The sequence below is a fragment of the Streptomyces sp. NPDC101490 genome (genome assembly GCF_044767145.1).
In the GTDB taxonomy this organism is placed as follows: Bacteria; Actinomycetota; Actinomycetes; order Streptomycetales; family Streptomycetaceae; genus Streptomyces.
On sequence record NZ_JBIWNI010000017.1, the window covers coordinates 87181 to 142167 of the forward strand.

The 54987-nt window shown below is 73.2% G+C and carries 51 protein-coding genes and 1 pseudogene (2 of these 52 cut by a window edge); 19 read left to right on the forward strand and 33 right to left on the reverse strand.

What is annotated here, in order from left to right; translation table 11 throughout:
* Positions 1-237, reverse strand: the 5' portion of a protein-coding gene (locus tag ACIRQY_RS26000) for a hypothetical protein (RefSeq protein WP_403929843.1). 36 nt of this gene lie to the left of the window's left edge; only the first 237 of its 273 coding nucleotides appear in the window; the start codon lies at positions 235-237; its stop codon lies off the left edge, out of view.
* A 336-nt stretch (positions 238-573) separates the two neighbouring features.
* On the opposite strand from ACIRQY_RS26000, the gene ACIRQY_RS26005 reads away from it, so the two are divergent.
* Positions 574-1506 (forward strand): protein kinase, encoded by a 933-nt coding sequence (locus tag ACIRQY_RS26005; protein WP_403929845.1) that lies wholly within the window; start codon positions 574-576, stop codon positions 1504-1506.
* A gap of 187 nt (positions 1507-1693) precedes the next feature.
* Here ACIRQY_RS26005 and ACIRQY_RS26010 read toward each other — a convergent pair whose 3' ends face one another.
* Complete coding sequence (locus ACIRQY_RS26010; RefSeq protein WP_351788871.1) at positions 1694-2500, reverse strand: SGNH/GDSL hydrolase family protein; 807 nt, start codon at positions 2498-2500, stop codon at positions 1694-1696.
* A 634-nt stretch (positions 2501-3134) separates the two neighbouring features.
* Between ACIRQY_RS26010 and ACIRQY_RS26015 the strand changes: the two genes are divergently transcribed.
* The 4 genes from ACIRQY_RS26015 (at position 3135) to ACIRQY_RS26030 (ending at position 7057) form a co-directional block, all read left to right on the forward strand.
* Positions 3135-3965, forward strand: a complete 831-nt coding sequence (locus ACIRQY_RS26015) for a glycosyltransferase family 2 protein (RefSeq protein ID WP_351788874.1) — start codon at positions 3135-3137, stop codon at positions 3963-3965.
* Positions 3962-5014 (forward strand): glycosyltransferase family 2 protein, encoded by a 1053-nt coding sequence (locus tag ACIRQY_RS26020; protein ID WP_403929849.1) that lies wholly within the window; start codon positions 3962-3964, stop codon positions 5012-5014. The genes ACIRQY_RS26015 and ACIRQY_RS26020 overlap by 4 nt, the downstream gene beginning before the upstream one ends.
* A gap of 62 nt (positions 5015-5076) precedes the next feature.
* Positions 5077-5877 carry a polysaccharide deacetylase family protein gene (locus ACIRQY_RS26025; RefSeq protein ID WP_403929975.1) on the forward strand — a complete coding sequence of 267 codons (801 nt, stop codon included), beginning with the start codon at positions 5077-5079 and terminating at the stop codon, positions 5875-5877.
* A 61-nt stretch (positions 5878-5938) separates the two neighbouring features.
* On the forward strand, positions 5939-7057 hold the full coding sequence (locus tag ACIRQY_RS26030; RefSeq protein ID WP_403929852.1) for a DUF5925 domain-containing protein: 1119 nt from the start codon (positions 5939-5941) through the stop codon (positions 7055-7057).
* Positions 7058-7186: 129 nt separating this feature from the next.
* On the opposite strand, the gene ACIRQY_RS26035 is transcribed toward ACIRQY_RS26030, so the two are convergent.
* Positions 7187-7561, reverse strand: a complete 375-nt coding sequence (locus ACIRQY_RS26035; protein ID WP_351788881.1) for a GntR family transcriptional regulator — start codon at positions 7559-7561, stop codon at positions 7187-7189.
* Positions 7562-7635: 74 nt separating this feature from the next.
* Here ACIRQY_RS26035 and ACIRQY_RS26040 point away from each other — a divergent pair, with 74 nt between their 5' ends.
* Positions 7636-8559: a GNAT family N-acetyltransferase gene (locus ACIRQY_RS26040; RefSeq protein WP_403929856.1), complete on the forward strand. Its 924-nt coding sequence runs from the start codon at positions 7636-7638 to the stop codon at positions 8557-8559.
* On the forward strand, positions 8540-9019 hold the full coding sequence (locus ACIRQY_RS26045) for a DUF402 domain-containing protein (protein ID WP_403929859.1): 480 nt from the start codon (positions 8540-8542) through the stop codon (positions 9017-9019). The genes ACIRQY_RS26040 and ACIRQY_RS26045 overlap by 20 nt, the downstream gene beginning before the upstream one ends.
* A gap of 154 nt (positions 9020-9173) precedes the next feature.
* Here ACIRQY_RS26045 and ACIRQY_RS26050 read toward each other — a convergent pair whose 3' ends face one another.
* The 4 genes from ACIRQY_RS26050 to ACIRQY_RS26065 all read right to left on the reverse strand — a co-directional run bounded on the left by ACIRQY_RS26050 (position 9174) and on the right by ACIRQY_RS26065 (position 13134).
* Complete coding sequence (locus ACIRQY_RS26050; protein ID WP_403929862.1) at positions 9174-9815, reverse strand: DUF6299 family protein; 642 nt, start codon at positions 9813-9815, stop codon at positions 9174-9176.
* Positions 9816-9943: 128 nt separating this feature from the next.
* Complete coding sequence (locus ACIRQY_RS26055; protein ID WP_351788893.1) at positions 9944-11434, reverse strand: tripartite tricarboxylate transporter permease; 1491 nt, start codon at positions 11432-11434, stop codon at positions 9944-9946.
* A gap of 3 nt (positions 11435-11437) precedes the next feature.
* Positions 11438-11920: a tripartite tricarboxylate transporter TctB family protein gene (locus tag ACIRQY_RS26060; RefSeq protein ID WP_351789035.1), complete on the reverse strand. Its 483-nt coding sequence runs from the start codon at positions 11918-11920 to the stop codon at positions 11438-11440.
* Positions 11921-12150: 230 nt separating this feature from the next.
* Positions 12151-13134: a tripartite tricarboxylate transporter substrate binding protein gene (locus ACIRQY_RS26065; protein WP_351788896.1), complete on the reverse strand. Its 984-nt coding sequence runs from the start codon at positions 13132-13134 to the stop codon at positions 12151-12153.
* A 135-nt stretch (positions 13135-13269) separates the two neighbouring features.
* On the opposite strand from ACIRQY_RS26065, the gene ACIRQY_RS26070 reads away from it, so the two are divergent.
* Positions 13270-13938 carry a response regulator gene (locus tag ACIRQY_RS26070; RefSeq protein WP_351788899.1) on the forward strand — a complete coding sequence of 223 codons (669 nt, stop codon included), beginning with the start codon at positions 13270-13272 and terminating at the stop codon, positions 13936-13938.
* Between the two features lie 157 nt (positions 13939-14095).
* Positions 14096-15091: a lytic polysaccharide monooxygenase gene (locus tag ACIRQY_RS26075; protein WP_403929866.1), complete on the forward strand. Its 996-nt coding sequence runs from the start codon at positions 14096-14098 to the stop codon at positions 15089-15091.
* 29 nt (positions 15092-15120) lie between these two features.
* Here ACIRQY_RS26075 and ACIRQY_RS26080 read toward each other — a convergent pair whose 3' ends face one another.
* On the reverse strand, positions 15121-15999 hold the full coding sequence (locus ACIRQY_RS26080) for an esterase/lipase family protein (protein ID WP_403929869.1): 879 nt from the start codon (positions 15997-15999) through the stop codon (positions 15121-15123).
* A 330-nt stretch (positions 16000-16329) separates the two neighbouring features.
* On the opposite strand from ACIRQY_RS26080, the gene ACIRQY_RS26085 reads away from it, so the two are divergent.
* A complete protein-coding gene (locus tag ACIRQY_RS26085) occupies positions 16330-17376 on the forward strand; it encodes a DUF3533 domain-containing protein (protein ID WP_351788910.1) in 1047 nt (348 codons plus the stop codon).
* Between the two features lie 109 nt (positions 17377-17485).
* Here ACIRQY_RS26085 and adhE read toward each other — a convergent pair whose 3' ends face one another.
* The 10 genes from adhE to ACIRQY_RS26135 form a co-directional block, all read right to left on the reverse strand.
* Positions 17486-20080, reverse strand: a complete 2595-nt coding sequence (gene adhE, locus ACIRQY_RS26090; RefSeq protein WP_351788913.1) for a bifunctional acetaldehyde-CoA/alcohol dehydrogenase — start codon at positions 20078-20080, stop codon at positions 17486-17488.
* Positions 20081-20235: 155 nt separating this feature from the next.
* A complete protein-coding gene (locus tag ACIRQY_RS26095) occupies positions 20236-21138 on the reverse strand; it encodes a S1 family peptidase (protein ID WP_403929873.1) in 903 nt (300 codons plus the stop codon).
* A 258-nt stretch (positions 21139-21396) separates the two neighbouring features.
* Positions 21397-22221, reverse strand: a complete 825-nt coding sequence (locus ACIRQY_RS26100; RefSeq protein WP_403929876.1) for a DUF1684 domain-containing protein — start codon at positions 22219-22221, stop codon at positions 21397-21399.
* Between the two features lie 5 nt (positions 22222-22226).
* Positions 22227-23507, reverse strand: a complete 1281-nt coding sequence (locus tag ACIRQY_RS26105) for an NtaA/DmoA family FMN-dependent monooxygenase (RefSeq protein ID WP_403929979.1) — start codon at positions 23505-23507, stop codon at positions 22227-22229.
* Between the two features lie 23 nt (positions 23508-23530).
* Complete coding sequence (locus tag ACIRQY_RS26110) at positions 23531-24607, reverse strand: LLM class flavin-dependent oxidoreductase (RefSeq protein ID WP_403929878.1); 1077 nt, start codon at positions 24605-24607, stop codon at positions 23531-23533.
* Positions 24608-24820: 213 nt separating this feature from the next.
* Positions 24821-25795, reverse strand: a complete 975-nt coding sequence (locus ACIRQY_RS26115; protein WP_351788923.1) for an ABC transporter substrate-binding protein — start codon at positions 25793-25795, stop codon at positions 24821-24823.
* Between the two features lie 156 nt (positions 25796-25951).
* Complete coding sequence (locus ACIRQY_RS26120; protein WP_403929882.1) at positions 25952-26785, reverse strand: amino acid ABC transporter ATP-binding protein; 834 nt, start codon at positions 26783-26785, stop codon at positions 25952-25954.
* Positions 26782-27684 (reverse strand): amino acid ABC transporter permease, encoded by a 903-nt coding sequence (locus ACIRQY_RS26125; RefSeq protein ID WP_351788929.1) that lies wholly within the window; start codon positions 27682-27684, stop codon positions 26782-26784. Before ACIRQY_RS26125 ends, ACIRQY_RS26120 begins: the two co-directional genes overlap by 4 nt.
* A gap of 39 nt (positions 27685-27723) precedes the next feature.
* Positions 27724-29529 carry an FAD/NAD(P)-binding protein gene (locus ACIRQY_RS26130; protein WP_403929885.1) on the reverse strand — a complete coding sequence of 602 codons (1806 nt, stop codon included), beginning with the start codon at positions 29527-29529 and terminating at the stop codon, positions 27724-27726.
* Positions 29526-30392, reverse strand: coding sequence for an amino acid ABC transporter permease (locus ACIRQY_RS26135; RefSeq protein ID WP_351788935.1), 867 nt, complete (start codon positions 30390-30392; stop codon positions 29526-29528). The genes ACIRQY_RS26130 and ACIRQY_RS26135 overlap by 4 nt, the downstream gene beginning before the upstream one ends.
* A gap of 497 nt (positions 30393-30889) precedes the next feature.
* Here ACIRQY_RS26135 and ACIRQY_RS26140 point away from each other — a divergent pair, with 497 nt between their 5' ends.
* Both ACIRQY_RS26140 and ACIRQY_RS26145 read left to right on the forward strand, forming a co-directional pair.
* Entirely contained in the window at positions 30890-31387 is a 498-nt protein-coding gene (locus ACIRQY_RS26140) for a GNAT family N-acetyltransferase (protein ID WP_351788938.1), read from the forward strand.
* The gene (locus tag ACIRQY_RS26145; protein ID WP_403929888.1) at positions 31384-32361 is read left to right on the forward strand and encodes an ABC transporter substrate-binding protein; all 978 of its coding nucleotides are present in this window, start codon (positions 31384-31386) and stop codon (positions 32359-32361) included. Before ACIRQY_RS26140 ends, ACIRQY_RS26145 begins: the two co-directional genes overlap by 4 nt.
* 120 nt (positions 32362-32481) lie before the next feature.
* Here the strand turns inward: ACIRQY_RS26145 and ACIRQY_RS26150 are convergent, their stop codons facing one another.
* Positions 32482-33774: a DUF5685 family protein gene (locus ACIRQY_RS26150; RefSeq protein ID WP_403929891.1), complete on the reverse strand. Its 1293-nt coding sequence runs from the start codon at positions 33772-33774 to the stop codon at positions 32482-32484.
* 322 nt (positions 33775-34096) lie between these two features.
* Between ACIRQY_RS26150 and ACIRQY_RS26155 the strand changes: the two genes are divergently transcribed.
* The gene (locus ACIRQY_RS26155) at positions 34097-34531 is read left to right on the forward strand and encodes a cell division protein SepF (protein ID WP_351788946.1); all 435 of its coding nucleotides are present in this window, start codon (positions 34097-34099) and stop codon (positions 34529-34531) included.
* 36 nt (positions 34532-34567) lie between these two features.
* On the opposite strand, the gene ACIRQY_RS26160 is transcribed toward ACIRQY_RS26155, so the two are convergent.
* On the reverse strand, positions 34568-36337 hold the full coding sequence (locus ACIRQY_RS26160; RefSeq protein WP_403929895.1) for an MFS transporter: 1770 nt from the start codon (positions 36335-36337) through the stop codon (positions 34568-34570).
* A gap of 405 nt (positions 36338-36742) precedes the next feature.
* Here ACIRQY_RS26160 and ACIRQY_RS26165 point away from each other — a divergent pair.
* A pseudogene (locus ACIRQY_RS26165) lies at positions 36743-37612 on the forward strand (phosphatase PAP2 family protein); the annotation flags it as partial.
* Positions 37613-37695: 83 nt separating this feature from the next.
* Here the strand turns inward: ACIRQY_RS26165 and ACIRQY_RS26170 are convergent.
* The 4 genes from ACIRQY_RS26170 to ACIRQY_RS26185 form a co-directional block, all read right to left on the reverse strand.
* Complete coding sequence (locus tag ACIRQY_RS26170; RefSeq protein ID WP_351788954.1) at positions 37696-37911, reverse strand: I78 family peptidase inhibitor; 216 nt, start codon at positions 37909-37911, stop codon at positions 37696-37698.
* Positions 37912-38204: 293 nt separating this feature from the next.
* A complete protein-coding gene (locus tag ACIRQY_RS26175) occupies positions 38205-39212 on the reverse strand; it encodes a helix-turn-helix transcriptional regulator (protein WP_403929899.1) in 1008 nt (335 codons plus the stop codon).
* Between the two features lie 235 nt (positions 39213-39447).
* Positions 39448-40722, reverse strand: a complete 1275-nt coding sequence (locus ACIRQY_RS26180; RefSeq protein WP_351788960.1) for a glycosyltransferase family 4 protein — start codon at positions 40720-40722, stop codon at positions 39448-39450.
* Positions 40723-40856: 134 nt separating this feature from the next.
* Positions 40857-41450 (reverse strand): transglycosylase family protein, encoded by a 594-nt coding sequence (locus ACIRQY_RS26185; protein WP_403929902.1) that lies wholly within the window; start codon positions 41448-41450, stop codon positions 40857-40859.
* A gap of 215 nt (positions 41451-41665) precedes the next feature.
* Here ACIRQY_RS26185 and ACIRQY_RS26190 point away from each other — a divergent pair, with 215 nt between their 5' ends.
* Positions 41666-42448: a hypothetical protein gene (locus ACIRQY_RS26190; RefSeq protein WP_351788966.1), complete on the forward strand. Its 783-nt coding sequence runs from the start codon at positions 41666-41668 to the stop codon at positions 42446-42448.
* Positions 42449-42753: 305 nt separating this feature from the next.
* Complete coding sequence (locus tag ACIRQY_RS26195) at positions 42754-43029, forward strand: hypothetical protein (protein WP_403929905.1); 276 nt, start codon at positions 42754-42756, stop codon at positions 43027-43029.
* 75 nt (positions 43030-43104) lie between these two features.
* Here the strand turns inward: ACIRQY_RS26195 and der are convergent, their stop codons facing one another.
* The 4 genes from der to ACIRQY_RS26215 all read right to left on the reverse strand — a co-directional run bounded on the left by der (position 43105) and on the right by ACIRQY_RS26215 (position 47227).
* Complete coding sequence (gene der / locus ACIRQY_RS26200) at positions 43105-44553, reverse strand: ribosome biogenesis GTPase Der (protein ID WP_351788969.1); 1449 nt, start codon at positions 44551-44553, stop codon at positions 43105-43107.
* Positions 44554-44623: 70 nt separating this feature from the next.
* Positions 44624-45211: a lysophospholipid acyltransferase family protein gene (locus tag ACIRQY_RS26205; RefSeq protein WP_351789042.1), complete on the reverse strand. Its 588-nt coding sequence runs from the start codon at positions 45209-45211 to the stop codon at positions 44624-44626.
* A 53-nt stretch (positions 45212-45264) separates the two neighbouring features.
* On the reverse strand, positions 45265-45948 hold the full coding sequence (gene cmk / locus ACIRQY_RS26210; RefSeq protein WP_351789045.1) for a (d)CMP kinase: 684 nt from the start codon (positions 45946-45948) through the stop codon (positions 45265-45267).
* Positions 45949-46138: 190 nt separating this feature from the next.
* Entirely contained in the window at positions 46139-47227 is a 1089-nt protein-coding gene (locus ACIRQY_RS26215; protein ID WP_351788972.1) for a prephenate dehydrogenase, read from the reverse strand.
* A gap of 999 nt (positions 47228-48226) precedes the next feature.
* Here ACIRQY_RS26215 and ACIRQY_RS26220 point away from each other — a divergent pair.
* The 3 genes from ACIRQY_RS26220 to ACIRQY_RS26230 all read left to right on the forward strand — a co-directional run bounded on the left by ACIRQY_RS26220 (position 48227) and on the right by ACIRQY_RS26230 (position 49850).
* Positions 48227-48562 (forward strand): DUF952 domain-containing protein, encoded by a 336-nt coding sequence (locus tag ACIRQY_RS26220; RefSeq protein ID WP_403929909.1) that lies wholly within the window; start codon positions 48227-48229, stop codon positions 48560-48562.
* 150 nt (positions 48563-48712) lie between these two features.
* Positions 48713-49162 (forward strand): Rieske (2Fe-2S) protein, encoded by a 450-nt coding sequence (locus tag ACIRQY_RS26225; RefSeq protein WP_403929912.1) that lies wholly within the window; start codon positions 48713-48715, stop codon positions 49160-49162.
* A 10-nt stretch (positions 49163-49172) separates the two neighbouring features.
* On the forward strand, positions 49173-49850 hold the full coding sequence (locus ACIRQY_RS26230) for a DNA polymerase beta superfamily protein (protein ID WP_403929915.1): 678 nt from the start codon (positions 49173-49175) through the stop codon (positions 49848-49850).
* A 27-nt stretch (positions 49851-49877) separates the two neighbouring features.
* Here the strand turns inward: ACIRQY_RS26230 and ACIRQY_RS26235 are convergent, their stop codons facing one another.
* The 5 genes from ACIRQY_RS26235 to ACIRQY_RS26255 form a co-directional block, all read right to left on the reverse strand.
* Positions 49878-50663, reverse strand: coding sequence for a DNA polymerase beta superfamily protein (locus ACIRQY_RS26235; RefSeq protein ID WP_403929918.1), 786 nt, complete (start codon positions 50661-50663; stop codon positions 49878-49880).
* A 3-nt stretch (positions 50664-50666) separates the two neighbouring features.
* Complete coding sequence (locus ACIRQY_RS26240) at positions 50667-51698, reverse strand: ADP-ribosylglycohydrolase family protein (protein WP_403929921.1); 1032 nt, start codon at positions 51696-51698, stop codon at positions 50667-50669.
* The gene (locus tag ACIRQY_RS26245) at positions 51695-52432 is read right to left on the reverse strand and encodes an NUDIX hydrolase (protein ID WP_403929924.1); all 738 of its coding nucleotides are present in this window, start codon (positions 52430-52432) and stop codon (positions 51695-51697) included. Before ACIRQY_RS26245 ends, ACIRQY_RS26240 begins: the two co-directional genes overlap by 4 nt.
* Positions 52429-53460, reverse strand: coding sequence for an AAA family ATPase (locus ACIRQY_RS26250; RefSeq protein WP_403929927.1), 1032 nt, complete (start codon positions 53458-53460; stop codon positions 52429-52431). The genes ACIRQY_RS26245 and ACIRQY_RS26250 overlap by 4 nt, the downstream gene beginning before the upstream one ends.
* 908 nt (positions 53461-54368) lie before the next feature.
* Positions 54369-54987, reverse strand: the final stretch of a protein-coding gene (locus tag ACIRQY_RS26255) for a pseudouridine synthase (protein WP_403929929.1). 848 nt of this gene lie beyond the right edge of the window; only the last 619 of its 1467 coding nucleotides appear in the window; its start codon lies off the right edge, out of view; its stop codon occupies positions 54369-54371.

The window sequence follows — 54987 nt, forward strand, 5'->3', positions numbered from 1 at the left end:
GCGGAGCGGAGCGAAGAGCGAGACCCGCGCACTGCGGCTGCGGTGCCCGTGCACCGGTGCCTCGTGCGTACGCGTCGTCAGTTCCCGCATCAGCAGGGTCGCCTCGGCCGCCTCGCGCTGCGGTATCGCCGGTCCGCCGAGCACCGCGAGATGGCGGTCGAGACGCGAACTGGTCGCACCGCTCCCGCAGGTGATGGCGGGCACTCGCGGCCTGCCACGCATCGCTATCTGTTCCATGTCACTCCCCACCCGTACAAGGGCACCCGACCCAGGGCAGGTTAACCCTATCGCCCCGCCATGACACCCGTGTATCCCGGCGGCAGGATCCGTCGAACGTGTACGGGGGTTGACGCCCACTGTCCGAATCCATCTTATTTCAGGGCGACTTGGACAAGAGCAGACAGGAACAGGCAGGTTTCGCACACCTGCCGCACCGTCACACACCATCCTGCCCCCGGTGTGCGCCCTTGCGGAGACCCCGGCGGGTGTGATCTCCACCACCCGAGCCGTTCGAGCGGCCCCGGGCCACCGGACGGGGTTTCGAAGGGCCCCCTTCGGGCTACGTCTGGATCCATGACGGTGATCGCGGGTCGGTACCGGCTCCTGGACGTCCTCGCCGAGGGAGCGACCGGCACCGTCTGGCGCGCCCTGGACGAGACGGACGGCCGGGAGGTGGCCCTCAAGGAGTTCCGGGTGCCGGACGGGCTCCCCGCTGACGAGTCGCCCCTGTTCCACGCCCGGCGGGAGCGCGCGGCGCGGGCCGCCGCCCGGATCTCGCACCCCTCCGTCGTACGGACCCTCGGCGTGGCCACCGAGGACGGCCGGCCGTGGCTGGTGACGGAGCTGGTGCGCGGGCTCACCCTCGGGGAGACGCTGGAGGCGGCGGGACCGCTGCCGCCGCGCGAGGCGGCGCGGATCGGGGCGGAGGTCCTCGGGGCGCTGCGGGCGGCGCGCGGGGAGGGTGTCGCGCACCGGGGCGTGGAGCCGGGGCACGTCCTGCTCGCCAACGACGGGCGGATCGTCGTGACGGGCTTCGGCACGGCACCGGAGGAGGCTCCCGGAGAGGCGGAGGACCTGGCGTCGGTGGCGGAACTCCTCGCCGCCGCCGGGGCGAAGACGCCCACGGAGGACGCGGAGGCGCTGCGCGCCCTGGTCGAGGAGATGCGTCGGCCGGCCCCCGGGCAGCCACCGGCGGCGGACCGGTTCGAGCGGGAACTGCGACGGCTGGCCACGGGCGGGGCGCGGGGCGCCCGTGAGGAACAGGGGACGGACGGAACCGCGCCGGGCGGAGGCACCCCCGGCGGCCGGACTCCGGGGAGCGACGCCGACGGGGCGCGGGGGCGGCGGGAGACGGACGGCTCCGGGAGCGGCGCCCGTACGGCTCCGCACGGGGGCGGACGACCGGCCCGGGGGACGGGGCCGCGCCGGGCGACCGTGCTTCTGGCCGGTCTGGTCGGCGCCCTGCTGATCGCGGGGGCACTGGCCTACCAGGCGGTACGGGGCTGACGCCCGGCCGGGACGGGGAGCGCGGGAGAAGCGGGGCGGGGCTGGATCAAGGGGCTGCGGGGCCGGGCTCGACGGCCCGGGGCCGGCGCGCCGGGCCCGGTTCTCGGGGTGCGGCACGCCGGGCCCGGTTCTCGGGGTGCGGGCGCACCCGTCGGGCCGGGTCCGGCGCCGGGGACGAGCCGTCCGGTCAGGCCGCGTTCCTGAAGGTGGGCAGGTAGCCGCCGGACTGTCCGGCGGCCGTCGGGTGGTAGGACTCCCCGATGTTGAGCCAGTTGACGCTGTTCAGCCAGGGGGAGCTGGAGCAGATCTCATGGCCGGTGAAGGCCGGGACGACGGCGGCGAAGGTGAAGCCGTGGTCGGCCGCCCGCTTGGCGACGGCGGCGTTGAGGTAGTCGGAGGCTCCGTTGATGGCGCTGCGCTCGGCCTCGCTCAGCCCGGCGACACAGCCGCCGCCGAGCTGGTAGAAGCGCGGGTAGCCGAGGACGACCACGCGGGCGGAGGGCGCCTTGCCGCGGATCGCGGTGTAGACGGCGTCGAGCTTGCCGGGCAGCGTGGTGTCCACGTACCCCTTGGCCTGATTCACACGGTTGATGCAGGTGGCTTCGGACTGAAGCACACAGGTGGTCATGACGTCCGAGAAACCGGCGTCATTTCCCCCGATCGTGAGGGAGACCAGGTCGGTGGCGGCCGAGAGCGGTCCGAGCTGGTTGGCGGTGACATCACCCGTTCGGGCGCCCGAGCAGGCGGTGAACGCGAACGAGGAGGGGGCGTTCGCGTTCTTCCACAGCACGGGGTACGCCTTCGTGGAGCGCTTGCAGTCGCCGCTCGCGCTGTCGTAGCTGCCGGAGCCGACGCCGGAGGAGTACGAGTCCCCCAGCGCCACATAGTCGACCGCGGCGGTTCCGGCGGCCTGGGCGGTGCCCGCCCCGGTGAGGGCGAGGGCGGCGCCGAGCAGGAGCGAGGCGGAGAGGGCGGTGATTCGAGGCAGTCTCATGGCATCTCCCTGTAGCAGGATCTCTGCGTTACCAGGTAGTAGCAGTGGATGCGCCAGACCGGAAGTGTCCATGTCAAAAATGGAAGTGAAGATCTTCCGGCCATCGGACAAAACGCATCACTTTTCAGCCAGTTGGGGAAGCGGAGACTCCGCTCCCGCTCGCCGTCCGGGCGGGAGCGCGACAAACACCCGCAGAGACACCCGGAAGCCCCTCGCCACCGACCCCCGCACACAAACGGATTGACCCGATCCGATCGGGGCGGTTGCCCAACCGACCATAGAAGCTTCGTCAAAGTTCGGAAAAGCGGACCATGCATCCGGCCCTTGCCCTACAGTCCCCCTCATCAATACCGTCGTACATATCACCCGCACCGGACCATCGCGTGAAAGCGGCTCAGGGGAGGGCTCCGGCGTCGCCGGTGGTTCCGTGGCGGGGCGCGGTAGGGGGGTGCCGTGACCGATGTCCGCACATGTGCCGGGGCGCGGCTACCGCGCGGCCGGACATGCCAACTCGCTGATCCCGCAAGGAGATCGATCCTGCGCGGGCGGAGCGGGCGCCCCCCTTTCGCACCGGACACACCGTCGGACCGCCCAAGGGGTGGGCGGTCCACCGGACGAGAGGGAGACCGGACCCATGAGCTCGTTCCCGCGCCCGACCGCCACGGATCAGGAATTGACCGAGCCGAGTCGAATAGCCGCCGAATACCGGGCGATCACCTCTCATCTGGCGATCACTCCGCCGGTGAGTGTCGTCATTCCCGCGATGAACGAGGCAGAAAATCTTCCGTACGTCTTCCGGACGCTTCCGGAATGGATTCACGAAGTCGTTCTCGTCGACGGAAATTCCACCGATGACACCGTGGACGTCGCACGGGCGCTGTGGCCGGACGTCAAGGTCGTCAAGCAGGTCGGCAAGGGCAAGGGCGACGCCTTGATCAGCGGTTTCGCCGCCTGTACCGGCGACATCATCGTCATGGTCGACGCGGACGGCTCGGCCGACGGCCAGGAGATCGTCTCCTATGTCTCCGCCCTCGTCGGGGGCGCCGACTTCGCCAAGGGCTCCCGCTTCGCCAACGGCGGCGGCACGGACGACATGACGACCGTCCGAAGACTCGGCAACTGGGCCCTGTGCACCCTCGTCAACCGCAAGTTCGGCGCCCGGTACACCGACCTCTGCTACGGATACAACGCCTTCTGGCGCCACTGCCTCGACAAGATCACCCTCGACTGCACCGGTTTCGAGATCGAGACCCTCATCAACATCCGGGTCGTCAAGGCGGGACTCAAAGTGCAGGAAGTGCCGAGTCACGAATACCTGCGCATCCACGGCGTCAGCAACCTCAACGCCGTCCGCGACGGGATACGAGTCCTCAAGGTCATCCTCAGGGAGAAGTCCCCCGGCAAGGCCGACCGCCGCCGTCCCGCGCCCTTCTCCGTGAACGTCCCCCGGGGAGAGACCTCTTGAACGACCGCACGACCCCGCCCGGCTTCTCGGTGGTCATCTGCGCCTACACGGAGGACCGCTGGGAGGACACCCTCGCCGCCGTCGCCTCCGTGCGGGACCAGTCGCTGCCGCCGCTGGAGATCCTGCTCGTGGTCGACCACAACGAGCGGCTCCTCTCCCGGCTCACCGAGGAGTACGCCCGGCGGCCCGCCGAGGGGGTGCGGGTGCTCGCCAACACGGGCCCCCGCGGTCTCTCCGCCGGACGCAACACCGGCATCGCCGCCGCCCGGGGCGCGTTCGTCGCCTTCCTCGACGACGACGCCGTCGCCGCACCCGACTGGCTCCACCACTTCGCCGCCGCCTACGACGACCCGCGCGTGCTGGCCGTCGGCGGCCGGACCCTGCCCGCCTGGGCGTCCGGACGGCGCCCCGCCTGGTTCCCCGAGGAGTTCGACTGGGTCGTCGGCTGCACCTACCGGGGCCTGCCCCCCGGCCGCGTCCGGGTACGGAACGTGCTCGGCGGCAACGCCTCCTTCCGCCGTACCGCCTTCGACGCGGCGGGCGGCTTCGCCACCGGCATCGGCCGGGACGGCGACCGGCGGCCCCTCGGCGGCGAGGAGACCGAACTGTGCATCCGGCTCGCCAGGGCACTGCCCGACGCGGTCCTCCTCATCGACGACCGGGCCGTCATCCACCACAAGGTGCCCGCCGCCCGCGAACGCTTCGGCTACTTCCGCACCCGGGTCTACGCCGAGGGCCTGTCCAAGGCCCTGGTCGCCCGCAGCGTCGGCGCGCAGAAGGGCCTGGAGTCCGAACGGCGCTACACCACGAGGGTGTTGCCCGCCGGAGTCCTGCGCGGGTTCCGGGACGCACTGCGCGGCCGTCCCGGCGGCGCGGGCCGGGCCGGGGCCATCGTCACCGGCGTCACCCTGGCCGCGGGCGGCTACGCCCTGGGCACCCTGCGGGCCCGGCGCGACGGAACGGCCTTCGCCTGGGGCCCGATCGAGACCCCCGCGAACGCGGTGGCCGGGCCCGCCGGAGCCTCGACCGCCGAGGGGGCCTCCCGATGAGCGGATCCGCGACCACGCCCGGTACCGACCCCGCGCCCCGGACCACGACCGGCACCGGCGCCATGGCCGGCTCCGGCTCCGTCGCCGTGCCCATCCTCATGTACCACGCCGTCGGCCCCGACCCGGCGCCCGCGGTCCTGGGGCTCTCCGTCACGCCCGAGGCCTTCGCCGCGCAGATGGAGATCGTCGCCGGGCGCGGATTCACCCCGCTGACCACCGCAGCCCTGGCCGCCGCCTGGCGCACCGGCGGTCCGCTGCCCGCCCGTCCCCTGCTCGTCACCTTCGACGACGGCTACGAGGGCGTCCACCGGTACGCCCTCCCGGTCCTGGCCCGGCACTCCTTCAGCAGTACCGTCTTCGTCTCCACCGGCTGGCTGCCCGGCCCGCACGCCACCGGCGGCGCGCCCGACACCATGCTCGGCTGGGCCCAGGTGCGCGAACTCGCCGACGCGGGCGCGGAGATCGGCGGACACAGCCACACCCATCCGCAGCTCGACCAGCTCGACGCACGACGGCTCCGCTTCGAGACCCTGCGCTGCCGCGAGATCGTGGCCGAGGAGACCGGCACCGCCCCGGTCTCCTTCGCGTACCCCTTCGGCTACTCCAGCCGCCGGGTCCGCCGCACCGTCCGGGAGGCGGGCTTCACCCAGGCCCTCGCGGTCGGCAACGCGCGGGCCGGACGCCACCAGGGGCCGTACGCCCTCGAACGCGTCACCGTGCGCCGCTCCACCGGCACCGAGGAGTTCACCCGGCTCGTGGAGGGCCGGGCGCTCGGCCGGAACTTCGCCCTCGACCGGGCCATGACCAAGGGGTACGCGATCGTCCGGCGCGCCCGGGGAGCGGTGCGGGGCCACTGGATCTGACGCCCCGGCAGGGGCGCGGCCCCGGCAAAACCCGGTGCGCGGCCCGACCCCTTGCCGGATCATGGACGCCATGGCTGACACCCCACCGGTTCCCTCGGCGCCGCAGCTCGCGCTGCCGATCCGGCTCAACCTCGACGACAGCGACTCTCCCTCGGACGTCGTCGACGCGCTGTTCCTCGGCCGCTTCGCGACCGGGGAGCAGCCGCACTCGCACAGCACCACCGTCGACCGGGTCCGGCCCGAGGCGACGCTGCTCCCGGCCGGGGCCACCGTGCTGCGGGCCACGAAGGACGACAACCGCAGCGCCCTGCTCGCCGAGGGCGAGGGCTGGACCCTGCTGGTCACCCGCTGGAAGCAGGGTGCGGACGTCACCGTGACGGCCGTCGACGCCGACCTCGCCGAACGGGTCCTGAAGGAGGCCACCGACGGGGCCAAGGACGAGCCGGAGCCCCAGCCGGAGGACGTGACGATGGGCTTCTGGTACATGTCGCCCCGGCGCGGCGCGCACCGGACGACCCGGCAGATCAGCGCCGGGACCTGGGACGAGGTCCGCCCGAACTACTCGGCGCCGGTGGCCGATTCCATGGACCGGCTGATGAAGGTCACCGCCGACTCCGTCACCGGCCGACTCCTGCTGCTGCACGGGCCGCCGGGCACCGGCAAGACCTCCGCGCTGCGGACCCTCGCCCGGTCGTGGCAGGACTGGTGCCAGGTGGACTGCGTGCTCGACCCGGAGCGGCTCTTCAACGACGTCGGCTATCTGATGGACATCGCCATCGGCGAGGAGGAGGGCACCGCGAAGGGGCGCTGGCGGCTGCTGCTCCTGGAGGACTGCGACGAGCTGATCCGGGGAGAGGCCAAGCACACGGCGGGGCAGGCCCTGTCGCGGCTGCTCAACCTGACCGACGGGCTGCTCGGGCAGGGCCGGAACGTCCTGGTCGGGGTCACCACCAACGAGGACCTGGAGCGGATGCACCCGGCCGTGGTCCGGCCGGGCCGCTGCCTGGCCCGGATCGAGGTCGGGCCGCTGACCCGGGACGAGTCGGTGCGCTGGCTCGGCCGGGAGAAGGACGTGCCGCGCGGGGGCGCGACGCTCGCGGAGCTGTTCGCCCTGCGTCGCGGCACGCCCCCGGCGGAACTCCCGGAACCCCGCACGGCGGGGGCGGGCCTGTACCTGTAGGACCCGGTACAGGTCGGACCCGGTACAGGTCGGACCTGTATCCGCGAGGCCCGTCCCCACGGGCCCGTCCCCACGCGCCCGTCCGTGCGGGCCCGTCCCGTGGAGCCGGTCGACGGGCCCCCGGGGAGGTCAGTCGTCGTAGGCGGCGCGCAGTGCCTCGTTGAGCGCCGCCTCCGCCGCCTCGCGGCTGAGACCGAGGCGACGGGCCTCCTCGGCGTACTGGGCGGCGGCGGTGGCGGCCCGGCGGGTCGCCGCGTCTCCGGCGGCTGCGACGAAGGTGCCGTGACGTCCGCGCGTCTCGATCACCCCGTCCGCCTCCAGTGCCTTGTACGCCTTGGCGACCGTGTTCGCGGCGAGCCCCAGTTGCTCCGCGAGCCCCCGTACCGTCGGCAGCTTGTATCCGACCGGCAGTCTGCCCGACCGGGCCCGCTCCGAGATCTGGGCCCGCAGTTGTTCGTAGGGAGCGGTGGTGGATGCGTGGTCCACGGCGATGGTGAGTGTCACCCCGCCGATTCTGCCCCCATGCCACCGGAAAATGGGAGGCGGCGGAGCGTCCCTCGCCCGTAGCGTCCGGCCACATGACTGTGATCGTCCGTGATGTGCGTTCCGAGGACGCCGAGGGGTTCGCCCGGGCCCGGCGCGCCGCCGTGCCCTTCATGCTCGCGACCGCCGAACAATGCGCCTTCGACTGGGCGCGCGCCCACCCGGAGGCCCATGCCCGTCCGCTCGTCGCCGTGACGGAGGACGGCGAGGTCGTCGGTACGGCCCAGCAGGGCATCGCCCATGACTCCCCCAAGCCCGGCGTCGGCTTCGTCAACGTCTACGTCGACCCCGCGCACCTGGGCCGGGGAGCGGGCACGCTGCTGCTCCGGGCCGCCGAGGAGCACCTGGCCGAGCGGGGCGCGACGACCCTGTACAGCTGGGTCCTGGACGCGCCGGAGAACCTGGCCTGGGCCGGGCGGCGGGGCTACTCCCCCAGCAGGTCCGCGTACTTCCTCCGGCTCGATCTGGCCTCGGCCGTACTGCCGCCGCTCCAGGCGCCGCCCGCCGGGGTCGAGCTGCTCACCGCCGAGGACTTCGCGGCCGATCTCCGGCCGCTGTTCGAGCTGGACGCGGTGACGACCGCCGACGAGCCGAGTGACGTGGGGTCGGATCTGGCCGACTTCGACCACTGGCGGGCGACCACCTGGGAGCATCCGCTGTTCGACCGGGCGCTGACGACGGTCGCGGTGGTGGACGGCGTGCCCGCCGCGTTCACTGCGGCGCAGACGGACGGGCTCGGCCGGTTCGGCACCGGGATGACGGGCACGGCGCCGGGGTTCCGGGGGCGCGGACTCGCCAAGCTCGTGAAGAACGCCTCGCTGCACCGGGCGCGCGCGGCGGGCTGCACGGAGGCGTTCACCGGGAACGACACGGAGAACGGGCCGATGCTGGCGATCAACAAGTGGTTCGGCTACCAGGTGGCCGCCCGGGAGGTGCGCCATGTCCGGACGCTCGGTTGAGATCACCCTGACGAAGGCCGGCCGGACGAAGATCCGTTACCCGGCCGAGGTGCTCGGGGAGCACGGTGACCGGCTCTCGGTCCGTGCCCCGTGGGCCGCCGAGGGGATACGGGACTTCGGTTTCGTGCGGTTCGAGCCGGGTGACGTCTTCGTGGAGCACTACTGGCGCGACCGCTGGTTCACGGTCAAGGAGGTGTGGTCCGCCGACGGCATCCGCAAGGGCTGGTACTGCGACATCACCCGGCCCGCCGTGATCGGGGAGGCGGGGGTGGTGGTCGAGGACCTGGACCTGGACCTGTGGGTGTCGGCGGACGGGAGCGAGGTGCTGCGGCTCGACGAGGACGAGTTCGCGGCGAGCGGGCTCGCCGCCTCCGACCCGGAGGCGGCGGAACGCGCCGTCGCCGCCCTGGACGCGCTGGCCGCCCTGGGACGCGAGGGCCTGACGGAACTCCTGGGCTGAGGGGGTTCCGGACGGGGTGCCGAGCGCCCGACGACCCCCGGCACCGGGCGGGCACCGGGAGGGGGTGTACCACCGCCGCCTCCCGGGCCGGGCCGGTCCCAGGGGGAGAGGCCGGCTTGGCCCGGTCCCTCCCCCGTCCGGGGCCCGGGGGCGTTCAGCCCAGCGTGACGGGGACCTCCTGTACGGCCCTGATCGTGGGGACCGGGAGGCCGTCCGGGCCGGTGGTGATCTGGGCGAGCGTGGCGCGCACCCGGGCGGGCCCCGGCCGGTAGGCGGGGTCCTTCACGACCCCCGTGTTGGTCCATGGGTGCGCGCGGCCGTCGCAGACGGCCCGGGTGCCGCCGATCCCGGCCGAGTGGCCCCCCTGCGTGAGGTTGGAACCGACGAGGACGGGGCCCGCGCCGTCGTCGAGGCAGCGGTAGGTCCCGGACAGGGTCACCGTGCCGTCCGCGCCGAGGATCCCACGGCTGTCGACGGTGACCGCGTCGGCGGCGGGAGCCCGCCCGCCACGTCCGGCCGGGTCGGCGGGGACGACCGGGCCGAGGGCCGGCAGGCCCTGGGCCGTTCCCCGGCCGAACGGGCCGTCATGGCCGGAGAGACCGCCGTGAACGAAAATGTCTTCCCTGCCGAAAGCACCTTCCCTGACGGAAGCGCTCTCCCGGCCGGAAAGGCCGTCGTGAGCGGAAAGGCCGTCGTGAGCGGAAAGGCCGTCGGCCCCTCCCGCGTGGGCGAGAGGGGCGACGGCTGCGGAGACGGCGAGCAGGGCGCCGGTGACGAGGACGCGTCGTACGCGCATGTGCGGGGTCCCTTCGGGGGTGGGGGGTGGTGCTGCCCGCCAGGGATATCGGGTCCGGCCGCCAGGTGTCTGAAACTCACCCCATTGCGGGCGAGTTGGCCGTATCCACCGCACATACCGTCGTACGGTCAGCTCGCGGAGCGGCGGCTCACCGCCTTCCGCACCAGCGGCCAGGCGAGCAGCAGCACGACGACCGTGTACACGGTGATCGAGAACGGCGTGTTCACCAGGCCCGTCACGGCGCCGTCGCTGATCTGGAGCGCGCGGCGGAGCTGCTGCTCGGCGGCCGGGCCGAGGATGACACCGATGACGGCCGGGAGCACCGGCAGCCCGTAGCGCCGCATCCCGAGCCCGATCAGACCGACGACCAGCAGGATGACCAGGTCGAGGGCCTCGCCGCCGACCGCGTACGCGCCGACCGCGGCGAAGAACAGGATGCCCGCGTAGAGGTAGGGACGCGGGATCTTCAGCAGCTTCGCCCAGACCGGGGCCAGCGGCAGGTTGAGCGCGAGCAGCAGCACCATGCCGACGAACAGCGAGGCGATGAGACCCCACACCAGCTCCGGCTCCCGCTCGAAGAGCAGCGGGCCCGGCTGGATGCCGTACTGCTGGAACGCGGCCAGCATCACGGCGGCGACGGCCGTGGTCGGCAGTCCGAGGGTCAGCATGGAGACGAGGGTGCCCGCCGCCGAGGCCGAGGCCGCCGCCTCCGGTCCCGCGACGCCCTCGATGGCGCCCTTGCCGAACTCCGCCTTGTGCTTCGACAGACGCTTCTCCGTGACGTACGAGAGGAACGTCGGGATCTCCGCGCCACCGGCCGGGATCGCGCCGAACGGGAAGCCGATGAGGGGACCGCGCAGCCAGGACTTCCAGGTGCGCCGGACGTCGTCCTTGCCGAGCCAGGGACGGCCGACCGGGATGGCCTCCCCGGTGGAGCGGCGCAGGTGCGCGGCGACCCACAGGGCCTCGCCGATGGCGAAGAGACCGACCGCGACGATGACGACGTCGATGCCGTCGGCGAGCTGGAGCGAGCCGAAGGTGAGGCGCTGCTGGCCCGTCATCTGGTCGAGGCCGACCAGTCCGATGGTGAGGCCGATGAGCAGGGAGGCCAGGCCACGGATGCGGGAGGAGCCGAGGACCGAGGTCACCGCGATGAAGGCGAGGACCATCAGGGCCAGGTAGTCGGGGGCGCCGATGTCGACGGCGAGCGCGGCGACCGTCGGCGCGAGCACGACGAGCAGGATCGTGCCGATCATGCCACCGGCGAAGTGCCCGATGGCGGCGGCGGCGAGCGCCTGCGCGCCCCGGCCCGACTTGGCCATCGGATTGCCCTCGATGGCGGCGACGACCGCCGCGCTCTCCCCGGGGGTGTTGAGGAGGATCGAGGTGGTGGAGCCGCCGAACATGGCCCCGTAGTAGATGCCCGCGAACATGATGAACGCGCCGGTCGGGTCGAGCCCGTAGGTGACGGGGAGCAGCAGGGCCACGGCCATGGCGGGGCCGATGCCGGGGAGGACGCCGATGGCGGTGCCGAGGAGCACGCCGAGGGCGGCCCACATCAGGTTCATCGGGCTCAGGGCGGTCCCGAAGCCGTCGATGAGGGAGTTGAGGGAATCCATGGGTCAGATCACTCCCATCAGCGGGCCGCCGGGCAGCGGTACGCCGAGCAGCTTGTCGAAGACGCCGTAGGCGAGGAGCGAGAGGCCGGCCGCGATCAGCGGGTCACGGTGGTAGTGACGGCTGCCGAGTGCGTAGGCCGCGCCCCAGAAGAGCAGTGCTCCGGCGACGGGGAAGCCGACGGGTCCGATGAGGACGGCGAAGGCGAGGAAGGCTCCGGCGAGGAGCAGGACGGTGCGCCAGTCGGCGGGTTCGGCCAGGTCGACGTCCTCGCCCGCCTCGGCCTCGCCCCGGCCGCCGCGCAGGACGTCCACGGAGAGCAGGACGGCGACGATCAGGAGTCCGAAGCCGACGACGAGGGGGACGGTGGCGGGGCCGATGGGACCCCTGCTCGCGAGGTCGGTGTCGAGGGTGAGGGCGTCGACGATGACGAGGGCACCCAGGAGGAACAGCAGGACGCCGACGCCGAGTTCGGAGCGCTCGCGCAGCCAGGAGCCCTTGGTGGCCCCGGTCTTCCCGCTCGCGGCCCCGGGGGTCTCGTCCGCCGAGGTCCCGCTCCCTGAGGTCCCGGTCGTGTTCTCGCCCTCCGTGCGGACGGGCTCGTCGCGGACGGCCTCGGTCTTCGCGTGGTCGCTCGTCGCGTGTTCGGTCTCCACGGTCTCGTTCTCCACGGCACCGCCGTTCGCGGGCTCGTTCTTCGCGGGGTCGTTCTTCGCGCTCACAGGCCCAGCTCCTTGAGGACGGAGCCGACCCGGCGGTCCTGCTCCGTGAGGAAGGCGCCGAACTCCTCGCCCGGCAGGAAGGCGTCGTTCCAGCCGTGGGTCTTCAGCGACTCCTTCCACTGCGGGGAGTCGCGCAGCTCGGTCACGAGGGTCACGAGCTTCTCGCGCTCGGCGTCGGAGAGTCCGGGCGGGGCGACGATGCCGCGCCAGTTGGTGAACTCGGTGTCGAGCCCGGCCTCGCGGAGGGTGGGGGCGTCGAGTCCGGGGACGCGCTGGGGGCCGGTGACGGCGAGGAGCCGCAGCTCCCCGGCCTTGATCTGGTCGAGGTACTCGCCGACGCCGGAGACGCCGAAGCCGACCTTGTTGCCGAGGATGGAGGCGAGGAGTTCGCCGCCGCCGTCGAAGGGGACGTAGTTGACGTCCTTCGGGGCGATCCCGGCGGCCTGCGCCATCAGCATCGGGGCGAGGTGGTCCGGGCCGCCGGGCGAGGAACCGCCGCCGACGGGGAGCTTGCCCGGGTCCTTCTTCCAGGCGGTGAGCAGCTCCTGGATGGTCTTGTACGGGGAGTCCTTGCCGACCACGACGATGTCCTGCTCTTCGGTGAGCCGGGCGATCGGGGTGGTGTCGGCGAGGGTACGGGGGGTGGCGTTGGTGTGAACGGCGCCGACGACGCCGAGCCCCATGGACATGGCGAGGCGGCCGTTGCCCCGTTCGCCGACGAGCCGGGTGAGGCCGACGGTGCCTCCCGCGCCCGGCAGGTTGAAGACCTCGATGTCGTCGGTGAGGCCCGCCTCCTCGGCGTTCTTGGCGGCGGTACGGGCGGTGATGTCGTAGCCGCCGCCGGGCGTGTTGGGAACCATGAAGCGCAGGCCGGGTATCCGGGTGCCGGAGTCGGAGCCACTGCCGATGCTGAGCAGTGGGGGACCCACCAGCACCAGGAGCGCGGCCCCGAGGAGGGCGAGGGGGGTGCGCAACCGCACGTGTGCCGCCTCTCAGGTAGAAGGGGAAGGGGGGTGTGAGGTGGCCCACATGTTGCCTGCGCGTTAAGAAGCTGTCTCTCTTCCGCAACCAACGGACGTTGTGGTCGTTGTGGTCGCGACCTAGCGTGGGTCGGTGTGACGAACGTGCTGGTGGTGGACGACGACTTCATGGTCGCCAAGCTGCACTGCCGCTATGTGTCGGTGGTGCCCGGATTCAGAGTGGCGGGGGTGGCGCACAGCGGGGCGGAGGCCCTGCGGGCGGCGGAGCGGCTACGGCCCGATCTGGTGCTGCTCGACGTCTTCCTGCCCGATATGGACGGAATCCGGGTGCTGCGGGAGATGCGGGCCGCGGGCCTGGCCACGGACGCGCTGTTCATCACGGCGGCCCGGGACGTGGGCACGATCCGCGAGGCGCTGCGGGCGGGGGCGCTGCACTATCTGATCAAGCCGTTCAACCAGGCGGCGCTGCACGAACAGCTGCGTCACGTGGCCTCGCTCCGCAACCGCCTCGACGAGCTCGACGAGGCGCGCCAGGAGGACGTCGACCAGATCTTCGGCACCCGGCCGCGCGGCTCCCGGGAGCTGCCGAAGGGACTGGCCGCCCACACGGCCGACCTGGTCGACTCGATCCTCCGCGCCCATCCGGCGGGCCTCTCCGCCACGGAGTGCGCGGAGGCGGGCTCCCTCTCCCGCGTCAGCGCCCGCCGCTACCTGGAGTACTTCGCCCAGACGGGCCGGGCGGAGATCACCCTGCGCTACGGCGGCACGGGCCGCCCGGAACGCCGGTACCGCCGCCTGGGGTGAGGGGGCGGGGCGGTGTTCCTCAGGCGTCGCTTACCGGCGCCTTAAAGCGACCCTAAGGATCTCCTTCCGCCCCGTTCCCGGGGCTCTTCCGCGTGGCCGGAGGGCTAGCTTGCTGGTCAACCCCCCATGTCGTCCCCCGTGAAGGAGCTGTCCCCCCATGACCTCTCGCCGTACCTCCGCCGCCGCCACCACGGTCGCGGTGTTCGCCCTGGCCGGGCTCTCGTCCGGTCCCGCGTCCGCGCACGGGTCGATGACCGATCCGGTGAGCCGGGTGTCGGCCTGCTACGCGGAGGGACCCGAGTCCCCGAAGTCGGCGGCGTGCAAGGCGGCGGTGGCGGCCGGCGGGCCCCAGGCGCTTTACGACTGGAACGGGGTGAACATCGCGAACGCCGCCGGGAAGCACCGGGAGCTGATCCCGGACGGCAAGCTGTGCAGCGCCGGGAACGACAAGTACCGGGGGCTCGACCTGGCGCGGGCCGACTGGCCCGCCAGCCCGCTGGCCGCCGGGGCGCACACCTTCCGCTACAAGGGCACGGCGCCGCACCGGGGTTCGTTCGCGCTGTACGTGACGAAGGACGGGTACGACCCGTCGAAGCCGCTGAAGTGGTCGGACCTGGAGGCGAATCCGTTCGCGAAGGTGACGGACCCCCGGATGGAGAGCGGTGACTACGTCTTCCGGGGGACGGTGCCGAAGAAGTCCGGACGGCACCTGATCTACTCGGTCTGGCAGCGCTCGGACTCCCCCGAGGCGTTCTACACCTGCTCGGACGTCGTGTTCGGGAAGGACAACGGCACCACGGCCCCGGCGCCGACCGCCTCCGCGCCCACCGACGAGCAGATCGAGGACGGCCAGGGCCAGTCCACGGTCGAGCACGGCGGGCACGGGGACGACGACGCGGCGACGGGCGCGGGCGCGACCGCCGCCGCGCCCACCCCGCAGCCGACCGTTCCGGCGGGCGGGGAGGACGGCAACCCGGCCACCACCGCGCCCAACGCCCCCGCACCGGCGGCCGGTTCGGGCACGGGCTCCGGCGAGGTGCTCGCCGAGACGGGCGGCGACGCCACCACCGCGTACCTGGCGGTGGGTGGCGCCGCCGTCCTGGCGAGCGGGGCGGCCCTGCTCTTCGCCGCCGCCCGCCGCCGCCGTTCGTAACGGGTCGCGGCCGGTCGTGGCCGGTCGGCCTAGCCGACCACGGACAGGCAGGTCGTCGGTGTGGCACGGGCCGGGTCGAGGGCGTTGGCCACCTCGTGGAAGGTGACCCGGTCCACCGTGCCGATGGCCACGTGCTCGGAGAGGTCGAGCGCACACTTGTCCTGGATGAGGACGTTGGTGACGTTCGGGCCGCTCAGGAACTGTGAGCGGTAGGGCGTGACGACCTCGTCGTACCGGGTCGCGATGACGTGGTAGCGGACGCCGGGCACGGTGTCCCCGCCCTCGTTGAGCCGGGTGAGGAACGGCGAGCCCGCGATCTGGTCGGCGAGGCCCGGCGTGGCGGAGCTGATCAGGTCCTTCGCGCCGGGGAAGTACGGGAGCAGTCCGGTGAGGCCGAGCAGGGTGGTGCCGTGGTTGTCGGGCGCGATGCCGACGAGCGCGTTCACCTTCTCGGCCCCGCCGAGGAACTTGAGGTACCAGCGGGGCATCATCCCGCCCTGGGAGTGTCCGACGAGGTCGGCCTCGGGGGCGCCGGTGGCGGCGAGGACCCGGTCGACGTACGTCTTGAGCTGTCCGGCGGACACGGAGATGGGCCCGAGTCCGTTGAAGAGGGGCACGCCCGGCAGCTGGCCGTAGTCGAGCGAGAAGACGCAGTAGCCCCGGGCGACCAGGTAGGGCGCGAGGCCCAGCCAGTTGTCGACGGAGTTGCCGAAGGTGCCGTGGACGAGGACGACCGGGCGCGGGTGGGCGGCCGACGGCTTGCAGGAGAAGTCGTTCCAGCCCCGGTCGACGGTCGCGGCGGCGGGCTGGGCGGAGGCGGCGGCGGTCGGCGCGAGCGTGGCGGCGGCGGTCAGGAGCAGGACGGACAGCGCTCTGACGGCCTGCTTCCAGGGGGTACGGGACAGCATCGGGCGTTCTCCTTGCGGCTCAAGGGGATGGTGGGGGTACGCCCTGCGGTCCGGACCACAAGTGGGGATGCGCGACAAGGCCGCGCTCCCGCCAAGCTACGCACCGGTAGTCTCGACCGGAAGTTACGCGTCGGTAAAAATTGACGTGTCGTCATGAACAATCACAGCAAGGCCCGTTGAGCACATCTCCGGGGCGGGCGTACGGGAGTCCCGCCGGGCGCGGACCCGACCCCGGCTCTCCCCCGCTCCCCTCTCGGCCGCCCCGCGCGGCTCACCCGTTCGGGCCCTTCCCGACTGCGGGCGGGGGCGGCGGGGCGGAGCCTGGGGGGCATGAGTCTCGTCGATGAACTGAGAAGCGCCGTCACTCCCCGAGCCGCCCTCCTGGTGATCGGCGTCTTCGCCCTCCAGCTGCTGTTCATCACCTCCTACGTCGGGGCGCTGCACCACCCGAAACCGAGGGACGTGCCCTTCGGCGTGGTCGCGCCGCAGGCGGTCGCCGGGCGGCTCGTGACGCAGCTGGACGGGCTGCCCGGCGGGCCGCTCGACGCCCGCGCGGTCGCCGACGAGGCCACCGCGCGGGACCAGATCCTGAACCGGGAGATCGACGGCGCGCTGCTCTTCGACCCGGTCGGCCGCACCGACACCCTGCTCGTCGCCTCCGGCGGCGGTACGGCGCTGTCCACGGCCCTGGACCGGATCGTCACCGGGGCGGAGGAGCTCCGGAACCGCTCGGTGCGGACGGTGGACGTGGCGCCCGCCTCCCGGGAGGACTTCAACGGGCTCTCGTCCTTCTACCTGGTCGTCGGCTGGTGCGTCGGCGGCTACATCTGTGCCGCGATCCTGGCGATCAGCGCCGGTTCCCGGCCCGCCAACCGGGAGCGGGCGGTCATCCGGCTCGGGGTGCTCGCCCTCTACTCGGTCCTCGGCGGGCTCGGCGGCGCGCTCATCGTCGGCCCGATCCTGGGCGCCCTGCCCGGCAGCGTCGCCGCCCTGTGGGGCCTGGGGGCCCTGGTGGTCTTCTCCGTCGGCGCGGCCACGCTCGCCCTGCAGTCGGTCTTCGGGATCGTCGGCATCGGCCTGGCGATCCTGATCGTGGTGGTCGCGGGCAATCCCAGCGCGGGCGGCGCCTTCCCGCTGCCGATGCTGCCGCCGTTCTGGAGCGCGATCGGACCCGCCCTGCCACCGGGCGCGGGCACCTGGGCGGCGCGCTCGATCGCGTACTTCAAGGGCAACGACATGACCGCGTCGATGCTGGTGCTCTCGGCCTGGGCGGTGGTCGGCACGGTGGTGACGCTGGTGGTGACCTCGGTGAAGCCGCCGCCGGAGCCGGAGGTCATCGCGGACGAGGTGGGCGCCCCGGACGGGGCACGGCCCTGACCCCGTACGGGAAGCGGGACCGCCCCTGATCCCCGTACGGGAGGCCGGTCCGCGCACCGCGAAGGGCCCCCGGCGCTCGCCAGCGCCGGGGGCCCTCCACCGTGGGGTCCTACTTGCCGTAGTACGCCCGGGTCATCAGTTCCTTCATGTCGTCGATCATCGGCATCCGCGGGTTGGCGGGCGCGCACTGGTCGGCGTAGGCGTTGACCGCCTGCTGGGGCAGGGCCTCCAGGAAGGCCGCCTCGTCGACGCCCTCCTCCTGGAAGGAGGCCGGGATGCCGCAGCGGGCCCTGAGGTCCTCCACCGCACGGGCGTAGGACTCCACGCCCTCCTCCGGCGTCGCGGCCGGGAGGCCCAGCATCCGGGCGATCTCCTGGAAGCGCTCGGGCGCCCGGTAGACCTCGGCCTTCGGCCACGGCACGGCCTTGTGGGTGACGGTGCCGTTGTGGCGGATCACGTGCGGGAGCAGCAGCGCGTTGGTGCGGCCGTGGGCGACGTGGAAGGTGTTGCCGAGGGTGTGGGCCATGGCGTGGACCAGGCCGAGGAAGGCGTTGGCGAAGGCCATGCCCGCGATGGTCGAGGCGTTGTGCATCTTCTCGCGGGCCTCGGGCGCCTTGGCGCCCTCCGTCACGCAGGTCTCCAGGTTCTGGAAGATCAGCTTGATGGCCTGGAGGCACTGGCCGTCGGTGAAGTCGTTCGCGTAGGCGGAGACGTACGCCTCGGTGGCGTGGGTCAGGGCGTCGAAGCCGGAGTCGGCGGTGACGGTGGGCGGGAGGTTCATCGGCAGCACCGGGTCGACGATGGCGACGTCGGGGGTGAGCGCGTAGTCCGCGAGCGGGTACTTCTGCGCCGCCGCCGGGTCGGAGATCACCGCGAAGGGGGTGACCTCGCTGCCGGTGCCCGAGGTGGTCGGGATCGCGACCAGCTTGGCCTTCTCGCCGAGCTTCGGGAAGCGGTAGGCGCGCTTGCGGATGTCGAAGAACTTCTCCTTGGTGTCCGCGAACTCGACCTCGGGCCGCTCGTACATCAGCCACATGATCTTCGCGGCGTCCATCGGGGAGCCGCCGCCGAGGGCGATGACGGTGTCCGGGCCGAACGCGCGCATGGCGGCGGCTCCGGCCTGCACGGTGGCGAGCTCCGGGTTGGGCTCGACGGAGTCGATGACCTGGATGGTGACCGGCTCCTCGCGTCCGTTGAGGATGTCGGTGATCTTCTGGACGAAGCCGATGGCGCTCATCGTCCGGTCGGTGACGATGGTGACCCGGTGGATGTCCTCCATCTCGCCGAGGTAGCGGATCGCGTTGCGCTCGAAGTAGATCTTCGGCGGCACCTTGTACCACTGCATGTTGTTGTTGCGCCGTCCGATCCGCTTGACGTTGATCAGGTTGACCGCGGTCACGTTGTTCGACACGGAGTTGTGTCCGTACGAGCCGCAGCCGAGCGTGAGCGAGGGGAGGAAGGAGTTGTAGACGTCGCCGATGCCGCCGAAGGTGGAGGGCGCGTTGACGATCACGCGGATCGCCTTGACCCGCTTGCCGAACTCCTCGGCCAGTGCCTCGTCCTCGGTGTGGATGGCGGCGCTGTGGCCGAGACCGTGGAACTCGACCATGCGGGCGGAGAGCTCCAGGCCGTGCTCGGTGGAGTCGGCCTTGAGGGCGGCCAGGATCGGGGAGAGCTTCTCGCGGGTGAGCGGCTCGGCCTCGCCGACCTCGGCGCACTCGGCGAGGAGGATGGAGGTGCCCTCGGGGACCTCGAAGCCCGCCTGCTCGGCGATCCACCGGGGGGACTTGCCGACGACGGCCGCGTTGAGCTTCGCACCGCCGCAGTTGGTGGCGTGGGCGGTGGTGCCGAAGACGTACTCCTCCAGCTTGGTCTTCTCGGCGGCGCTGACGACGTGCGCGCCGAGCCGTTCGAATTCGGCGATGCCCTCCTCGTACACCTCCCGGTCGAGGACGACGGCCTGCTCGGAGGCGCAGATCATGCCGTTGTCGAAGGCCTTGGAGAGCACGATGTCGTGGATCGCGCGCTGGAGCTTGGCGCTGCGGGTGACATAGGCGGGGACGTTGCCCGCGCCGACGCCGAGGGCGGGCTTGCCGCACGAGTAGGCGGCCCTGACCATCGCGTTTCCGCCGGTGGCGAGGATGGTGGAGACGCCCTCGTGGTTCATCAGGAGGCCGGTGGCCTCCATGGAGGGCTCCTCGATCCACTGCACACAGCCCTCGGGGGCGCCCGCGGCGACGGCGGCGTCACGGACGATCCGGGCGGCCTCGGCGGAGCAGTTCTGGGCGGAGGGGTGGAAGGCGAAGACGATCGGGTTGCGGGTCTTGAGGGCGATGAGCGCCTTGAAGATCGTGGTCGAGGTGGGGTTGGTGACCGGGGTCATCGCGCAGACGACGCCGACGGGCTCGGCGATCTCGGTGATGCCGTTCAGTTCGTCGCGGCGGATGACTCCGGCGGTCTTCAGACCGGCCATCGAGTGGGTGACGTGCTCGCAGGCGAAGAGGTTCTTGACGGCCTTGTCCTCGAACAGGCCGCGGCCGGTCTCCTCGACGGCGAGCTTCGCCAGGTCGCCGTGCGCGCTCAGCGCGGCGAGCGAGGCCTTCTTGACGATGTGGTCGACCTGCTCCTGGTCGAAGGTCTCGAACCGGTCGAGCGCCCCGAGGGCGTCCCGTACCAGTCCGTCCACCATCTCCTTGGCCTCCATGGCAGGTACTCCTTCTTCGGTCCCTTTTCGCTGATGCCTCCATTCGACACCCGTTGACCTGCGAAAAGGGGCGGAAAAGGGCCTCTGGGGAGGGGCCGGAAGTCCCTTTGTGAAAGGATTCACAAAGGCTTTCCGGCCCCCGTTCACCCCTCCGCTCAGAAGACGCTGACCCCGTAGGCGCTCAGCGCCTCCGTCACGGGCTGGAAGTACGTCGTGCCGCCCGTGGAGCAGTTGCCGCTGCCGCCCGAGGTGAGGCCGACGGCCCGGCTGCCCGAGTAGAGCGGGCCGCCGGAGTCGCCGGGCTCGGCGCAGACGTTCGTACGGATCAGACCGGAGACGATGTCGCCGCCGCCGTAGTTCACGGTGGCGTTGAGACCGGTCACCGAGCCGCTGTGGATGCCGGTGGTGGAGCCCCGGCGGGTGACGGACAGGCCGACCGTGGCGTTGACGGCGCTGGTGATGTCCACGCTGCCGACCGATCCGGACTTGACGATCGACGCGTTGGTGTACCGCACCAGACCGTAGTCGTCACCGGGGAAGCTCGATCCGGCGGTGGTCCCGAGCACGGTGGCGCGGGAGGAGTCGGCGTACCAGCTCCCGGCGCCGTCGGTGCAGTGCCCGGCGGTCAGGAAGAAGTAGTTCCCGGCGGCGTCGCGGACGTTGAAGCCCAGCGAGCAGCGCCAGCTGTCGGCGTAGGTCGCGTCGCCGCCGGAGATCAGCTTGCTGAGCTTGCCGGGGGTCCGTTCGACGCGGAGGGCGTCCGCGTTCGCCCCGGCGCGGCCCTTGATCCTCGCTATCTCCGCCGGGGTGACGGTGGAGTCGGCGGTGACCACCAGCCGGTCGGTGGCGGTGTCGACGTACCAGGCGGTGCCCGCCACGTCGGCGGCGCGGACGGCGTCACCGGTGGCGGCGAGCGCGGCGGCGCCGAAGGTACGGGGGCCGGTGTCCGCGGTGCCCGCGCTCGCGGTGGGGACGGCGAGTGCCGCGACGGCGGCGAGACCCGCCGTGACGGCGAGCAGCCGGATCGTTCTCGTGGGGGTGGTGCGCGTGGTCCTCACTTTTCGTTCCTCCCGAGGGGAATCGGGGGCCCGCCGTGGGGGGTCGGGCCCGTGAGGCGCGGCCTGGGGCCTGCGCTGTGGGGGAGTGTCGACGCGCACGACTTCACGTCGCAAGGGCACATTCCAGCCGTGGAGTTCTCAACTACCGCCGTTCACAACGGTGTTGGAGAGAAGAAGAGCCGACCGGGGGCCGACCGGGAGGAGATCCTCCCGTTCGGCCCCCGGTCGGCTCGCGCTCGGCCCCCGGTCGGCTCGCGGTCAGTGGGTGAGCTGCCGCCGCTCCCCCGCCGCGACGGCGGTGTCGAGCGTGTTCCCGGGCGGCGGGAACGGGCAGATGAAGTGGTCCGCGAAGGCGCACGGCGGCAGCAGCGCGCGGTTGAGGTCCACCGTCACCGAGCCGTCCGCCGCCGGGGCCGCCGGGCGCAGGAACCGGAAGCGGTAGCTGTCCCGTCCGCTGGTGGCGTCCGCGAAGACCGCCCACAGCGAGCCGTCCTCCTCGACGGCCACCTGAAGGGTGTGCTCACCGCCGTGCAGCTCGAAGACCAGTTCCCCGGCGAGCCCGAGACCGCGCTCGCGTCCGTCGGCGTTCTCCACCCGCACACTGCGCTCCGCCCCGTACGGACGGTAGACGCCGGGCACCACCCAGCGCTCGTCGTACGGGGTGGCCTCGATACCCAGGAAGGCGCTCCGGGCCTCGGAGCCGGGGTCGAAGTCGCGGACCGCCCACAGTCCTTCCCGGCGCAGCACCACGAGCCGTCTGCCGCCCGTGGCGACCCGCGAGGCGTGCACCGGGCCGTGGTCGGCGGCCAGCCGGACCGTACCGGTGAGGGGCTTGCCGTCGACGGTGATCCCGTCCTCGGCGCGGGCGCTGAGGAGCACCTCGCCGCCGTCCTCCCGCCACTCCCCCGGAACGGCCGGAATTCGCCCCTCCGGGAAGTCCGAGAGCCAGTAGGTGCCGGTGAGGGAGAGCGGACCGTACGAGGAGGAGACCGCGGCCTCCCGCTGCTCGTGCCAGTGCCGCCACCGCTCCGCCGCGTCCGCCGGTGTCTCCGGCGCCGGGTCCCGCTGTCGATCCGTGCTCATGGTGCTCAACCTTTCCATACGGGCTCGGGAAGCCCGAGGTGCGACCGCAGCGTGGTGCCGGAGTACTCCGTACGGAAGACCCCGCGCTCCTGGAGCAGCGGGACGACCCGGTCGACGAAGCCGTCGAGGCCGCCGGGGGTGAGGTGGGGGACGAGGATGAAGCCGTCGGCGGCCTCCGCCGCGACGAACTCCGTCAGGGCCGCGGCCACCGTCTCCGGGCTGCCGACGAAGGACTGCCTGCCGGACGTCTCGATGACGGTCTGCCGGATCGACAGGCCCTTGGCCTCGGAGAGCGCCCGCCACTTCCGGGCCACCGCCACCGGGTCGGCGACCCGCACCCGGCCCTGGACGAGCGCCGAGTCGGGGTCGGGGTCGATGTCGGGGAGCGGCCCGTCCGGGTCGAGGGCGGAGAGGTCGCGGCCCCAGATCTGTTCCAGGGCGAGGAGGGCGTTCTGCGGGGAGACCTGCCGGAGCCGGATCTCGGCGGCGTGCTCCTGCGCCTCGGCGTCGGTGTCGCCGAGGACGTACGTCACGGCTGGCATGATCTTCAGGTCGTCGGGCTCCCTTCCGTACCGGGCGAGCCGTCCCTTGACGTCGGCGTAGAACTCCCGGCCGGCCTCCAGGGTGGAGTGCCGGCTGAAGACCACGTCGGCGGCGGACGCGGCGAACTCCCGCCCCTCGGTGGAGTCCCCCGCCTGGATGACGACCGGGTGGCCCTGCGGGGAGCGCGGGACGGTGAACTCCCCCTCGATCCCGAACTGCGGGCCGTCGTGCGCGAAGGCGCGCGGGGTCCCGTCGGGGGACCAGGAGTCCCACAGCTCACGGGCGGTGGCGAGGAACTCGGCGGCCCTGGTGTACCGGTCGGCCCGGTCCAGGAAGCCGCCGCGCCGGAAGTTCTCCCCGGTGAAGGCGTCCGAGGAGGTGACGACGTTCCAGGCGGCCCGGCCCGCGCTGAGGTGGTCGAGCGAGGCGAACCTGCGGGCCAGCTCGAAGGGTTCGTTGAAGGTGGCGTTGACCGTGCCCGCGAGGCCGAGGTGTTCGGTGACGGCGGCGAGCGCGGTCAGGACGGTGAGCGACTCGGGGCGGCCGACGACGTCGAGGTCGTGGACGCGCCCGTTGTGCTCGCGCAGCCGCAGCCCCTCGGCCAGGAAGAAGAAGTCGAAGAGCCCGCGCTCGGCGGTCCTGGCCAGGTGGACGAAGGAGGAGAAGTCGATCTGCGAGCCGGAGCGCGGGTCGGCCCAGACGGTGGTGGAGTTGACGCCGGGGAAGTGCGCGGCGAGGTGGATGCGCCTGCGGCCGTTCGTGGTGCTCACGGGGTCGCTCCCGTCGTCGTGTACTGGCTGACCGGGCGGGGCAGCCCGAGGTGGTCGCGGAGGGTGGCGCCCTCGTGGGCGGTACGGAAGAGGCCCCGGGCCCTGAGCCGGTTCACCGTCTCGCCGGTGAACCGGGCGAGGTCCCGTTCGGGGTCCTCCGGCACGAGGTGGAAGCCGTCGATCGCGCCGCCGCCGTGCCAGCTCGCGATCAGTTCGGCGAGCGCGCCGGGCCCGTCCTCGTACGTGCCGGGGCCGACGGTGGCCGAGAGCAGGACGCGCAGCCGGTCCGGGTCACGGCCGTGGGCGCGGGCGCCCTGCCGCAGTTCGGTGCGCAGGGCCGCCGCCTCCTCGGCGGACGCGGCCCTGACCAGGGCCACGTCGGCGTGCTGGGCGGCGGTGTCCCGGGCGGCGGGACGGGTGGCGTCGACGACGGTCACCGGGTTGCCCTGCGGGGGCCGGGGGACGATCGAGGGGCCCTTGACGGAGAAGGCCGAGCCCTGGAAGTCCACGTGGTGCAGCTTGCGGCGGTCGACGAACCGGCCGGTCGCCGTGTCCCGTATCTCGGCGTCGTCCTCCCAGCTGTCCCAGAGCTTCCGGGCGACCTCGGCGACCTCACCGGCCTCCTGCCACAGTTCGGCGGCGGGCGGCGCGGGGCGGCGCCCGAAGAGCCGGGCCTCGGTCCCGGTCGGGGAGACCGCGATCCGCCAGCCCGCCCGGCCCCGGCTCACCCAGTCGAGGGTGGCGACGGCGGCCTGGACGTGGAAGGGCTCGGTGTGGGTGGTGGTCACGGTCGGCACCAGGCCGATGGAACGGGTCTCCGGGGCGATCCGGGCGAGGATGGCGAGCGCGTCGAGACCGGGCCGGGCGAAGGAGTCGTCATGGGTGAGGAAGTCGAGCGCGGCGGCCTCGGCGAGCCGGGCGAGCGCGGCGGTCCGGGCGGCGGCCGTCGCCGCACCGGCGGCGGTACCGGCGGCGGAGGTCCCCGCGGCCGGGGTGAGTTCGGCGGCGAGGTGCAGCGGCCGGACGCGGGGCCCAGGGCCGGGACGGGAAGCGGAAGGGGGTGCTGTGGTCATGCGGTCTCTCTCGGTACGGGGCCCTGGGGGCGGGCGGCCCGGGGGTGGGTGCCGGGGGCCCGGGGGCCGGGTCTCAGGGTCCGAGACCCGGCCCCCGGGGCCGAGGACGGGCGGGCCGGGGGCCGGTCGGCACGGGCCACGGTCGGCGGCGAGACGCGGTCGGCACGTGCCCCCGTCCGGTGTCCGCCCGTCCCCGGGGCCCCCGTCGACGGGTCAGTTCTTGGTGCGGGGCAGGCCGGGAGGGTTGATCTCCGACTTCGCCACGGCCTCGCCGTCCAGGCCCCAGCGCTTGAGGACCTGGGCGTAGGTGCCGTTCTCGATGAGGTGGTCGATCGCGGCGGCGTAGGCGGCGACGAGTCCGCTGTCCTTCTTCGTGGTGGCGGCGATCTTGCCCTGGAGTCCGGCGCCCGCGCCGGAGAACTTGCCGACGGCCTCGGTCTGTCCGGCGGTGGCCACGTGGTAGGCCACGGTGGGGTTGGGGCCGAGGTAGCCGTCGATGCGGCCGGACTGGAGGGCGAGGTAGTAGTCGGTGGTGTTGTCGTAGTACTTGATGTCGACGCCCTTGCGGCCGGCCTTCTCGTTCTGCTGCGACCAGTCGACGAGGATCTTCTCCTGGTTGGTGCCGGTGCCGACCGCGATCCGCTTGCCGGAGACGTCCTCCGGTCCCTTCACCTTCCAGCCGGACCCCTTCTTGGCCTCGAAGGCGAGGTCGTCCAGGCGGTAGGTGGCGAAGTCGTACTTGTCCTTGCGCTCCTCGGTGACGGTGACGTTGGAGAGGACGCCGTCGTACTTGCCGCTGTCGAGGCCGACGAAGAGGTTCTCCCACGACACCGCGTTGAACTCGGGCTTCAGGCCGAGGGCGTCGGCGATCAGGGTGGCGAGGTCGAGCTCGACGCCGATCAGCGTCGTGTCGTCGGTGGCGCGGAAGGCGAGCGGCGGGTTGCTCTTGGCGGAGACGCCGAGGATCAGGGTGCCTCTCTTGCGGACGGACTCGGGGAGCTTGGCGGCGAGGGCGTCCACCTTGGCGGTGTGGACGCGCTTCTGGTCCGGGCCCAGATTGATGCCGCCGCCCTTGTGGCCCTCGGGCTTGACGGTGTCGATGGCGGCGTCTCCCGAGCCGCAGGCGGTGAGGACCCCGAGGGCGGTGAGCGAGGCGAGGGCGGTGAGAACGGTGCGACGGGTCTTCACGGCAGTGCTCCTGTACTGGGAAAAGGGAAACGCGGAGAGCGGAGAGCGGAAAGAGGACAGAGACGAGAGGCGGGAGGGCGGGAGGCGGGAGGGCGGGAGAGGAGGGAGGACGGAGAGGAGGGGGACGGGAAGGAAGGCGGAGGGGCGAGGCGGAGGTCAGAGGACCTTGGAGAGGAAGGCGCGGGTGCGCTCGTGGAGCGGGCTTTCGAGGACCTCGGCGGGCGGGCCCTGTTCGACGATCCGGCCCTCGTCCATGAAGACCACCGTGTCGGCGACCTCGCGGGCGAAGCCGATCTCATGGGTGACGACGATCATGGTGGTGCCGGAGGCCGCGAGGTCCTTGATGACGTCGAGCACCTCGCCGACCAGTTCGGGGTCGAGCGCGGAGGTCGGCTCGTCGAAGAGGAGCAGTCCGGGTTCGAGGGCGAGGGCGCGGGCGATGGCGACCCGCTGCTGCTGTCCGCCGGAGAGCTGCTTGGGGTACGCCCGCGCCTTGTCGGCGAGCCCGACGCGTTCGAGCAGGGCGAGGGCCGCCGCCTCGGCGTCCTTGCGGGGGCGCCCGAGGGCCGAGACGGGCGCCTCGACGATGTTCTCCAGGACGGTGAGGTGCGGGAAGAGGTGGAAGTTCTGGAAGACGAAGCCGATGCGGGTGCGCTGCTTGAGGATGTCCCGTTCCCGCAGCTCGTACAGCTTGTTCCCGGAGCGGCGGTAGCCGACGAGCGTGCCGTCGACGCTGACGGTGCCGCTGTCGACCTTCTCCAGGTGGTTGATGGTCCGCAGCAGGGTGGACTTGCCGGAGCCGGAGGGGCCGAGGACGACGGTGACCTCGCCCGCGCGGACGTCGAGGTCGATGCCCCGCAGGACGTGGAGGGCGCCGAAGCGCTTGTGGACGGAGCGGATCTCGACCTTGGCGGTGGTGCCGGGAGTGGTGGTGCCGGGGGCGGTCGCCGGTTCCCCGGTGGTGGTGGCGTCGGCGGTGACGGAGCTCATCGGGTGCTCCCCTTCGCGTAGTGGCGTTCGACGTAGTGCTGGACGACGGAGAGCGCGGTGGTGAGCAGGACGTACCAGGCGGTGGCGACCATGAGCAGCGGGACGACCCGGCCGTTGCGGCCGTAGACGACCTGGACCTGGTAGAAGAGTTCGCCGATCGCCATGACGGAGACGATCGAGGTGCCCTTGAAGAGCGAGATGATCTCGTTGGCGGCGTTGGGCAGGATCGAGCGCATGGCCTGCGGGAGCACGATCCGGCGCAGCTGCCGGAACCTGGGGATGCCGAGCGAGGCGGCGGCCTGGAGCTGGCCCTCCTCGACGGCGAGGACTCCGCCGCGGACGATCTCCGCCGCGTACGCCGCCTGGTGCAGGGCGAGTCCGAGGACGGCGGCGCTCATCTCGCCGACCAGGCCCATGGTGTCGAAGGAGAGGAAGCTCGGCCCGAAGGGGATGCCGATGCTCAGCTCCTTGTAGAGGTAGGCCAGGTTGAACCAGAAGAGCAGCTGGACGATGAGCGGGATCGAGCGGAAGGCCCAGATGTAGCCGAAGGCGACGGTCCGCAGGAACGGGCTGGCCGACAGGCGCATGAAGGCGAGCACCATGCCGAGGGCGAAGCCGAGGGCGGTGCCGTAGAAGGTGAGCTGGAGGGTGACCCAGACGGCCCGCAGGATGGTCTCGGTGGTGAAGAAGGCGGCGAAGACGTTCCATTCCCAGCCGGGGTTGGTGACGAGCCCGTGGACGAACTGGACGAGCAGGACGGCGGTGACGGTCACGGCCACCCAGCGCCAGGGGTGGCGGACGGGCACGACGACGAGTTCCCCGGGGGCGGCGGGCCCGGAGGGTGCCGACGGGTCCTTCGTACGGAGGTCGGTGGCGGGCGGATCGCTGGTGAGAGACATGGCGGTTCCTCGGAGGGATGGGGTGCGGGCGGCGCGGGATCAGGCGCTCAGCGGGACGGGGAGCCGGCGTTCCCGGTCGCGCAGGAGGGTCAGGGCGGCCCGTGCGGTGACGTCGTTCTGCCCGAAGGCGACCCCGCCGGTACGGGGGCGGCTGAAGGCGCTGCCGGTGCGGGCGGTGGTGTGCGGGCCGAGGGCGAAGCGGCGCGGGTGGGGGCGTCCGTCGCGTTCCAGGAGGCGGCCGTCGACGGGGTCGACGACGAGGAGGCCCGCCGCGGTGGCCCGTGCCCCTTCCTCGTACAGGCCCCGGAGCAGCGGGCTGCCGGTGTGTTCGAGGGTGGGGTCGGGTATCCGGGCCTCGACGAGGGCACGGGCTTCGGTCCACTCGCCCGGCAGGGCGCGGGATTCGGCGCGGAAGAGGCCGCGTTCCTCGTCGGCCTCGACGGTGACACCCGGGCCGAGGAAGCGGACGAGTCCGGCGCGGGAGAGCGCGAGGAGCTGGTGGAGCCGGGGGCCGGGCGGGCCGGAGGCGAAGTAGCTGAAGAAGCCGTGCCACCAGGGCCCGGGGTCCAGTTGCTTGCCGAGCCGCAGGAGCTGTCCGTAGACGGAGAGGAGCCCGGCGAAGACGGCGGCGTCGGCGCTGTGGGCGGGGTCGTGGCGCCGGGTGACGTCCTGGGTGATGTAGGCGCGCAGACCGTCCTGGAGGGCTTCGGCGGAGTCGTAGCGCAGACCGGCGAGGGGGTGGTCGAGGGTGTCCGGGTCCAGCCGGTCGGCGGGGTCGGGGACGGCGGCGGCGACGAGCGCGGTGACCTCGGCGCCGAGCGGCGGGGCTTCGGCGTAGGCCCGTTCGAAGTCGGTCCAGGCGAGCGCGGTCCGTTCGGGGTGGGTGGAGAAGAGCCGGTGGTAGTGGGCCCAGCCGAGTTCCTTGGCGATGAGCGGCCACACGTCGCGCCGGAAGTCGACCGGGCCGCCGCGCCGGAGCAGGGCGTCGGTCTGTTCGGGCCCGAAGAAGCGGGGCAGCGGGGGCCGTTCGCCGTCGAGGCGGTAGCCGATCTTGGAGTGGTACGGGACTCCGCGCCGGGAGCCGACGTGCAGGACGGGTTCCCTGCCGGAGGGCACGTAGACGAGCGTCTCGCCCTCGCCCTCGTAGCGTCCGCCGCGGCCCTCGGTGAGCAGCACCATCAGGTCGACGAAGGCGAGGCCGAAGCCCCGGACGAGGACGGGTTCGCCCGCGGGCAGGGCGGTGAGGTCGGCGTCGGCGGTGAAGTCCGGCGGCAGGTGGAGGAGGCGGTGCCGGGCGGCGAAGTCGGTCAGGGCGCGCTGTTCGGCGTCGGGCCGGGCGTCGAGGTGGCCGACGGTGAGGACGACGAGGTCGGCCGGGAGGGGGGCGGCGTGGCCGTCGAGCCAGACCCGCTGGCGGCCGTCGCGGGGGCCGCCGACGCGCAGCGCGGTGGTGCGGTGCTCGTGGACGGTGACGGAGGCGGGCAGGGCGGCGCGGGCCCGCTCGTACACCCAGCGCAGATAGGCGCCCTGCTGGGGGCGGCCGGCGAAGTGCCGGCCGTCGAGGCCGGCCCATTCGGCGAGGGTGGGCCCGGGGCTGACGGGTCCTTCCATGGCGACGGTCTCGTCGGTGAACATCGTGACGTCCTCGGCCTGGGAGTTCATCCAGAGCAGCGGGGACTGCGCGGTGCGCCAGATGCGGCCGGGGCCCGGCGGGTGCGGGTCGACGAGGTGCACGTCGAGGGGGGTGTCGCCGTACAGCTCGGGCAAGTTGGCGGCGAGCCGTTCGAGGAAGCCGGTGCCGCGCGGCCCGGCTCCCACGATCACGATCGAGGCGCGGGGGCTCATCGGGCACCCGCCGTGCCGCGCGCGTAGCGCTTCTCGACGTAGTGCTGGCCGATGCCGAGGACGGAGGTGACGGCGACGTACCAGAGGGTGGCGACGAGGAGCAGCGGGACGACCTCGTACGTGCGGTGGTAGATCAGCTGGGTGGAGTACAGCAGGTCCTGCACGGCGATGACGGAGACGATCGAGGTGCCCTTGAGGGTGCCGATCAGCATGTTCCCGGCGGGCGGGACGATGGCGGGCATGGCCTGCGGGAGCACGATCCGGCGGAGCCTGCGCCACCGGCCGAGGCCGAGGGACTGGGCGGCCTCCAGCTGGCCCCGGTCGACGGAGAGGATGCCTCCGCGCACGACCTCGGCGGCGTAGGCGGCCTCGTGCAGGGTGAGGCCGATGACGGCGACGGAGACCGGGCCGAGCAGGTTGACCGTGCTGACGCCGAGGATCTGCGGGTAGAGCGCCCCGATGTTGAACCAGAAGAGGAGCTGGACGAGGATCGGGGTGGACCGGAAGAACCAGACGTAGCCCCAGCTGACCGCGCGGAGAACCGGGTTGGCGGAGAGCCTGAGGACGGCGAGCAGGGTGCCGAGGGCGAAGCCGAGGGCCATCACCAGGGCGGTCAGCCACAGGGTGAGGCCGAGGCCGCGCAGGACGGACGCCGAGGTGAAGTAGTCGGCGACGACGTCCCACTGGAAGGCCCTGTTGTTGACGACGGAGACGAGTCCGAGGGCGAGGAGGACGAGGACGGCTCCGGCGGCGGTCCACTGCCCGGCGCGGCGGGCGGGGACGATCCGCGGGGCCGGTTCGTCGGGGGGCGGTTCCCCGGCCGTCCCGGCGGGGGCGGTGAGCGTGGCGAGGGGTGTCGGCATGCGAAGGCTCCGTGGATGCCAGGGGGCGGATCGAACACGGGAGTGCGAACGGGAACGCACGGTGGCGTTCGTCCGGGAATCCGGATGGCGACGCACGGCGGCGCCGGTCCGGGAGTGCGCCTTCACACGCACGGCGAGCGATGAGCGCGGAGCCGGGCCCCTCAGCCCGATGTCCGCCCTGTGAGGCTACGGCCGTCGAGCGGAGGCTTGTCAAGTCCGTCCGGAATATGAGCTGTTCGTCTCGTGCCGGTTGACGGGGAAACGGATGCCTGTTCCACTGGGCCCATGCATTCGCAGCAGCTCGTCACGCGCTCCCACATCGACTTCGGTCGCGTGTGGTCCTCTTCCTGTTGAGCCGTCCCGCTGCCCTGCCCTGCTGTTCCTCCTTCTCCGCGACGTCTTTCGTGACGCCTCTCGCGGCTCCTTCACCTGCGCGGCACTGAGCTCCGACTCCCCTCGCCCCACCTTTTCCGGCTCTCTTCAGCTGAAAGAGACCCATGCCTCTCACACCCCACCGTGAGTCCGCGCTGTCCGTGCGCAGGACCACGGCCGACGACCCTTTGGCGCGCCCGCTCCTCGACGAACTGGCGCACGAATATCTGTCCCGGTACGGCTCCGCGCACGATCTGAGCCGCTATCCGGCGGCGGAGTTCGCCCCTCCGCACGGCGCCTTCCTGCTCCTCCTGGAGCGGGGCGAGCCCGTGGCGGGCGGCGCGTACCGCCGTTACGACGACCGGACCGCCGAGCTGAAGCGGATCTGGACCCACTCGGCGCACCGCAGGCGCGGTCTCGCCCGCCGGGTCCTGACCGCGCTCGAACGGGACGCCGCCGACCGCGGCTACTCCCGTCTCTATCTGACGACCGGACCACGTCAGCCGGAGGCCAGGGGCCTCTATCTGGCGAGCGGCTACCGCCCGCTCTTCGACGTGTCCGCCGATCCCGAGTCGATCGGCCCGCTGCCGTTCGAGAAATTCCTGGAGAACCCGAGACCATGAGTACGCGTACGAGTTCCGGCACCGCCCACACCGCCCTCGTGTTCGGCCTGATCACCGCGGCCGCGCTCGGCCTCACGGCCTGCGCCGGCGGTGAGCCCGCGACGGCCCCCGCCGGGGCCGCGGGCGCTCCGGCCGCGGGGAAGGGCGCGCTCCCGACCGAGGACGTGGTGGCGGGGGTCCGGAGGAACGAGGCGGCGGTGAAGCTGCTCCCCGCCGATGTGCGCGGGCGGGGCAGTTTCACGCTGGCCTCCTCGGTGGCGACTCCGCCCAGCTCGACGTACCTGCCCGACGGGAGGACCGTGGTCGGGGTGGACGCCGACTTCGCGGCGGCCGTGGGGAAGGCGCTCGGCCTCGACGTGAAGCGCGAGGTGGTCGGCTTCGAGGCGATCCTGCCCGCGCTGGGCAGCGGCAAGTACGACGTGGGGACCGGGAACTTCGGTGTGACGGAGGAGCGGCGCAAGGCCATCGACTTCGTGACGTACATCAACGACGGCCAGGGCTTCGCGAGCCGGGCGGACAGTCCCCTGAAGGCGGTCACGGACCTGACGCAGCTGTGCGGTCTGAAGGTGGCCGTGAACGCGGGCACCACCTTCGAACGGACCCTGGAGCAGAACAAGGGCCGGTGCGCGGAGGCCGGGAAACCTGCGTACGAGGTGAACGTCTACAGCGAGACGGGGGCGATCTGGATGTCGCTCCAGCAGGGCCGCAGCGATGTGGTGATGAACACGATCAACGGCGTGCGGTACGCGGTGACACAGCAGCGGAACGTGAAGTTCCTCAACGAGTACCGGCGGCTCGACGTCGGTTTCGCCTTCAAGAAGGGCACCCCGCTCGCGCCCGCCTTCCAGGCCGCGGTCAACGGCCTGAAGGCGGACGGCACGTACGACCAGATCCTGAGGAAGTGGGGGGTGACGGGCTCGGGCATCGCGACCTCGCGGATCTCCCCGCCGGAGATCCCGGCGCCGACGAAGTAGCCGGAGCGCCCGGCCCGGGGGCCGTCCGGTCCGGAACCCGACCGGTCCGGGGCGCGCATGGCCCCGGGACCTGCCCGGTCCGGGACCTGCCCCGTCCGGGACCCGTCCCACCGGCGTCCGTCAGCAGTTGCAGCCGCAGTCGCAGCCGCCGCAGTCACCGCAGCAGCCGTCGCCCTCGCAGCACGAGGAGCAGTTGCCGCAGCAGTCACAGCAATCGCAGCAGCCGCTGGGGTCGCACTGCTGGCAGAGCCCCTCGCGCCGCTGGCGGCTCCAGGGGTCCTCGAAGGTCCCGCAGCACATCTGGCAGGTGCAGGCCATACCGACCCACAGGGCGCACCCGGCTATGAGCCCGCGCCGGTCCGGCGGACCGGGCGGCAGCGGTCCACCGGGGCCGCCGGGACCGCCGGGACCGGGTGCCCAGGGCCCGGCGGGGCCACCGGGCCCCTGGGGTGCGTACGGGTTGCCCGGGACGGGGCCGCCCGCCCCCGGGAGGGCGTCGCCGGGCCCCTGGGCGTGCGCGTGCCCCCGGTCCGCGCCCCGGGCGGTGTGGGAGCAGCTCGTGGTGCCGAAGGCGCGGTCGACGGAGGTGCGCAGTTCATGGGCGAGCAGGACGTGGACCAGCTTGCCGTCGGTGAACTCGGCGTCCCTCAGGGCGAGCCGGACGCCGTGCAGGGCGTCGTCGGCGAGCCTGCGGGCCTCCGCGCGGGAGGTGCCGGTCGCCGTGAGCGGGTTCCAGGCGCCGTTCGCCGCGTCGGCGGTCTGGTCCTCGACGGCGTCCAGGAGGTGGGCGAGGCGGCCGAAGAGCCGTCCCGCCTCGGCGAGCGGTCCGGCGTTCTCCGGCCGTCCGGCGAGGACGGCGGTGTGCGCGAAGGCGGCGGCGGTGGCGGTCTCGGTGGGTTCGGTGACGGTGAGCAGCGGGGTGCCGGGTCCGGCGAGGGTCTCGATGCCGGTCTGGCGGTCGACGGCGTCGACGAGGACGGCGGTGTCGAAGCCGAGGGTCCGGCCGGTCCGCGCGCCCGCCCGGTCCCAGGAGCGGGCGACCCGGCGCGCGGCGGCGGCGACCGGGCGGCGGGCCAACAGGCCGTCGCGGTCGGCGACGTGGTCCCGCACCTTCGCCGAGGCGAGGACGAGGGAGACGGCGGCGGCGAGCCGGGCGCCCTCGCCCCGGGCGACGGGAGCGGTGCGCATGCCGCGCAGCGGACAGGGTCCCGCGGTGCGGCGTCCGGTGGCCGTCGCACCGGTCTGAGCCTCCGTCAGGACCGAGACGATGAGCCCGTCGTAGTTGGTGACGATCCGCGCGAACTGCCCGTGATCGGCACGCAGGGCGAGGCAGAGGCCGCAGAGGTGGGCCATCCACTCGACCTTGAGGCCGTCGGTGAGGCGGTGTGCGCAGGGTCTGACGATTCCGAACAAGGACTCCCCCGTGAGTCTTGGTCTGGCCGATTCCGAGTGGCCGGTGAGCGGCCACGCGGCATCGTAGCGAGCGGGTTGTTCACCCGTACGCGCCCATCGTCACCCGTCCAGACCGACTTTCATATTTTCATCTGCATGGCCCTCCCTCAGAGGCCGTATACCGTATGTTTCCTGACGATTAGCCAGCACATGTCGCTCACGTTCTGCACCAGTACCGTCACGAATCCCCTGCGCGCCGACTATCCACTTGGCGCGCGATCCGCATCATGGACGACGATAGGGATTGCGGAACCACAAGTGACCGCGCTGAAAGGAGGCGTCCATGGGATCGGTGCGCAAGGCGAGTGCCTGGCTGGGACTCGTCGAGGACAACGACGAGCGTTACTACGACGACGAGTACGCCGACGGTGCCGAGAGCGGCGAGGCCTGGGTGACGGACCCCCGGGTCCGGGTGGCCACGGACACCGCCGAGGACCGGGGCCGCCGGATCGCCACCGTCTCCCCGGACGGCTTCCGGGACGCCCGGAGCATCGGTGAGCTCTTCCGGGACGGCGTCCCGGTGATCGTGAACCTGACCGCGATGGAGGGGAACGACGCCAAGCGCGTGGTCGACTTCGCCGCCGGTCTCGCCTTCGGCCTGCGCGGTTCGATCGAGCGGGTGGCGACCCGGGTCTTCCTGCTGACCCCCGCCGACACCCGGATCATCACCGGCGAAGCGGGCCGCCGCCGCGAGGACGGCTTCTTCAACCAGAGCTGACCGGGTCCGCCGGACCGGCCGGGCACCTCTTCGGGGTCAGTGCCCCGGAAGCCCCGAACCGGCGGGCTCGTTCGCTTCCCGGGTCGCGGGCACCCGCGGCCCGGTGACACCGTCCACCGCGCCCGGCACGGCCTTCCCGCCCGGCAGGGTCTTCCCGCCCTGCGCCTCGGCTCCGGCCGCCGCGTCCGCCACGGAGTGCGGCGCCCGCGCGGGCTCCGCCCCGGCGGGCCCCGCATCGGTCCCGGGCTCGGGCTCGGCATCGGGATCGGCCGGACACTCCATCACCCGGGGCAGCCGCAGGGCCATCAGCGCGCCCAGGAGCAGCAGCCCCGCGCTCACGAAGAGCGTGACGTGCAGCCCGTCCACGAAGGCGTGCCGGGCCGCCTGGTGCAGGGCCCCGCCCGCCGCGCCGCCGAGCTGCCCGGCGACCTGGTAGGCCTCCCCCAGCGAGTTCGCGGCCGCCCTGCTCGCCTCCGCCGGGACCCCGGGGACCGAGGCCAGCCCGGGGGCATAGGCCGCGTTCATCACACTGCCGAGCAGCGCGATGCCCATGCCCGCACCGAGCTGGTACGAGGTCTCGCCGATCGCCGCGGCCCCGCCCGCGCTCCGCTGCGGCGCCTCGCTGAGCATCGACTCGTACGCCGAGAAGAGCGTGGTCTGCAGGCCGAAGCCGAGCAGCACGAAACCGGTGGTGAGCAGCAGCGGCCGGTCGTGCTGCCCCATCAGGGTGAGCAGCAGCACGGCGACGGCGGTCAGGACGAAGCCCCAGCCGACCATCCGCCGGGGCCCGATCCTGCGCAGGGTGTACGAGCCGGTGGCACCGGCGGCCATGGCGGCGAAGGTCAGCGGGAGCAGCCGCAGCCCGGTCTCCAGGGGGCTGAGGCCGAGGACCAGCTGGAGGTACTGGACGGCGATCAGCTCCAGGCCGACCAGGGCCAGCATGGCGAGCACGATGCAGCCGACCGAGGTGGTGAAGGCCGTCCGGGAGAAGAGCCGCATGTCGATGAGCGGGTGCGGGCGCCGCTTCTGCCGCCGGGCGAAGAGGATCAGGAGGGCGGCGCCGATCAGCAGCGGACCGGCGGTCGGCAGGGCCAGGACGGGGTCGCCCGCGCCCGCGCGCTTCACCCCGAGGACGCAGCCGAGGACGCCCGCGGCGGCCATGAGGGCGCCGAGGACGTCCCAGGGGCCGTCGGCGGAGCCGCGGGACTCGGGCAGGAGGCGGCGGCCGAGCGGCAGGATCAGGGCCATCAGCGGGATGTTGATGAGGAAGACGGAGCCCCACCAGTAGTGCTCGACGAGGAAGCCGCCGAGGACGGGCCCGGCGGCGGCGCCTATGGCGGCGACGGCGGTCCAAACGCCGATGGCGGTGGCGCGTTCCCGGCGGTCGGGGAAGACCGCGCGGAGGATCGAGAGCGTGGCGGGCATGATCATGGCGCCGCCGACGCCGAGCAGCGCGCGGGCCGCGATCAGCACCTCGGGGGTGGTCGCGAGCGCGGCGACCGCCGAGGCGATGCCGAACAGCCCGTAGCCGAGCAGGAGGACCCTGCGCCGTCCGACCCGGTCCCCGAGGGTGCCGAAGAGGATGAGGAGGGAGGCGCAGACCAAGGGGTAGGCGTCGACGATCCAGAGCAGCGCGGTGGAGCTGGGGCGCAGGTCCTCGGTGACCGAGGGGACGGCGACATGGAGGATGGTCGCGTCGAGGGCGACCAGGAGGAGGCTGACGCAGAGGACGACGAGGACGACCCAGCGGTTGGCACCGCCGTCGGCGGCACGCGGTCGTGCTGGGGCCGTGTGCGTCCGCGACATGTACGTACCTCCCAGTGGAACTCTCGCGCTCGGCGGGTCCTGACCAGGGCGTATGGCCCCGGGGCGGTCCGGCATCGACGGGCGAGCGAGCCGTCAGCGTACGCGAGTTCAAGCCTCGAGCGCGTGGCGCAGCTCTCACCCCGGCGGGGCTCGTGGTGTGGCGTGCGCCACTCCGACCCGTCCGCGCGTCGCATGGAATTCCGTACGGACACGCGTGTGAAACGAATTCCGTACGCTCAAACACTCTTCCGGATTTACCCCTGCGGCATTAGGGCGGAAGGTCATCCGATTTCCTGACGGACGCCGGGAATAGGCCGCTCGATGAGACCCGTTCCACATCACATCAACATCACGAAGGGAGCGGATCGACCGGGTCTGCTTCTCACTCCCTGTAACGTCGATTGGGTGCGTACCGACATCTTTGCCCGGCTGGACCGGGAGCCGGAACCGCCGAAGATAGAGGTCCCGGGGATGACCCGCACGCGTCTCGCCCTCTTCGGCGGGACGTCGGCGTTCTATCTCGCCATCGTCGTGGCCGTCCTGCTGTCGACCTGGCTGGTGACCCTGGACTGGAAGATCATGCTCTTCCGGCCCTACCAGCAGTGGCCCGAGCTGCACGGCTTCCTCGACTACTTCGTCGTCCTCGGCCAGCGCGGCCCCACGGCCGTCATGGTGGCCGCCTGGCTCGGCTGGCGCTCCTGGCGCCAGCACAGGCTGCGCCCGCTGCTCTGCCTCGGCGCCGCCCTGCTGCTGCTGAACGTCTCGGTCGGCGCGGTCAAACTCGGACTCGGCCGTCTCGGCCCCCACTACGCGACGCAGATCGGCTCGGCCGAACTCTTCGCCGGCGGCGACATATTCCCCTCGGGTCACACCGCCAACGCGGTCGTGACCTGGGGCATCCTCGCCTATCTGGCCACCACCCCCCGGGCCAGGCGCTATCTGTCGGCGCTCTCCGCCGTGGTCGCGCTCGGCGTCGGCCTGACCACCGTCTACCTGGGCACCCACTGGCTGAGCGACGTCCTGCTCGGCTGGGCCGCCGGGCTGCTGGTCCTCCTCGCCCTGCCCTGGTGCGAGCCGGTCATCGCGGTGGCGGAGTCGTGGATCCTGACCGCGCGCGACCGGATCAGGGAGCGGCTGCGGGACCGCCGCCGTCTCGTCCCCTCGCTCCCGGTGGCCTCCGGCGGCCCGCGTCCCGGGTTCTTCCCGCCGCGTCCGCAGGGCTCGGAGGAGCCGGTGGGAGTGGCCGGCGGGCGCCGCACCTCGGCGACCCGGGGCTGATCCGCCCCCCCCTCGTACGCAGAAGGGCCCCGGCCGTCATCGGCCGGGGCCCTTCTCCGTGCCCACCGCGTGCCCGCCGGTCAGCCCGCCCAGCAGCGGGTGACGGTGCCGCGCTCGACCTCGAAGTTGAGACGCCCCTTGAGGTACTCCATGGTGATGATCGAGCCGGGGGGCAGGGACCTGACCGTGGTCCACCCCCGGGACCTGGCGAGCCGCTCGGCTCGGTCGGCGTCGAGGCCCACATAGGACTCGGGGGCGTCGCCGGACGGACGGGGAGTGCGCGGTGTGGGTGCCATGACCCTCACGTTAGTCCTTCGGCGGTCACGCTTGTGTCACAAGTTCTCGACATATGTCTGGTTCACCAACGGTCACCGGGAAGGGCTGTTTTCGGCCGCTTCTCCGGCAATTCCGCGCACGGTCCGCCGATACGCGGGAAGGTCACGGAAATCGGGCCGGAACACGCGCAACTCTCCGTTCCCGCCGAGGGTCCCCGCCGAATTGCCCGACGGCGTCCCCCACGAGGAACTCACGCTTCCCTTACAGAATGCTTACGGCGTACGGGAGTTCGGCGCGCCCGGACGAAGACGGCTCACGCGCCCCCGGCGGACCCTTCGCCCGGCCGGCCGAGGGAGTCACCGGACCGGTCGAGGGCGCGGGACAGCAGATCCCTGAGCGCCCTTACCCGGTCGGCCAGTTCCGGTGGATCGATCACCTCGAAGTCGAAGCCGATCATCGACACGTGGATCACCATCACGTCCAGGCCGTGGGCACCGGTCCGCAGCAGACAGCTGTCCTCGCCCTCCGCCGTGAGGACCCCGTCGGCCGCGCCGACCGCCTCGGCGGCCACCGCGAGCGGCACGTGCAGCCGGACGGTCGCCGTGGTCGGGTACACGGTGGTGGACACGCCCTTCGCCACATAGGCGGCCAGGTCCTCGGCGGGCGGCTCGCGCGGCGGGAACCGGGGGCCGTGCGGCGGGGTGGGCACGATCCGGTCGGCCCGGAAGGTGCGCCAGTCCTCCCGGTCCACGTCCCAGGCCACCAGGTACCAGCGGCGTTCGCTGCACACCAGGCGGTGCGGCTCGACGGTCCGGCGGGTGACCGTCCCGCCGTGGTCGCGGTACTCGAAGCGCAGCCGCTCCGCGTCCCGGCAGGCGTGGGCGAGTTCGGTGAGCACCGCCGGGTCGATCCGCTCGCGCGGGGTGCGCAGCATGGGCACGGTGAAGTCGTTGAGGGCGCTCACCCGGCGCCGCAGCCGCCCCGGCAGGACCTGTTCCAGTTTGGCCAGGGCCCGTACGGAGCTCTCGCCGATGCCCTCGACGCCCTGCCCCGCGGCGGCGCGCAGGCCCACCGCCACCGCCACGGCCTCCTCGTCGTCGAGGAGCAGCGGCGGCAGTTCGGCCCCGGCGCCGAGCTGGTAGCCGCCACCGGTGCCGGGACTGGCGTTGACCGGGTATCCGAGGGCGCGCAGCCGGTCGACGTCCCGCCGGACGGTCCGGGGCGTGACGCCGAGCCGTTCGGACAGCGCGGCCCCGGACCACTCCCGGTGGGCCTGGAGCAGCGAGAGCAGACGCAAGAGGCGTGCCGAGGTCTCCAACATGGCACCGAGTCTCCCAGCCCTCGCGGACAGATCCGGTCCGCGAGGAGCACGGGGATGCCCCGGGACGGCGGGCGGCCGGGCGCCGGGCTCCCGCCGGGCGGGCACCGTCCGGGCCTCCGGCGCGCCCCGGCAGAGGGCGTGGCCACGGCGCACTCGGACCCGGCGTACGGACGGGCCGTCCCCGCTCCGGCTCGGCCGGTGGTCCCGGCACACGCCGACCGGGGCCCCTGCCCGGTCAGCGGAAGCGGCGGACCTGGCGCCCGGCCTTCGCCTTCAGGGTGTACACGGCGTCGACGGCACGGCCGGTCAGCCGGTGGGCCGCCGCCCGCCCCGGCCCGTGGGTGCGGGCTCTCGCGCCCCGCTCGACCAGTTCCGTCCACAGGGCCTCGTGCCGGGCGGCGATCCTGGCCGGGTCGAAGCGCTCGGACGCGGCGAGCGCCGCGCGCGCGGTCCTGGCGCGCAGTTCCCCGTCCTCGACGAGCCCGCGCAGCGCCCGCGCGAAGGCGGCCGTGTCGTCGACCGGCACCAGGAAGCCGTCCACCCCGTCCTCGACGATCTCGCGCGGTCCGTGCGGGCAGTCGGTGGAGACCACCGGGAGTCCGCAGCGCATCGCCTCGACGATGGTCATGCCGAAGGACTCGCGCTGCGAGGTCACCGCGGCGATCGAGCCCTTGGCGAGCTCCGGTTCGAGCGGGGTCACCGAGCCCATGAGGAAGACCTGCCCGCCGAGGCCCCGGCTCTCGATCTGCCGGGTCAGCGGCCCCTTGAGGTTCTGCACGGCGTCCCCGGAACCGTAGATCCGCAGCTTCCAGTCGGGGTGGTCGGCGGCCACCTCGGCGAAGGCGTCGATCAGCAGGTCGTACCGCTTGACGCCGGTCAGCCGTCCGGCGGCGACGACGGTCCTCGACGCGGGGTCGGCGGGCCCCGCCGAGGGCGCGGGCACGCTGTTGGGCACGGACTCGATCCGTACGCCGGGCAGCCCGAGCCGCCGGTACGCGCGGGCGTCCGCCTCGGTGACGGTCGTGACGGCGTCGAGGAGCCGGTACTCGTGGCGGATGTCCCGGCGCAGCCGGTGGCTGTGCCCGTCGAGGATCAGGTGTTCCTGGCCGACGAGGACGGGACCCCGCCGGGCCTGCCGGGCGAGGTGGACGTTGAGCCCGGGGCGGGTGGCGACCAGGACGTCGGCCTCGACACCGCGCAGGTGCTCGCCGATCCGGGCGTCGGTGAGCGCGCTGTACTGCTTCCAGCGTCCGTCGCCGCGCGGGAAGACCTGGGCGGGACGGTGGAAGTCGGGGTGGTCGCCGTCGTACCCCGGGCTGTCCTTGCGGACGTCGACGAGGTGACGCAGGGTCACCCCCGCGGGCAGCCCGAGGAGCGGACGGTCGCGGTGGCGGAACACCGAGACGATCTCGACCTCGTGACGCCCCGCCAGTTCCTCGGCGAGGGTGAAGGTCGTCCGGATGGTGCCGCCGTAGTGGTAGCCGTTGTGGAGCAGAAAGGAGATACGCATCGCGCTGCCGGTTCCCCCCGGTCAGTTGATCGGTCGCCCGACTGTACTTGCCGGTGGCGGACGGCCGCCCGGGGGCGTGGCCGGAGCTCCCCCGTGCGGGCCCGGGCAGGTGCCGGAGACGGCCCGGCGCCGTCTCAGAGGGGCGCGATCCGCAGCATGGCGCCGATGACGAGCCGGTCCGGATCGGGGCCGATCAGCTCCCGGTTCGCCGCGTAGAGGGCCTGCCAGCCGCCCTCGACGCCGAAGCGGCGGGCGATCGAGCTGAGGGTGTCGCCGCTCCGCACGGTGTGGACCCGCCCGCTCAGGCCGTACCGCTTCGAGCAGACGGACCACGCGTCCCAGCCCTGGGTGCGGAGCACCTCCTCCGCGACGCTGATCTGCTGCGGGCGGGTCGCCAGGTCGGCGCGCCGGGCGTACGCCTGGCCGCCGTGCTCGACCCATGTCGGCTGCCAGAACTGGAGTCCGCCGTAGAAGCCGTTGCCGGTGTCGGCGTGCCAGTCGCCGCCGGACTCGCACTCGGCGACACATCCCCAGGGCCATTGGTCGGCGGCGCAGGGAGGGGAGGGTGCGGCGGCGGCCGTGCGGAGCCCGCCGGAGACGTGCCGCGGCGCGGTGGACGTCTCCCCGGCCGGGCCCCCGGCGCGCGCCGGAGCCGGGGCCAGGGTCAGCAGCGCGGCCATGGCCGACACCACGAGGGAACCGGCCGTACACCATCGGATCTTCGACATCGGGGCAGGCTAGGCAGCCCCGGACGGCCCCGGTCCGTGGCGCGCGGAACACCGCGCGCGCCCCACCCGGTCGGAGTCACCCGCCCCGGCGCACGCGCCCCGGGCAAGTTCCCCGGCTTCCACGCGTGACCCCCGCCGATCCTGACCCGTTGAACCCGGCATGGGACGCCCGGGATCGGCCCGGCGTCCCCCGTGTCTAGTCCAGGGAGTCCCCCGTGCCGCGCATGCTCGACGTCAGCGAGGACGTACGCGCCGAGATCGGCGACGAAGAAGCGGACCGGCTGCTCGCCGGTGACAACACCCCGGGCAGCTACGACTGCACCTCCTGCCGCACGCCGGGCGACTCCGACCAGGAGCGCACCAGCACGGTGCTGTTCGTCGGCGACGAGACCGCGGTCCTGGCGTTCGCCCACGCCAGCTGCATCCCGTCGCAGGTCGTCCGGGTCGCCGAGGAGCAGCTCCAGGGCGCCGTGGCCTCCATCACGGCGGCGGACACCGCCGACGCGCTGTCCGCCGCCCACCCCGAGCAGGCGGTGCTCGGCGTGACCAGCGGTCTCGTCCTGATCGACGGCGAACTGCACCCGGCGCTGGTCGTGGAGCCGACCGCGCCGGTCGCCCGTCCCGGTGCGGACGGTCTGACCGACGAGTTCCTCCCGCTCCTGGCCGAGCAGGGCTTCCATCCCGTCATGGACCTGAGCCAGAGGCCCGCGGTGCTGCCCGGCTGGTCGGTCCTGGTCGCCATGGGCCAGTTGCACTCCGTGCTGCAGCCCGGCCCCGGCGGCGCGGGGCAGGCCGCCTGGTGGCAGGCGCACCAGCCGCTCCAGGTCACCGAGGGCTGGCGTGCGGCGGCCAACAAGTCGCACACGGTGCTCGTCTTCGCCGCCCCGGTCGGTTCGATCGGCCAGCAGCCGCGCGAGGACCTGCTGCGCGACGCGCTGGAGAAGGCGGCGGCGAACGGGCGGCTGGTCGCCGCCGCGATGCCGCTGGCCGGTACCTGATGGAGGACGGCCGCACGGCCATAGGGCGGGCAGGGGGTTCCGGGCCGCCGCTCGGTCCCGGACCCTCGGGCCCGGCGGGACCCTCGGGACCGGCAGGACCCTCGGGACCGGTGGGCGAAGGCGCGGGCGGCCCGGTGGGCGGTCGGCGGGGAGGGCCGGTGGGAGGCGGGACGCCGACCGTTCCGCGCCCCCGGCGCGCGCCCCTTTCGGAGAGCCGCCCGCATCCGACGGGCGGCGGGGTCGTTGGCACCTACGTGCACTCATACGACCCGTTCCGCCCCCCGTACCCGAATCCGATCCCCGCGATGCGTCCCGCGCGGGACGACTCCTCGGGCGGCTCGCCCACGCCGATCTACGACGCCCTGTACGCGGAGTACCGCAGGTCGTTCCGCACCCTGCCGGGTGATCGCAGCAACGAGGAGGAGCTGAGATTCCGGGCCTTCGGGACGCAGGTGAGCACGGGCCTGTACGGGACGGGGACGGGGCAGTCGTACCACCGGTACGCGGCGCACCCTCCGGCGTGGTCCGCGCAGCCCCCCGCACAGGCGGCGCTGCCACCGGGGCCCCGCCGGGGTTACTGAGGGCATCGGGGGGACGGCCGAGGGCCGGGGCGTGTCGTACGCCCCGGCCCTCGGCCGTGTCCGGTTCCCCGTCGCCTACTTCTTGCGGCTGCGCTTCTCGCGCACCCGCACCGAGATGTGGATCGGGGTGCCCTCGAACCCGAACTCCTCACGGAGACGGCGCTCGATGAAGCGGCGGTAGCCCGCCTCCAGGAAGCCGGAGGCGAAGAGCACGAAGCGGGGCGGCTTGGTGCCCGCCTGCGTACCGAAGAGGATGCGGGGCTGCTTGCCGCCGCGGACCGGGTGCGGGTGGGCCGCGACGATCTCACCGAGGAAGGCGTTGAGCCGGCCGGTGGGGACACGGGTCTCCCAGCCCGCCAGCGCGGTCTCGATGGCCGGGACCAGCTTCTCCATGTGACGGCCGGTCTTGGCGGAGACGTTGACCCGGGGGGCCCAGGAGACCTGCTGCATCTCGGTCTCGATCTCGCGCTCGAGGTAGTAGCGGCGCTCCTCGTCCAGCTCGTCCCACTTGTTGTAGGCGATGACGATGGCACGGCCCGACTCGACCGCCGTCGTGATGATGCGCTGGTCCTGCACCGAGATGTTGTCGGTGGTGTCGATGAGGATGACGGCCACCTCCGCCTTCTCGATGGCGGCGGCCGTGCGCAGGGAGGCGTAGTAGTCCGCGCCCTCCTGGAGGTGGACCTTCTTGCGGATGCCCGCGGTGTCGACGAACTTCCACGTCACGCCGCCGAGCTCGATCAGCTCGTCGACCGGGTCGCGGGTGGTGCCCGCCAGCTCGTTGACGACGACCCGGTCCTCGTTCGCCACCTTGTTGAGGAGCGAGGACTTGCCGACGTTGGGGCGGCCGATGAGGGCGATGCGGCGGGGGCCGCCGACCGCGTCGCCGAAGCGCTGCTCGGGGGCCTCGGGCAGCTTCTTGAGGACCTCGTCGAGGAGGTCGCCGGTGCCGCGGCCGTGCAGCGAGGAGACGGGGAACGGCTCGCCGAGGCCCAGGGACCACAGCATGGTGGCGTCGGCCTCGCCGGACTGTCCGTCGACCTTGTTGGCGGCGAGGACGACCGGCTTCCCGGCGCGGCGGAGCAGCCTGACGACGGCCTCGTCGGTGTCGGTGGCGCCGACGGTGGCGTCCACCACGAAGAGACAGGCGTCGGCGGCCTCGATGGCGTACTCCGCCTGGGCGGCGACGGAGGCGTCGATGCCGAGGACGTCCTGCTCCCAGCCGCCGGTGTCGACGATCTTGAAGCGGCGTCCGGCCCATTCGGCCTCGTAGGTGACGCGGTCGCGGGTGACGCCCGGCTTGTCCTCGACGACGGCCTCACGGCGGCCGATGATGCGGTTCACCAGGGTCGACTTGCCGACGTTCGGCCGGCCGACGACGGCGAGGACGGGGAGCGGGCCGTGACCGGCCTCCTCGATCGCGCCCTCGACCTCGTCGATGTCGAAGCCCTCTTCGGAGGCGAGCTCCATGAACTCCGCGTACTCGGCGTCGCCAAGTGCCCCGTGGTCGTGCTGGTCGTTCATGAAGTCCGTTCCTTGATCATTCGTGGTCGGTGGGTCCCCGGGCCGCGGGGCCCACTACTGAGAGTCTCGCTCAGCGCCCGGTGAGGCGCCTGGCGTTTTCCAGGTGGGCGGTGAGCTTCCCCTGGATGCGTACGGTGGCCTCGTCCAGCGCCTTGCGGGTGCGGCGGCCGGAGCCGTCGCCCGCCTCGAAGGCGTCGCCGAAGACGACGTCGACGCGGCCGCGCAGCGGAGGCAGGGCCTTGACCAGCCGTCCTCTGCGGTCGGTGCTGCCGAGCACGGCGACCGGGACGATCGGCGCCCCGCCGCGGACGGCGAAGTACGCCAGGCCCGCGCGGAGCGAGGCGAAGTCGCCCTCGCCCCGGGTGCCCTCGGGGAAGATCCCGAGGACGCCGCCCTGCTCCAGGACGCCCAGGGCGCCCGCTATCGCGGTGCGGTCGGTGCCCTCACGGTCCACCTTGACCTGCCCGATGCCCTCCAGGAAGCCGCCGAGCGGGCCGACGAACGCCTCCTTCTTGATGAGGAAGTGCACGGGCCGGGGCGAGGTGCCCATGAGCATGGGGCCGTCGATGTTGTGCGCGTGGTTGACGGCGAGGATGACGGGACCGGAGGCCGGTACCCGCCAGGCGCCGAGGACGCGCGGCTTCCAGAAGCCGTACATCAGCCCGATGCCGATGCGACGGCCGATGACGGCGCCCTTCTCCGAGGGCGGGGTCACTGGGCGGCCGCCCGCTTCCGCACACCCGTGCGCCGCTCGTCCACCAGAGTGACGACGCACTCGATGACCTGGTCGAGGGTGAGCTCGGTGGTGTCGACCTCGACGGCGTCGTCGGCCTTGGCCAGCGGGGAGGTCTTCCGGCTGGAGTCGGCCGCGTCCCGCTTGACCAGGGCTTCCCTGGTGGCGCTGACGTCGGCGCCCTTCAGCTCGCCGGAGCGGCGGGCGGCACGGGCCTCGGGCGAGGCGGTGAGGAAGATCTTCAGGTCGGCGTCGGGCAGGACGGTGGTGCCGATGTCCCGGCCCTCGACGACGATGCCGTGCGCGGCGCTCTTCGCGATGGAGCGCTGGAGCTCGGTGATGAGGGTCCGCACCTCGGGGACGGCGCTCACGGCGCTGACCTTGGAGGTGACCTCCTCGGTCCGGATGGGACCGGCCGCGTCGGCGCCGTCCACGGTGATGGTCGGCCGGGCCGGGTCCGTACCGGAGACGATGACGGGCTTGGCGGCGGCGTTGGCCACGGCGTCGGCGTCGTGGACGTCCACCCCGTTGCTGATCATCCACCAGGTGATCGCCCGGTACTGGGCGCCGGTGTCGAGGTAGCTCAGCCCCAGCTCGGCGGCGACCGCCTTCGAGGTGCTGGACTTGCCCGTGCCGGAGGGCCCGTCGATGGCGACGATCACGGATTCCACGGTGGGAACACCTTCCTGGGGTGAGCGGCGGGGCCCGGCGGAGTCGCGGGGGCCTCCACAAGGTTACCGAGTCCCACGCACCCGTTCGGCCCAGGCCGTGCCCGGCCGGGCCGGGACCCGCCGGCGGCGCCCGCCGTCACGGCGGCGGGGCCGGTGGCCGGGACCCCGCCGGACCGTGCTCTCAGCCCGTCCGCAGGGCCCAGCCGCGCTCCTGGAGCGCCTTGCCGAGGACCGGGGCCTCCGAGGGCTCCACCATGAGCTGGACGAGACCCGCCTGCTGCCCGGTCGCGTGTTCGATGCGGACGTCCTCGACGTTGACCCCGGCGCGCCCCGCGTCGGCGAAGATCCGGGCCAGCTCGCCCGGCTGGTCGCTGATGAGGACGACGACGGTCTCGTAGACGGCGGGGGCGGCGCCGTGCTTGCCGGGGACGCGGGCGCGTCCGGCGTTGCCCCGGCGCAGGACGTCCTCGACGCCCGAGGCGCCTTCCCTGCGCCGGTCCTCGTCGGCGGACTGGAGGGAGCGCAGGGCGCGGACGGTCTCGTCGAGGTCGGCGGCGACGCCGGAGAGGACGTCGGCGACCGGGCCCGGGTTGGCGGAGAGGATGTCGATCCACATGCGCGGGTCGGAGGCGGCGATCCGGGTGACGTCCCTGATGCCCTGTCCGCAGAGCCGTACGGCCGACTCCTCGGCCGCCTCCAGGCGCGCGGCGACCATCGAGGAGACCAGCTGCGGGGTGTGCGAGACGAGGGCGACCGCCCGGTCGTGGGCGTCGGCGTCCATGACGACGGGGACGGCCCGGCAGAGGGCGACGAGTTCCAGGGCGAGGTTGAGGACCTCGGTGTCGGTGTCCCGGGTGGGGGTGAGGACCCAGGGGCGGCCCTCGAAGAGGTCGGCGGTGCCCGCGAGCGGCCCGGAGCGCTCCTTGCCCGCCATGGGGTGGGTGCCGATGTACGGGGTGAGGTCGAGGCCCCGGGCCGCGAGCTCCCGCTGGGGGCCGCCCTTGACGCTGGCGACGTCGAGGTAGCCGCGGGCGAGCCCGGCGGTCATGGCCTCCGCGAGGGTGGCGGCGACGTGCGCGGGGGGCACGGCGACGACGACGAGGTCCACCGGGCCCTCGGGGGGTGCCTCGGTGCCCGCGCCGAGGGCGGCGGCCGTGCGGGCACGGGACGGGTCGTGGTCGCGGAGGTGGACGGTGACGCCCCTGCCCGCGAGGGCGAGGGCGGCGGAGGTGCCGATCAGTCCGGTGCCGATGACGAGCGCTGTTCTCACGGGGTGATGTCCTTGCGCAGGGCGGTCGCGGCGCCGGGGCGGGCGGACGCGGTCCGGGGCTTCGGGAGGCCGGTCCCGACACGGGCCAGGGCGTGTTTCAAAAGTGGCGCCGTCTGTCCGGAGGGCAGGCCTGGCGGCGTCTGGTGCGTGCGATCGCAAGGCGGAGGGTCGCCCCGGTACTGGATGTATCGGGGTGATCCCGACAACGCGGCGAGCGTGCGTGCCAGACGCCGCCAGGCAGGCGGGACTTTCGAAACACGCCCTAGGGGGCGGGCGGCCGGGGGCGTCAGGCGTTCGGCGCGGGGGGCTCGGGCGCGGATCAGGTCGGCTGGGCCCGTGGCCCGTCCGCCCGTGGTCCGTGCGGAAACGGTCGGTGCGGGGGCGGTCCGTGAGCCTGGCGTCCGTACGGTGTCCGGACGGCCGGGAACGGCGGCGGACCGGGGGCCGAGGGGGCCGCCGGTCACCGACGCGCCGGGTGCGGGGACGGCGGGTACGGGAACGGCGGCGAGCGGCTCCCCGCCCCGCTCACACGGGTGTCCGGCACCGTCCCGGTCCCGCCGGACGGTTCCTCGGACCGCTCGTACCGCCACGTCGTGACTCCCTCGTCTGCGTCAGTGCTCCGTTCAGCCTAGTCAGGGCCCGGTCCGGGGTCGCGCGGCGCCCGCCCCGCGAGACACGGCGCACGGTCGGACCGGAGTGGCGGCCCGCCTTCGGACGGCATCCTCCGGGGAGCCTCAGGCAGCGCGCCGGTGGGGGTGGGCCCGTCGACGGCCCGCGTGACCCCATGCCGGTACCGGCGACGAGCCGATATCCGTTACCGGTGACTTCCCGATACCGGTCACCCTGGCACCGGTCACTCCTGATGGCGGTACGGCTCCGCGCGGACCGTCCGATACGCGCGCCACGGCGTGGAACACGCCCAATCTCGTCCGAACCGAGGGGTCCCGCCACTCGACGGCGGTGCGCCCGGCGGTCCCGCCACGCGGTAGAACTGTCGGCATGCTCCTGCACGTCGTACCCCTGGCCGACTGGTCGGCCGCCCCCGAGGGCCCCTACGCCCCCGCGTCCCTCGCGGCCGAGGGCTTCGTCCACTGCTCGGCGGACGGACCGGCCGCCCTCGCGGTCGTGGACGCCCACTACCGGGAGGTGCCGGGGCCGCTGCTCGTCCTGGTGATCGACGAGGAGCTGCTGACCTCCGAGGTCCGCCGGGAGGGATCGGGCGGGACGCTGTTCCCGCACGTGTACGGGCCGGTGGAACGGACGGCGGTCACCTCGGTCCTGGAGGTACGGCGGGACGCGGACGGCCGTGTGCGGGAGCTGGTCCCCCGGGCATAGGGCTTCCCCTCCGCGCCGGGCAAGGGCCGGGCCGGGTCCGACCCGAGCCGGGCACGGGACCGGGCGGGGTACGGGACCGGGCGGGGCCTTCCGGGCGCGCCCCGGGGCGTGTCGCCCGGTCCTCCGCCGGTCCGGCGCCAAGCTGGCCGTATGACTTCACACGCCACCGGCCGCCGTACCGTCCTGCTCACCGCCGCCGCGCTGACGACGGGCTGCGGTGCGAGCGGCGGGGGCGGGGGCGGCACGGACACCGGGACCCCGGAGGCGAGCGCCCCGGCCACGACGGGCGGCGGCTCGTCGGAGGCTCCCGGGGGCACCGTCCTGGCCAGGACCTCCGAGATCCCGGTCGGCGGCGGCACGGTCTTCGCCGACCGGAAGGTGGTCGTCACCCAGCCGAAGGCCGGGGAGTTCAAGGCGTTCTCCGCGGTCTGCACCCATCAGGGCTGTCTCGTGGACAAGGTCGCCGACGGCACGATCGACTGCCCCTGTCACGGTTCCCGGTACCGGATCGCGGACGGTTCGGTGGCGCGGGGCCCGGCGCCCCGGCCGCTCCCGGCGGAGCGGATCACCGTCTCCGGGGAGGAGATCACGCTCGCGTAGCCTGAGCCGTATGACCCCGGACGAACTGGTGCGCGACCACACGATCTACTCCTGTGTCATGGGCTCCCGCGCGTTCGGTCTCGCGACCGAGGACAGCGACACGGACCGCCGGGGCGTCTATCTCGCCCCGGCACCGCTGTTCTGGCGCTTCGGCAAGCCCCCGGCTCATGTGGAGGGGCCCGCCGAGGAGCAGTTCAGCTGGGAGCTGGAACGGTTCTGCGAGCTGGCCCTGCGCAACAACCCGAACGTCCTGGAGTGCCTCCACTCCCCCGTCGTCGAGCACGCCGACGCCCTCGGCCGCGAGCTGCTCTCGCTGCGCGGCGCCTTCCTCTCCCGGGGGGCCCACACCACCTTCGTCCGGTACGCGCAGGGCCAGCGCCGCAAGCTGGAGGCGGACGTGCGCCAGTACGGCCGTCCGCGCTGGAAGCACGCCATGCACCTGCTGCGGCTCCTGGCGAGCTGCCGGGACCTGCTGCGCACCGGCGAGCTGCGGATCGACGTCGGCGAGGACCGCGAGGCGCTGCTCGCGGTCAAGCGCGGCGAGGTGCCCTGGCCGGAGGTCGAGGCCCGGATGAACCGGCTCGTCGAGGAGGCCGACCGCGCCCGCGACACCACCCCCCTCCCGGCCGCCCCGGACCGCGCGAGGGTCGAGGACTTCCTGGTCCGCGCCCGCCGCACCACGGTCTGAGAGCCCCGGAGCCGCTCCGGACACGTCTCAGAAGGCCACGAGCCGGGCCCGTACGACGAGGTCGTGCAGCAGGTCGTGGGCCTCCGGTGCCTCTCCCAGTGAGGACGCGTCCCGGGCCGCGTCGAGGACGGCGTGCAGGGCCTCCGTCTCGGCCCTGACCTCCTCGACGTCCACCTCGGCGGGCCCGTGTTCCGCCGCTGCCTTCGCGGCGACGAGACCGGGCAGCCGGGCGGGCGCCTCGGGAACCTCCTCGACGAGCGTCGGCAGATGGGCCTGCACCTCCCCCGCGCGCATGAGGTGGATGCCGGTGAGCAGCGCCCGGTAGGTGTAGAGCAGCGGCTTGAGTTCGCCGCCGCTCTCGAACAGCCGCCACTGCGTCCCGGCGAATCCCCGGTAGTGGTGGGCGTGGTGACGGGTGAGCACCCGGGGCACCAGGGAGACCAGCTCCGCGTGGACGTCCGTGGTGTGCGCGACGAGCGGGGAGGTGAGCTGCTCCAGGACGTAGCCGTTGCGGCGGAGCATCAACCGGACGAACTTCCGCAGGTCGTGGGTGACCAGGTCCATCTCGACGCCGTCCCTGTCCCACATCCGGCCCCGGGTCTCCTCGGGTTCGCGGAGCCCGATGAGGGCGTCCACCGGGAGCAGGTGGACGCCCCGCAGGTCCACGTCCGAGTCGTGGGACGGGAAGCCGTACAGATGGGCACCCGAGACCGTCGCGAAGAGCAGTGGGTAGGGCTGTTCGGCCACGACGGCGGCGAGGTCGGTGTCGAGGGCCGTGCCCGCGGTGCCCGCGGTGTCCAGGGTGAGCGTCATGGATCAAGCATCCCAGAGCGCTCCGAAGCTCAGCAGGTCGCTCCGGTGCTCGATGTGCTCCTCCCACTCCTTCGGCCAGGCGTCGCCACCGAGGTGGGCCCCGGCGAAGGCCCCCGCGAGGGCGGCGATCGAGTCGGAGTCGCCCCGGGTGCAGGCGGCCCGGCGCAGGACGGTGAGGGGCTCGCCGGGGAAGAGGAGGAAGCAGAGGAGGCCGGTGGCGAGGGCCTCCTCGGCGATCCAGCCGTCACCGGTGTACGTACAGGGGTCGAGCTCCGGGTCCGCCGTGCGCTGGACGGCGTCCAGGCGTTCGAGGACGGCCAGGCACTCGTCCCAGCCGCGCCGGACGAAGGACTCGGCGGAGGCGTCGTGGGAGCGGGTCCACAGGTCGCCGAGCCAGCGCTCGTGGTAGCGGGAGCGGTTCTCGTACGCGTACGAGCGGAGCTGTCCGACCAGTCCCGCCGGGTCGGCGCCCCGGGCGAGGAGGTGCACGGCGCGGGCGGTCAGGTCGGAGGCGGCGAGCGCGGTCGGGTGGCCGTGGGTCAGTCCCGACTGGAGCTGCGCGGCCCCCGCCCGCTGCTCCTCGCTGAGCCCGGGGACGAGTCCGATGGGCGCGACCCGCATGTTGGCGCCGCAGCCCTTGGAGCCGATCTGGCTGGCGTCCTGCCAGGGCCGGTCGCCGTCGAGGAGTGCGCAGCCCCGGAGGCAGGTGTTGCCGGGGGCACGGTTGTTCTCCGGCGAGTGGTACCAGGCGACGAACTCCTCCCGCAGGGGCCGGGCCAGGCTCGACGGGGCCAGGACGCCGAGGTCCGTGGCGGTGCGGACGGCCCGCGCGAGGGCGAGGGTCATCTGGGTGTCGTCGGTGATGTACGCCGTGCCGTTGCTGACGGGCAGGGCCGTCTCCCGCCAGGGCCCGCTCTTCGCGAGGATCGCGGGCACGTCGTTGAACTCGGTCGGGAAGCCGAGCGCGTCGCCCAGCGCGAGGCCGATCAGGGAGCCCGTGGCGGCGCGCTTGGTCGCGGGGTGGGTGGGGTTCATTCGGTCGGTCCTTCCGGTCGCAGCAGTGGCGGGTGGAGGGCGGTGGCCCCGCCCGCCCGGTAGAGAGCGGCCGGTTTCCCGCGTCCGCCGGTGAGGCGCGGAGGTCCTTCGACGGCCCGGACGAATCCGGGCGTGGCGAGGACCTTGCGCCGGAAGTTGGGGCGGTCGAGCGGGACGCCCCAGACCGTCTCGTAGATCTGCCGCAGCTCGCCAAGGGTGAACTCGGGCGGGCAGAAGGCGGTCGCGAGACAGGTGTACTCCAGTCGGGCGCCGACCCGCTCGTGGGCGTCGGCGAGGATGCGGTCGTGGTCGAAGGCCAGCCCCCGGACGGTGTCGTACGGCATCCAGCGCGCCTGGGCCGCGTCGCCGCCGCCGCGCGGTTCGGGCGGGTCGGGGACGAGTGCGGTGAAGGCGACGGAGACGACCCGCATCCTCGGGTCGCGCTCGGGTGCGCTGTAGGTGCGGAGCTGTTCGAGGTGGAGCCCGGCGACGGTGGTGTCGGAGAGTCCGGTCTCCTCGGCGAGTTCCCGGCGGGCGGCCAGCTCGGCGGACTCCCGGGGCAGGACGAAGCCGCCGGGCAGCGCCCAGGCTCCGGCGTACGGCTCCCGGCCGCGCTCGACGAGCAGGACGTGGAGGCGTTCCTCGCGGACGGTGAGGACGGCGAGGTCCACGGTGACGGCGAAGGGCTCGAAGGCGCGGGGGTCGTACCCCTGGGGTGTCCGGTGTCCGTTCATCGGGGTTCCTCCGGCGGTTCGGTGAGGCCCCAGCCCTCGGCGAGGAGGGCGTCGACGGCGGCGACCGCCGCCGCGAGCCGCTCCTCGTGCGGGCCGGTGAGGACGGCCGTACGGCGGCCGGTGCGGGTGAGCTGGGTGAGGAAGCGGGCGGTCATCCAGGGCCGCAGCCGGTCGCCGTCCCGGCGGGCCGTGTCCCCGGTGGGTTCGTACGGGACGCCCCGGTGGTCGGTGAGCAGCCAGAGGTGCTGGCGGCCCCGGGCGGCGATCTCGCCGACGGCGGGGCTGCTGGTGCCGGTGTGGCGCTCGTGCCAGATGGTGGTGGCGAAGGCGTCGGTGTCGCAGAAGAGGACGGGGGCGCCGTCGCGGGCGGCCTCCTCCTCCCGATCGGCCCGGCACTGGGCGAGGACGGGGAAGTCGACGGAGCGCGGGGGGCGGTCGTGGTGGCGGGCGCCGGGGGCGTCGTCCTCGTGGCCCGCCACGTACCGGGTGCGGGCCCAGACTCCGCCGCGCCGCCGGTAGTGGCCGGTGAGGGCGAGGGTCATGGTGGTGGCGCCGGTGGACTCGGCGCCCAGGACGACGACCCGCCGGGTGAGGGCGGCGCGCACGGGCGGCGCGAGGTGGTCCCAGCAGCCGGCGGGGTCGGCGCGGACGGCTTCGGAGGCGGGGAGGCCGAGGTGTCCGGAGTCGACGCGGACGGTCGCGGCGCCGAGGCGGCGGCCCGGCTCCTCCGGGTGGGCCGCCGAGGTGAAGACGGCGTCGATACGTTCGGGCACGGCGGCCCGGAGGGCGGCCGCGCGGGCGGTCGGGGTGTCGGCGCCGTCGGCGGGGGCGCCGACGACGAGGGCGTCGGGGTGCGTCTCGCGCATCCAGGCGACGCGCTCGTCGAGGGTCAGGGAGTCGGCGGCGGAGGCGCGGACGAGGACGGTGAGCCGTTCGCAGCGCTCGCGGGCGGTGGCCACGAGGTGGTGGTGACCGGCGTGCGGCGGATGGAACCTGCCGACGACCAGACCGTGCCCGTAACGCTTCACGCGTCGGCCCTCGGAGGTACGGCCGCCCGTCCGGGCGGCGGGCCGGGGAGGCGGGCGCGGCGGACTCCCGGGGCGGGGCACGGGGACTCGGCGGTACCGCCCTGGCGGGCGGCCCCACAGGTGGCGGCGGGGCCCGGGGAGCGTACGGCTTCGGAGGCGCCCCGGCCTTCGAGCGGGCGTACGCCTCCGAAGGCCCCCGCCCCGCCGGAGGCGCGCACGCCTCCCGGGGTCCGTACTCCTTCGGGCGCGCGGGCCGCTCCCGGTGTCCTCACCGGCCCCGCCGCGCACGGCCGTGGCCTTCCGGGGCGCGTGGTGTGGCGCCCCGGAAGGGGGTCGGAGCCTGGTCCACCCCCGTGGGTCCAGGTCCACCGGCCGCGCGGGGCGGGGGCGGTGAGGACGGTCCTGGGGCGGTTGCCGACGCGGGACCCGACCCGGTGGAGGAGCGGGGTCCGGGATTCCGTCGTGTTCACGAGCCGCACACCCCCTCCTTAAGAGTCACGTTGACTATAAAGGTGGGCGGAGGGCGGCCACAAGACCGGAAGCACCCTCGGATCGGATCAGCCGACAGCCCTCACCCCCGTCGGACGACCGGCTCCCGCACCCGGATCCACCCGGCGGCCCCTCCCTGCCCGGACCGGCCGCCCGCGCCCCCGGACCGGTCGGCCGATCCGCCCTCCCGCGTCCGGATCGGCCGGTCGGCCCCCGGACCGGCGGCAGGCGCACCGCGCACCACCGTCGCGCACCACCGCGACCACCGGGCCAACGACCCCGCGCGGGAGGCTGGGCCCACACAGCGGGAGGCTGGGCCCGCACATGGGGGAAGCCCGTGACCGCCTGGCGGTCACGGGCTTCCCTGCCGTTCCTGTCGTACGGGCCGCCCGTCGGGGCGTCCTACGACGGCACGGGTGCTACATGCCGACTTCCTTCATCAGCATGCCGACCTCCGTGTTGGTGAGGCGGCGCAGCCAGCCCGACTTCTGGTCGCCCAGGGCGATCGGGCCGAAGGCCGTACGGACCAGCTTCTCGACTGGGAAGCCCGCCTCGGCCAGCATCCGGCGCACGATGTGCTTGCGGCCCTCGTGCAGCGTGACCTCGACCAGGTAGTTCTTGCCGGTCTGCTCAACCACGCGGAAGTGGTCGGCGCGCGCGTAGCCGTCCTCCAGCTGGATGCCGTCCTTGAGCCGCTTGCCGACCTCGCGGGGCAGCGGGCCGGTGATGGCGGCCAGGTAGGTCTTCTTCACGCCGTACTTCGGGTGCGTGAGGCGGTGGGCCAGCTCACCGTGGTTGGTGAGCAGGATGATGCCCTCGGTCTCCGTGTCGAGACGGCCGACGTGGAAGAGCCGGGTCTCACGGTTGTTGACGTAGTCACCGAGGGACTGACGGCCGTCCGGGTCCTCCATCGTGGAGACGACACCGGCGGGCTTGTTCAGGGCGAAGAACAGGTGCGACTGGGTGGCGACGGTCAGGCCGTCCACCTTGATCTCGTCCTTCGCCGGGTCGACGCGCTTGCCCTGCTCCAGGACGATC

What these genes read in the sequence shown, in the direction of transcription:
- ACIRQY_RS26005 (WP_403929845.1), top strand. Translation starts at nt 574, where the DNA reads ATGACGGTGATCGCGGGTCGGTACCGGCTCCTGGACGTCCTCGCCGAG.
- ACIRQY_RS26010 (WP_351788871.1), bottom strand. Translation starts at nt 2,500, where the DNA reads ATGAGACTGCCTCGAATCACCGCCCTCTCCGCCTCGCTCCTGCTCGGC.
- ACIRQY_RS26015 (WP_351788874.1), top strand. Translation starts at nt 3,135, where the DNA reads ATGAGCTCGTTCCCGCGCCCGACCGCCACGGATCAGGAATTGACCGAG.
- ACIRQY_RS26025 (WP_403929975.1), top strand. Translation starts at nt 5,077, where the DNA reads ATGGCCGGCTCCGGCTCCGTCGCCGTGCCCATCCTCATGTACCACGCC.
- ACIRQY_RS26030 (WP_403929852.1), top strand. Translation starts at nt 5,939, where the DNA reads ATGGACGCCATGGCTGACACCCCACCGGTTCCCTCGGCGCCGCAGCTC.
- ACIRQY_RS26040 (WP_403929856.1), top strand. Translation starts at nt 7,636, where the DNA reads ATGACTGTGATCGTCCGTGATGTGCGTTCCGAGGACGCCGAGGGGTTC.
- ACIRQY_RS26045 (WP_403929859.1), top strand. Translation starts at nt 8,540, where the DNA reads ATGTCCGGACGCTCGGTTGAGATCACCCTGACGAAGGCCGGCCGGACG.
- ACIRQY_RS26050 (WP_403929862.1), bottom strand. Translation starts at nt 9,815, where the DNA reads ATGCGCGTACGACGCGTCCTCGTCACCGGCGCCCTGCTCGCCGTCTCC.
- ACIRQY_RS26055 (WP_351788893.1), bottom strand. Translation starts at nt 11,434, where the DNA reads ATGGATTCCCTCAACTCCCTCATCGACGGCTTCGGGACCGCCCTGAGC.
- ACIRQY_RS26075 (WP_403929866.1), top strand. Translation starts at nt 14,096, where the DNA reads ATGACCTCTCGCCGTACCTCCGCCGCCGCCACCACGGTCGCGGTGTTC.
- ACIRQY_RS26080 (WP_403929869.1), bottom strand. Translation starts at nt 15,999, where the DNA reads ATGCTGTCCCGTACCCCCTGGAAGCAGGCCGTCAGAGCGCTGTCCGTC.
- ACIRQY_RS26085 (WP_351788910.1), top strand. Translation starts at nt 16,330, where the DNA reads ATGAGTCTCGTCGATGAACTGAGAAGCGCCGTCACTCCCCGAGCCGCC.
- adhE (WP_351788913.1), bottom strand. Translation starts at nt 20,080, where the DNA reads ATGGAGGCCAAGGAGATGGTGGACGGACTGGTACGGGACGCCCTCGGG.
- ACIRQY_RS26100 (WP_403929876.1), bottom strand. Translation starts at nt 22,221, where the DNA reads ATGAGCACGGATCGACAGCGGGACCCGGCGCCGGAGACACCGGCGGAC.
- ACIRQY_RS26110 (WP_403929878.1), bottom strand. Translation starts at nt 24,607, where the DNA reads ATGACCACAGCACCCCCTTCCGCTTCCCGTCCCGGCCCTGGGCCCCGC.
- ACIRQY_RS26120 (WP_403929882.1), bottom strand. Translation starts at nt 26,785, where the DNA reads ATGAGCTCCGTCACCGCCGACGCCACCACCACCGGGGAACCGGCGACC.
- ACIRQY_RS26125 (WP_351788929.1), bottom strand. Translation starts at nt 27,684, where the DNA reads ATGTCTCTCACCAGCGATCCGCCCGCCACCGACCTCCGTACGAAGGAC.
- ACIRQY_RS26130 (WP_403929885.1), bottom strand. Translation starts at nt 29,529, where the DNA reads ATGAGCCCCCGCGCCTCGATCGTGATCGTGGGAGCCGGGCCGCGCGGC.
- ACIRQY_RS26135 (WP_351788935.1), bottom strand. Translation starts at nt 30,392, where the DNA reads ATGCCGACACCCCTCGCCACGCTCACCGCCCCCGCCGGGACGGCCGGG.
- ACIRQY_RS26140 (WP_351788938.1), top strand. Translation starts at nt 30,890, where the DNA reads ATGCCTCTCACACCCCACCGTGAGTCCGCGCTGTCCGTGCGCAGGACC.
- ACIRQY_RS26145 (WP_403929888.1), top strand. Translation starts at nt 31,384, where the DNA reads ATGAGTACGCGTACGAGTTCCGGCACCGCCCACACCGCCCTCGTGTTC.
- ACIRQY_RS26155 (WP_351788946.1), top strand. Translation starts at nt 34,097, where the DNA reads ATGGGATCGGTGCGCAAGGCGAGTGCCTGGCTGGGACTCGTCGAGGAC.
- ACIRQY_RS26160 (WP_403929895.1), bottom strand. Translation starts at nt 36,337, where the DNA reads ATGTCGCGGACGCACACGGCCCCAGCACGACCGCGTGCCGCCGACGGC.
- ACIRQY_RS26170 (WP_351788954.1), bottom strand. Translation starts at nt 37,911, where the DNA reads ATGGCACCCACACCGCGCACTCCCCGTCCGTCCGGCGACGCCCCCGAG.
- ACIRQY_RS26175 (WP_403929899.1), bottom strand. Translation starts at nt 39,212, where the DNA reads ATGTTGGAGACCTCGGCACGCCTCTTGCGTCTGCTCTCGCTGCTCCAG.
- ACIRQY_RS26180 (WP_351788960.1), bottom strand. Translation starts at nt 40,722, where the DNA reads ATGCGTATCTCCTTTCTGCTCCACAACGGCTACCACTACGGCGGCACC.
- ACIRQY_RS26185 (WP_403929902.1), bottom strand. Translation starts at nt 41,450, where the DNA reads ATGTCGAAGATCCGATGGTGTACGGCCGGTTCCCTCGTGGTGTCGGCC.
- ACIRQY_RS26195 (WP_403929905.1), top strand. Translation starts at nt 42,754, where the DNA reads ATGCGTCCCGCGCGGGACGACTCCTCGGGCGGCTCGCCCACGCCGATC.
- der (WP_351788969.1), bottom strand. Translation starts at nt 44,553, where the DNA reads ATGAACGACCAGCACGACCACGGGGCACTTGGCGACGCCGAGTACGCG.
- ACIRQY_RS26205 (WP_351789042.1), bottom strand. Translation starts at nt 45,211, where the DNA reads ATGTACGGCTTCTGGAAGCCGCGCGTCCTCGGCGCCTGGCGGGTACCG.
- ACIRQY_RS26220 (WP_403929909.1), top strand. Translation starts at nt 48,227, where the DNA reads ATGCTCCTGCACGTCGTACCCCTGGCCGACTGGTCGGCCGCCCCCGAG.
- ACIRQY_RS26225 (WP_403929912.1), top strand. Translation starts at nt 48,713, where the DNA reads ATGACTTCACACGCCACCGGCCGCCGTACCGTCCTGCTCACCGCCGCC.
- ACIRQY_RS26230 (WP_403929915.1), top strand. Translation starts at nt 49,173, where the DNA reads ATGACCCCGGACGAACTGGTGCGCGACCACACGATCTACTCCTGTGTC.
- ACIRQY_RS26235 (WP_403929918.1), bottom strand. Translation starts at nt 50,663, where the DNA reads ATGACGCTCACCCTGGACACCGCGGGCACCGCGGGCACGGCCCTCGAC.
- ACIRQY_RS26240 (WP_403929921.1), bottom strand. Translation starts at nt 51,698, where the DNA reads ATGAACCCCACCCACCCCGCGACCAAGCGCGCCGCCACGGGCTCCCTG.
- ACIRQY_RS26245 (WP_403929924.1), bottom strand. Translation starts at nt 52,432, where the DNA reads ATGAACGGACACCGGACACCCCAGGGGTACGACCCCCGCGCCTTCGAG.